Below are 57,671 nucleotides of genomic sequence, written 5' to 3'. Positions count from 1 at the left end.
ATGCGCAGGGCAGCCAGAGTGAGCGCCGGCGTGAGTCAACGGCAGTCTCGCCGAGGATTTGCTGAGAGTGGGGGTCAGTGTCCCGGCGCGCGAATAGAAACCCAGGTCGGTACAGGTACAGAAGCCCAGGTCGGCGCAAGAACAAAGCCTGGCTCGGTACAGGTACAGAAGTTCAGCCCGGCGCACGACGAGAGACGCAGATCGTATATCTGGGCCGCAGCACTTGTCAGTCACCTGGGTCTTATGCCTAAAGTTGGACCGGTCCAACACTGAGGTTGGACTCGAATCGAGTACGACCGCATGAAGCTGAGCGGCCCCGGCCTCTGAAGAAACCGAGATGAACGAGTTTCAGACGAGACTGCTTTCGGACGAGGCCGCGAGCACCGGCGTCAGAAGAGCCGACAGCAAGGCCTTCAGCGGCCACAAGCTCGAAACGAACGGTGAAGCGAAGGAATCGTGACAATGGCGTCAGCAGACAACCCGCAGGGCGCGGCAGAACTCGCACACGCAGGGCAGCTGCTCATCGGCAGCCAGTGGCAGCCGGCGAGCGCTCAGAGCGCGGTCGAGGCCGTCACCAATCCCTACACCGGCCAGACCGTAGCCGAGATCACCGCCGCTGCAGCCGAAGACGTCGAAGAAGCCGTCCGCGCCGCAGAAGCCGGTGCCGCCCGTTGGCGTCGCACTCCAGCACACGAGCGCTCGGGCATCCTGTTTCGCGCTGCCGAGCTCGCCGATGAGCGCGTCGACCGCATTGCGGCGATCCTCTCGGCTGAGAACGGCAAGACGCTCGCCGAGGCCACCGCCGAGTGCTCGCGCAGCGGCGAGCTGATCCGCCTGGCCACCTTCGAAGGCACCCAGCTCTACGGCGAGACGCTGCCACTCGACGCGAATCCCGGCACCGGCCTCGAGAAGGTGGGATTTACCGTCCGCCAGCCCGTCGGCATCGTCGCCGCGATCACCCCCTTCAACTACCCGTCGCTGCTCGTGCTGCACAAGATCGCCCCGGCGCTCGCAGCGGGCAACGCTGTGATCCTCAAACCCGCCCGCACCACACCGCTCACCGCGCTCGCATTGGCCCAGTGCTTCGTCGACGCAGGGCTTCCCGAGGGTGTGCTCTCCGTGCTCACCGGTGCCGGCTCGCTGATCGGCGACCTGCTCGTGAGCGACCCGCGCATCCGAAAGATCTCATTCACCGGCTCGACCGGAGTGGGCGAGCGCATCACTCAGATCGCCGGTGTCAAGAAGCTCTCGCTCGAACTCGGAGCCTCGTCGCCGACCGTGGTGCTGCCGGATGCCGACCTCGAGCGTGCTGCCGAGGCAGTCGCAAAGGGCGGCTACGCGAACGCGGGCCAGGTCTGCATCTCGGTGCAGCGCGTGGTCGTGCACCGTGACGTGCACGCCGATTTCGTGGATGCCCTGGCCGCGAAGGTCTCGCAGCTGCGGGCCGGCGACCCGTCGAGCGCGTCGACAGACATCGGCACGCTGATCACCGAGGGCGAGGCCGAGCGCGTGCACGACAGCATTCGGGATGCGGTCTCACGCGGCGCCCGACTGGTCACCGGCGGCGACCGTGACGGTGCGGTCGTGCAGCCGGCGATCGTGGACGGTGTGCGGCTCGAAGACCCGCTCTCGCAGCAGGAGCTCTTCGGCCCGGCAGTCGCGATCACCGAGGCCTCTGACCTCGACGACGCCCTCGCTGTGGCGAACGGCACCCCGTACGGCCTGGCAGCGGGCGTCTTCACCGGCAGCGTCTCGACGATCACGAAGGTCATTCGCGAGGTCGACGCGGGCTCGGTGCACATCAACTGGACGCCGCTGTGGCGCGCAGACCTGATGCCCTACGGCGGGCTCAAAGCCAGCGGCATCGGCAAAGAGGGGCCACGCGCCGCGGTCGCCGAGATGACCGAGGTCAAAACCATCGTGCTGCACGGCTGACCAGGCTGCACGGCAGACGCCCGCACACACCCCAACAGACCAGCGTCGCGCTTCGACACCGCTCGAAACGAGACGACTTCAGGAACACGAAACCCGCAGAGAGGAACCCGACATGGTTCACGGAGCATCCGGCAAGACGGTGCGGCTCACCGTCGCGCAGGCCATCGTTCGCTACATCACCGCGCAGCACAGCGTGGTCGACGGCGAGCGGCAGCGCTTCATCCCCGCGGCTCTGGGCATCTTCGGCCACGGCAATGTCGCCGGGCTGGGGCAGGCCTTCGCCGCCAACCTCGATCAGCTGCCCTTCATCCAGGGCCGCAACGAACAGTCACTCGGGCACATCGCCGTCGGCTACGCCAAAGCGGCCAAGCGGCGTCAGGCGCTCGCGGTCACCGCATCCATCGGTCCGGGAGCGACCAACACGCTCACCGCAGCGGGCCTCGCCACGGTCAACCGACTGCCGCTGCTGCTGCTGCTCGGCGACACCTACGCGACCCGTCGCCAGGGGCCGGTGCTGCAGCAGCTCGAGAATCCCGCGGCGCCCGACACCACGGTGAACGACGCCTTCCGCCCCGTTTCGCGCTTCTTCGAACGCATCAGCCGCCCCGAGCACCTGATGACGGCGCTGCCGCAGGCGTTCCGCGTGCTGGCGAACCCGGTCGAGACGGGTGCCGTCGTTCTCTCGCTGCCGCAGGACGTCCAGTCGCATGCACACGACTGGCCCGTCGAGATGTTCGAACCGCGTGACTGGAAGATCCGTCGTCCGCTGCCCGACCCCGCCGAGATCGGCGAGATCGCCGAGCTGATTCGTCGGGCCGAGCGCCCTCTGGTGATCGCTGGCGGCGGTGTGATCTACTCCGACGCCCAGCGCGAGATCACCGATCTCGGACGTTCGACCGACCTGCCGATCTCTGAGACCTTCGGCGGCAAGGGCGCCGTGCTCGAGCCGGGCCCCTTCCAGGTCGGCGGCATCGGACTCGAGGGCACCCCGGCGACGAATCACTTGGCGCAGCATGCCGACCTGATCGTGCACGTCGGCACCCGCCTGACCGACTTCGCCACCGCCTCGCAGTCGCTCTTCGCGGCCGACGCGCGTTTCGCCTCGGTGAACGTCAGCGAGTTCGACGCGATCAAAGAGGGCGCGGTCGCCGCGGTCGCTGACGCGCAGCTCGCGCTGCGGGCGCTGGCCGACGAGCTGGGCGACTACAGCATCCCTGCGGCGTGGCGTGAAGAGATCGCCCGTGAGCAGGATGCCTGGGCACCGAAGCGAGCAGCGGCTCTCGACCCCGATCGGGCGTTCGTTCGCACCGATCACCCGGATGCGCCGGTCACGAACGCCGTGATCACGCAGGGGCAGCTGATCGGCGTGCTGCAAGAGCACGCACGCAGCGGCGACACCATCATCGCGGCGGCGGGCAGCCCTCCGGGAGACCTGCAGAAGGTGTGGGATGCGACCGACGGCCGCCATGCGCACCTCGAGTTCGGCTTCTCGTGCATGGGCTACGAGCTGCCTGCGGCGATCGGCGTGCGCCTGGCCGACCCGAACCCGGAGCACCGGGTGACCGCGTTCATCGGCGACGGCACCTTCCTGATGCAGCCCACCGAGATCGTCACCGCAGCCGCCGAGGGCATCGGGTTCACACTGGTGGTCTCTGAGAACCACGGCTTCCAGGTGATCCGTCGTCTGCAGATGGGCAAGACCGGCCGTCACTTCGCCAACGAGTTTCGCTATCGCGACGAGTCCGGAGCCTCGCTGCACCAGGCCGTCACAGAGGTCGGCGAGACCAAGCCGGGCCGACTCGAGGGCGACTACCTGAAGATCGACCTGATCGAGATCGCGCACGGCCTCGGTGCCGAGACGCACTATGTCGAGACCGCCGACGAGTTCCGTGCGGCGCTTGACAGCACCCGCGGGGCCACACACCCGGTCGTGATCGTGGTGGCCACCGTGCCGCAGGTCGACCTGCCGGGTGCCGAGGTCTGGTGGGACGTCTCGCCCGCCGAGGTCAGCGGTGACAAAGTGGTCGAGGAACTCTACGACGAGTACCTCGAGGGCCGCGCAGATCAGAAGTGGCACGGATGAGCGCCGCTCGGGTATCACCCCTCACGGTGAACGCAGAGCTCAAGCAGCGCTTCGCACGCGGCGAGACGACCGTCGGGCTGTTCATCGGCCTGGGGTCGACGATGGCCGCCGAAGTGGTCGCCGCGTCGGGCGCAGACTGGCTGCTGGCCGACCTCGAGCACGGTGGCGGCGACGAGTCGCAGATCGGCGACATCGTGACCGCTGCGGCCGCCTACGGCGTGCCCACCCTGGTGCGGGTCGAGACACCGGAGCGCATCCGCGTCGGTCGCGTGCTCGACTCGGGGGCGGCGGGCGTGATGCTGCCGCGCATCACCTCTGCCGAGCAGGTCGCCGAGGCTCGTCGCGGCCAGCTCTACCCGCCTGAGGGAATTCGCGGGGTGGCCTCGTACAACCGGGCCGCCCGCTGGGGGCAGGACCGCGAGGCGCTCGATCGCGCCAACGACGACACCATCACGGTGGTGCAGATCGAGACGCTCGCTGCGCTGGAGACGGTCGATGAGATCGCCGCGCAGCCCGGAGTCGACGTGCTCTTCGTCGGGCCGCTCGATCTCAGCTACGCACTCGGGGTGCCGCGTCAGTTCGACGCCCCGGTGTTTCAAGAGGCGCTCGACCGGGTGCTCGAGGCCGGTCGACAGCACGGCGTCTCGGTCGGCATCCTCGCTGCGAATCTCGAAGCTGCGCGGGCCTACCAGCGGCGCGGTTTCACCTTTCTGACCATCGGCTCTGACTCGACTCTGCTGGCCCAAGCGGTGCACGACACCGTGACCGGGCTGCGGGAGCAGAGCTGAACCGACCCCCGCACCCCCCCAGTTTTGACGAACACTGAGCACTCAGAGACGAGGAGCACACCAATGACCGACACACCAACGACGAACCCTCCGCGACAGATCGGCGTCGGCCTGATCTCGGTGGGATGGATGGGCAAGCTGCACAGCCGTGCCTACCGCAACCTGCCGCTGGTCTACCCGGAGCTCGGCATCTCGCCACGCCTGGTGCACGCCGCAGACACCGCCGCCGACCGCGCCGCCTACGCACACGACGTGCTGGGCTACGAGAAGTTCACCACCGACTATCACGACGTGCTCAACGATCCCGAGGTCGACGTGGTCTCGATCTGCGCGCCGAACTTCTTGCACGCCGAGATGGGCATCGCCGCGGCCAAGGCAGGCAAGCCGTTCTGGATCGAGAAGCCGGTCGGCCGCAACGTCGACGAGACCCGCAGTGTGGCCGAGGCCGCAGACGCCGCCGGCGTCGTGACCTCGGTCGGCTTCAACTACCGTCACGCACCGGTGGTCGAGCACATCCGCCAGCTGGTCGCCGACGGCACCCTCGGCCGCATCACCAACGTGCGCGGTCGCATGTTCGCCGACTACTCGGCCGAGCCCAACGGCGCGCTGTCGTGGCGGTTCATTCGCAGTCTCGCCGGCTCGGGCGTACTCGGCGACCTGATGGGGCACCTCATCGACCTGGTGCACTACACCGTCGGCCCCGTCGCCGAGGTCAGCGCCGTCACCAAGACGGTCTACACAGAGCGCCCGGAGCTGCCGATGGGCTCGGCCACGCATTTCGCCGTGATCGAAGGCGGCGTCATGAAGCCCGTCGAGAACGAGGACTACGCCGGCATGCTGATTCGCCTCGCCGGCGATGCGGCCGGTGCAGACGCGGTCGGCACACTCGAGGCCTCTCGCGTGGCCGTCGGTCCGCGCGCCAGCTACGGCCTTGAGATCTACGGCACCGAGGGATCGGTGCGCTGGGACTTCCAGCGCATGAACGAGCTCGAGGTCGCTCTGGGGCGTAGTGCCGCAGAGTTCGGCTACACCACCGTCTACGCCGGTGACGGCTATGGCGACTTCGGCCACTTTCAGCCCGGCGCGGGCACGGCCATGGGCTACGACGACCTCAAAGTGATCGAGGCGCGCAAGTTCCTCGAGGCCGTCACCGGAGCAGGCCAGGCCAACTCGAACATCCACGATGCGGTCGCGGCGAACTCGGTCGTCACAGCCGCCGAGCAGAGCGCCGCCGACGGCCGCTGGCAGCAGATTCCCGACGAGGCGGGCAGCACCACCGTCGCGGTTCGCGCGAACGCTCCAGAGCAGGTGCGACATGGCTGACATCAACGGTGGGCAGCCGGTCGTCGTGGGCCTCGGCCCGGTCGATCCGGCGCTGGTGACCGAATGGCTGGGCGACGACGTGCGCCTGGTGACCGATCCGAGCGCAGCCGATCTGGCCGAGGCGCAGGGTGCGATCGTGCGTGCGGCCTACGTGGTCGACCGTGCGGCGCTGGATGCGATGCCGGCGCTCAAGGTCATCGCGCGCACCGGCGTCGGCGTCGATCGGGTGGATGTCGCGGCGGCCACCGAGCGTGGCATCCCGGTCGCGATCACCCCGCGCAGCAACGCCCGCGCAGTGGCCGAGGGAGCGATCACGCTTGCCGCCGCACTCGTCAAGCGTGTGCCGCAGGAGCACCGCCTGGTGAGCACAGGACAGTGGGGCACCGCACCCATTCCGACTCCCGGCGATCTGCTCGGCAGCCGCCTCGGCGTGGTCGGCTACGGTCGTATCGGCCGCATCGTCGCACAGCTCGGTCAGGCGCTCGGCTTCGAGGTGAGCGTGCACGACCCGTACATTCAGGCCGACGACCTGCCCAACCGGTCGCTCGCCGAGCTGGTCGCCGAGAGCGACGTGCTCACGCTGCATGTGCCCGAGACCGATCGGCCGCTGCTCGACCGCGATCTGCTGTGGAGCGCGAAGCCCGGGCAGGTGCTGATCAACTGCTCACGTGCCGGGCTGGTCGACATCGATCTGCTTGACGAGGCTCTCGAGGCCGGTGTGCTCGGCGGCGTCGGGCTCGACGTCTTCGCCAGCGAACCGGCACCGCATCATCCAGTCTTCGACCGCGACAACGTGCTGGTCAGCCCGCACGTCACCGGCCTCTCGGTCGCGGCCAGCGAAGCGACCTTCCGCATGGCTGCGCAGGCCGTCGCCGCCGTGATCGCGGGCGGTCGCCCGGAATTCGCGGTGAACGCCGCAGAACTGGTGGATGCCAGCCGGTGAACGCATGAACGTGAGACACAGCATCTGAACCACCGCACGGAACCGAGAGACATCACAGAACCGAGAAACACCAGAAACTCCGCAGTACCAATCGAATATCGAATCGCAACAGAAACCGAATCACAACGAAGTGAGGACAACATGAACACCACGACAACGACGCCGGGCAGCCCCGGCGCGGCTGCAACCGCACCTCGTCGGCGACGCAATGGCATCCGCAGGATGCTCGCGCTGCTGATCGCCGTGATCGCCGGTGTGTCCCTGGCGGCGTGTTCCGGCCCGGCAGGGGCCAAGAGCGCGAACGTCGACACACCCCGTCTGAAGATCGCCATGGTGACGTCAGCCGCTCCCGGCGATACCTTCTGGGACATCGTCCGCAAGGGCGGCGACACCGCCGCAGCGAAAGACAACGTCGAACTGCTCTACTCGTCAGACCCTGACGGCAGCCGACAGGCCCAGCTGGTGCAGCAGGCCGTCGACCAGAAAGTTGACGGCATCGTCGTGGCACTGTCGAAGCCAGACGCTGTGGGCGGCGCAGTGAAAGAGGCTGTGGCCGCAGGCATCCCCGTGGTGTCGATCAACGCGGGCGAGAACCAGTTCGCAGATCTGGGCATCTCGGCTCACTTCGGGCAGAACGAGACTCTCGCTGGTGAGTCGGCGGGCAAGCAGCTCAACGAGGTCGGCGCCAAGAAGGTGCTCTGCATCGTGCACGAGCAGGGGCAGATCGCTCTCGAACAGCGCTGTGAGGGCGTGAAGTCGACGTTCACCGGGCAGGTCGAACAGATCTACGTGAACATCGCCGACATGGCCAGCTCTGCGTCGACCATCACCTCGAAGCTGCAGACCACGACCGACATCGACTACGTGATGGCCCTGGCCGCTCCGATCGCCATGAGCACACTGGACTCCGTGCAGAGCGCAGGCAGCAGTGCCAAAGTCGCGACCTTCGACATGAGCGCCGACGCCATCACCGCGCTGCAGGACGGCCGACTCGCCTTCATCGTCGATCAGCAGCCGTACCTGCAGGGGTACTTGAGCGTTGAGAACATCTGGCTGCAGAAGACCAATGGCAACACGATCGGCGGCGGCAAACCGGTCTACACCGGCCCGAACATCCTGACGAAGGACGATGCCGACGCAGTCGCAGAGTTCGCCAAGAACGGCACACGCTAGTCTGCCCGATTCATTCTGAAGCTGAGGAGCACATCATGACCACCTCGACCACTGCGGTGGGGCCGGCGAAGACCGGCCCCACCCCGGGCAAAGACGAACGTGTCGCCCGATCAAGCGTGTTCGTACGCATTTTCTCGAAGCCTGAGTTCGGGGCCGGATCGGCAGCCGTCGTACTGTTCATCCTGTTCGCCTCGGTCTCTCAGACGTTCACGCAGCCGTCGTCGATCGCCACGGTGCTCTACGGCGCCTCGACGGTCGGCATCATGGCCGTCGGAGTCTCGCTGCTGATGATCGGCGGCGAGGTCGACCTGTCGGCCGGCGTCGGCGTGATCAGCAGTGCGCTCAGCGCCTCGCTGTTCACCTACTGGTTCGGCACGAATGTCTGGCTGGGCGTCGTCTTCGGCCTCGTCTTCTCACTGGCGGTGGGCGCCCTGAACGGGTGGCTGCTGACCAAGACGAAGCTGGCCAGCTTCATCATCACGCTGGCCACGTTCTTCATGCTGACCGGTCTGAACCTCGGTGTCACCAGGCTCATCACCGGCGGAGTCGCCACTCCGTCGGTGCAGGGCCTGCCGGGGTTCGACTCGGCCGAGGCTGTCTTCGCCTCTGACATTCCGGTCTTCGGCGTGAACGTGAAGATCACGGTCTTCTACTGGATTCTGCTGGTCGTCGTCGCCACGTGGCTGCTGAAGCGCACCAAGGGCGGCAACTGGATCTTCTCGAGCGGTGGTGCACCTGACGCCTCTCGTGCGGTCGGCGTTCCGGTCGCTCGCACGAAGATCATGCTCTACATGGGCGTCGGCTTCTGCGCGTGGCTGCTGGGCATGCACCAGCTGTTCGCGTTCAAGACCGTGCAGTCGGGCGAGGGCATCGGCAACGAGTTTCTCTACATCATCGCGGCCGTCGTCGGCGGCTGCCTGATGACCGGTGGTGCAGGCAGCGCCATCGGCGGCGCCATCGGCGCACTGATCTACGGCATGGCGCTCAAAGGCGTCGTGTATGCCGAATGGAATCCAGACTGGCTGAAGTTCTTCCTCGGCGCCATGCTGCTTGGCGCCACCGTGCTGAACCTCATGCTGCAGCGTCGCGCTGCGAAAGGCGGAGGAAAGAAATGAACACGACCGCAACCACCACGGCCTCGACCACGGCGACCACCGCGTCCGCGACAGGCACGCGCACCCAGGCGGGCGGGCACACGCCGCTCGTGAAGCTCGAAGACGTCGGCAAACGCTATGGCAACATCATCGCGCTGCAGGGCATCGACCTCGAAGTCGGCGCCGGCGAGGTGACCTGCGTGCTGGGCGACAACGGCGCAGGCAAATCGACGCTGATCAAGATCATCGCCGGGCTGCACAAGCACGACGACGGCGTCTTCTCGGTCGAAGGTGACCCGGTGCACTTGGCGTCACCGCGCCAAGCGCTCGACCTCGGCATCGCCACGGTCTACCAGGATCTGGCCGTCGCGCCGCTCATGCCGGTGTGGCGCAACTTCTTCCTCGGGTCGGAGGTCACGAAGGGGTGGGGGCCGTTCCGCCGCCTCGACGTCGACTTCATGAGGCGCACGACGAAGCAGGAGCTGCTCGACATGGGCATCGACCTGCGTGACGTCGACCAGCCGATCGGCACGCTTTCGGGTGGCGAGCGTCAGTGCGTCGCGATCGCCCGCGCCGTGCACTTCGGTGCGAAGGTGCTCATTCTCGACGAGCCGACGGCCGCCCTGGGCGTCAAGCAGTCGGGTGTGGTGCTGCGCTACATCATCCAGGCGCGCGAGCGCGGGCTTGGCGTGGTCTTCATCACGCACAACCCGCACCACGCCTACCCGGTCGGCGACCGGTTCCTGCTGCTCAAGCGCGGCCGCAGCATCGGCTACTACCGCAAGAACGAGGTCACCCTCGACGAGCTGACCAGCATGATGGCCGGCGGCGCCGAGCTCGAAGAGCTGGTGCACGAGCTGGCGCAGACCGACACCGACACCGGTGTGCTGCGCACGATTCGCGACGACATTGAAGAGGACTCGACGGTCGACGTGCCGCATCTCACCGTGACCCGCCCGACGACGATCATCGACGAGTCGCAGACCGCTGCGGCCGACCACGGCCACGGCGCAGAAAGCGGTCGTCATGGGTGAGGCCCGTGCCATCGAGCAGGGCCGACCGCTCGGCCTGGCCGTGCTCGGGGCCGGCCGCATCGGTCAGGTGCACGCCGCAGCGGCGGCGGCCCTGCCCGACATCGAGCTGCGGTGGGTGCAGGATGCCGTGCCCGCCGCGGCCGAGCGGGTCGCTGCGGCGAACGGCGCCCGTGCCGCGGGCACTCTCGAAGAGGTGCTGGCCGACGACGGCGTCGACGCGGTCGTGGTCGGCACGCCGACGCCGACGCACCTGGAGTTCATCGAGCGTGTGGTCGAGACCGGTCGCCGTGTGCTCTGCGAGAAGCCGCTGCATCTCGATTTGGCCTCGGTGGATGCCGCTGCGCGCCGCCTGGGGCCGGCTGCGGCCCGTGTGATGGTCGGGTTCAACCGGCGCTTCGACCCCGACTTCGCCGAGCTTCGGCGCCGCATGGGGGGTGCCGAAGCAGGAGAAATCGGTCGCATCGAACAGGTCGTGATCACCAGTCGCGACCCTGCGCCGCCGCCGCAGGAGTACTTGGCGGTTTCGGGAGGCATCTTTCGCGACATGACGATCCATGACTTCGACATGGCCCGGAACCTGGTGGGTGAGATCGTCTCGGTCAGTGCATCGGGAGGTGCGCTCTTCGACGACGGCGCTCGTGCGGTCGGTGATCTGGACACGGCGATGACCACACTGACCTCGGCCAGCGGCGTGCAGGTGCTGATCGTGAACTCGAGACACAGCGCCTCGGGCTACGACCAGCGCATCGAGGTCTTCGGCCAAGACGGCACGCTTCGGGTCGAGAACCACCGCACCTCACGGGTGCGCCTCGACACTGCAGCGGGCACCGACCAGGGCTCGGCGTGGGAGGAGTTCTTTCTGACTCGGTATGAGTCCGCCTACCGTGCCGAGCTGCAGAGCTTCGTCACCGCAGCACGCGAGGGGCTGCCGTTCTCGCCCGGCTTCGACGACGGACGCCAGGCGCTCGCGCTCGCAGTCGCCGCTCAGCGCAGCCTGGAAGAGGGCCGCGTGATCACCGTCAACGAAGTGGACCCCGCCGCTGAGGTCGATGCCCCCTCTGAACTTGATGCTGCCGGGCCCATCCCACTCACCAGAGAGGCACACGTATGAAGAATCTGCTGCAGGACAGAGTCGTCCTCGTCACCGGCGGCACACAGGGCATCGGCGGCGCGACCGCCGTGGCTGCCGCTCGCGAAGGAGCGCGCGGGGTCGCCATCGTGGGCCGTCACGCGGAGAAGGCCAAACCAGTGCTGGACGAGATTGAACGGCATGGCGCGGAGGCGCTGATGATTTCGGCAGATCTGCTGCAGCCGGGCGAAGCCGAGCGCTCGGTGGCCGAGACCATCGAACGCTGGGGCCGGATCGACAGTCTGGTGAACGCAGCCGGGCTCACCACCCGCGGCACGATCACCGACACCACACACGAGCTGCTGCAGCAGCATCTGCAGCTCAACCTCGCCTCGCCGTTCTTCGCGATGTCCCGCACCATCGACAACCTGCGTCGACGTGGCGAACCAGGCACGATCGTGAACGTGATCTCGATCTCGAGCCACGCGGGGCAGCCCTATCTCGCGCCCTACGTGGCTTCGAAGGGCGGTCTGGCTGCGGCGACGAAGAACGCTGCGTTCGCGCATCGGTTCGACCGCATTCGCATCAACGGGCTGAACATCGGCTGGGCGCAGACTCCGGGCGAAGACGCCATTCAGCGCGCCTTTCACGGTGGTGAGGAGGGCTGGCAGAAGAGTGCCGCAGCCGCGCAGCCGATGGGCCGTCTCGGCCAGCCGGACGAGATCGCAGATGCGATCGTGTTTCTGCTGAGCGAACGCAGCGGGGTCGTGACCGGGTCGGTCATCGACTGGGATCAGAACGTCATCGGAGGCTACGAATGAGCGATCAGCAACTACGAATCGGCGTGATCGGAACCGGGGTCATGGGCGCCGATCACGTGAAGACCATCACCGAATCCGTGTCGGGGGCACGCATCGCCGCGGTCGCCGACATCGACCTCGACCGCGCCCGTGCGGTGGCCGAACCCATCGGAGCCGTTGCGAGCGGCGACGCACTCGACCTCATCGCAGGCGGAACTCTTGACGGGGTCATCATCGCATCCGCCGATCGCACCCATGCAGAGCTCACGCTCGCGGCCATCGCCGCTGGGCTGCCGGTGCTCTGCGAGAAGCCGCTGGCGCCGACCGTCGCCGAATGCGAGGCGATCGTCGCTGCCGAGCAGGCGGCCGGACGACCCCTCGTGCAGGTGGGGTTCATGCGACGGTTCGATCCGTCATACACCGACCTGCGTCGGCGCATCGCCGCTGGCGAGATCGGGGCGGCCCTGCTCGCGCACGCCGTGCACCGCAACGTGTCGATGCCTGCGGGATGGGACGCCACCGCAACTATCGTGAACTCGCTGGTGCACGAACTCGACGTGATGCCCTGGCTGCTCGACTCACCTGTTGTCGAGGTGCTCTGGCTCGCGGCGCGGGAATCGACGAGAGTGCACTACGCAGACCCGCAGGTGACCCTGCTGCGTCTGCGCAACGGCGCACTGGTCACCGTCGAGGTGACGGCCAACGCCGTCTACGGCTATGAAGTGCGCTGCGAGACGGTGGGGGAGCTCGGAACACTTGAGCTCACCACACCGGTCACCGCGGTGCAGCGTCGTGGCGGCGGGGTGCGGCATGACCTCGCCGCAGACTGGCGCCCCCGTTTCGCCGAGGCCTACCGCATCGAACTGCAGCACTGGGCGAACGCGATTCGCGACGCTCCGGAGCACCCCGTCGCCGGCCCCGGCAGCTCTGACGGGCTCGTCGCGGCTCGGCTCACCGAAGCGGTGCTGCGCTCGCGCGAAACCGGCGGCTGGCAGGCCGTCCCCACTACTGCCACCACAGCATCCCCCGAATCAGGAGACCCAGAATGACGACCATCACCGACCGCATCGCCGCAGCCCCGATCTCATGGGGAGTATGCGAAGTGCCCGACTGGGGCTACCAGCTCAACCCCGATCAAGTGCTCGGCGACATGCGCCGCCTGGGCGTCGCAGCGACCGAGTTCGGCCCCGAGGGCTTTCTGCCGCAGGCTCCCGCAGAGCGCGCTCAGGTGCTGAGCGGCTGCGGGCTGAAGGCCGTCGGCGGGTTCTTCCCGCTGGTGCTGCACAAAGCCGGCCACGACCCGCTGCCCGAGATCGAGGCCGAGCTCGACGCCTACGTCGCCGCCGGCGCCACCACCGTCATCTACAGTGCGGTGAGCGGCGAAGACGGCTATGACGAGCGCGTGCAGCTCGACGACGATCAGTGGGACGTCTTCTTCGCGAACCTCGACCGCGCTCGCGAGGCCGCCGAGTCGCGCGGCATCACGGCGACGCTGCATCCGCACGTCGGCACGCTGATCGAGAGCAGCGACGACGTCGAGCGTGTGCTCGAACGGTCGACGATCGGGCTCACTCTCGACACCGGGCACCTGTTCATCGGCGGCACCGACCCGCTGCAGCTGGCTCGTGAGCACGGCGACCGCATTCGCCACACGCATCTCAAAGACGTCGACAACGCGATGGCGCAGCGCGTGCGCGATGGCGATCTGACCTACTATGAGGCCGTCGTGCAGGGCATGTACCGACCGCTCGGGCAGGGCGATGCTCGCATCGGCGACATCGTGCGCGCGCTCGAAGACCAGGGCTATCAGGGGTGGTACACGATGGAGCAGGACACTGTGCTGCCAGACGTCGAAGCCGTTCACGCAGCGGTCGCCGACGTCGCCGAGAGCATCGAGTTCCTGCGCAGTCTGGACCGGCCATGAGCGCGAAGCCGCTGCGCATAGGGTCGATCGGCGCGGCTCGGATCACAGTCACCGCTGTGAGCGATCCGGCCCAAGAGACCGGGGATGCGCTGGTCGCCGTCGCCGCCCGCGACCCGGAGCGTGCGCGGGCGTACGCAGACACGCACGGGTGGCAGGATGTGGCTGCGACCTATGACGAGCTGCTCGCTCGGCCCGACGTCGATCTCGTCTACATCGGCCTGCCGAACGCTTTGCACGCGCAATGGGCCGTTCGCGCGCTCAAAGCGGGCAAGAGCGTGCTGCTCGAGAAGCCGTTCGCCGCGAATCTCGACGAGTTCGATCAGGTGGCCGAGGTGCTCAGAGACTCCTCCGGATGGCTCTGGGAGGCATGGCACTATCGGTTCCATCCGCTCTTCGGCGACCTGCTGGCGCAGGTCGGCGCAGGTCGTCTTGGGCGAGTCACAGGACTCGACGTGCATATGCACATGCCCGAGCCTGCCGAAGACGACCCACGCTGGAGCTTCGATCTCGCAGGCGGCGCACTCATGGACGTCGGATGCTACGCGCTGCACGCCTCGCAGCGGCTGGCCGAGGCGCTAGGGCAGGGCCTCGACAGCGACGGGCTCGCACATGGACGGGTGCGGCGTGCGAGCGCCGACGTCTGGAGACTCGACCCCAGGGTCGACCAACGGGTGACGGCAGAGCTCTCATTCGGCGAGCTGCCCGTGCACATCGAGGCAAGCATGGCCGACGACGTGCTCAACGCGGGCGGCGGCGAGCATGGCGACGGATTCGACTTCAGCATCACGGTGCACGGCGAGCGCGGCACCGCGCGCGTGCCTCGCTTTCTGATGCCCGAGGTCGACGACCGAGTCATCATCACCGATGATGCCGGCGAGCACATCACGCACGCGGGCACGAGACACACCTACGCGTACCAGCTCGATACGGTGCGTGCCGAGCACGCGGCGAATCGGCGTGACGGCGACGAGCTCGCCCGCTCGCGCGAGGTGATGCGTCTGATCGACGAGGTGTACCGCGCCACCGGCCTGCCGCTGCGTGCGGGCGCCCTCGACACGGCATCCGCATGAGTTTTCAGCGCCACCCTGACACGAACATCGCACGTCTTCGCCTGGCTCGTTCATCGCGGGCCGACACACAACGATCGAAAGAGAAAGGCATCCACCGATGAATGCACAGACCGAGACCCACACCGACCTGCCCACCGTGCCGCACTGGTACGACGGCCACGCGGTCGAACAGCCGGGCGCGCGAACGTCGCCCGTCTACGACCCCGCGCTGGGCGTCGCGACGAAACAGGTGCCGCTCGCCACGCAGACCGAGATCGACGCTGCGGTGGCTTCGGCGCAGACGGCGTTCCCCGCCTGGAGCCAGCTGTCGCTCGCGCGTCGGCAGGCCGTGCTCTTTCGCTTTCGCGAGCTGCTGAACGAGCGCAAGGGCGAACTGGCCGAGATCATCACCAGCGAGCACGGCAAGGTGATCGACGACGCCCTCGGCGAGATCAGCCGCGGGCAGGAGGTGGTGGAGTTCGCCACGGGCCTCGCGCACCACCTGAAGGGCGAGTTCTCTGACCAGGTGTCGTCCGGCATCGACGTGTACTCGATTCGCGAGCCGCTCGGCGTGGTCGGCATCATCAGCCCGTTCAACTTTCCCGCGATGGTGCCGTCCTGGTTCTTTCCGATCGCGATCGCGGCCGGCAACACAGTCGTGGTGAAGCCGAGCGAGAAAGACCCCTCGGCGTCGATCTGGATGGCCGAGCTATGGAAGGAGGCCGGCCTGCCCGACGGCGTGTTCAACGTGCTGCACGGCGACAAGGTGTCGGTCGACGGCCTGCTCACTCACCCTGACGTGAAGGCGATCTCGTTCGTCGGCTCGACGCCGATCGCGCAGTACGTCTACGAGACCGGCACGGCGCACGGCAAGCGTGTGCAGGCGCTCGGCGGGGCCAAGAACCACATGCTGGTGCTGCCCGACGCCGACCTCGACCTGGTCGCGGATGCTGCCATCAACGCCGGGTTCGGCTCGGCCGGCGAGCGGTGCATGGCGATCTCGGTGCTGGTCGCCGTTGACCCGGTCGGTGACGACGTGGTGAGCCGCATCAAAGAGCGCATTGCGAAGCTGCGCATCGGCGACGGCAGACGCGGCTGCGACATGGGGCCGCTGGTGACCGAAGCACACCGTGACAAGGTGGCGTCGTACATCGACATTGCGGCGGGCGACGGCGCGGTCGTCGAGGTGGACGGTCGCGACGTGAACCCCGACGGCGATGCCAACGGATTCTGGCTCGGACCGACGCTGCTCGACAAAGTGCCGACCTCCTCGCGCGCCTACACCGAAGAGATCTTCGGGCCGGTGCTGGCGATCGTGCGGGTGTCATCGTTCGAAGAGGGCATCGATCTCATCAACTCGGGTGCCTTCGGCAACGGCACGGCGGTGTTCACCAACGACGGCGGTGCGGCGCGGCGCTTCCAGCGCGAGGTGCAGGTCGGCATGATCGGCATCAACGTGCCGATTCCGGTGCCGGTGGCGACCTTCTCGTTCGGCGGGTGGAAGCAGTCGCTCTTCGGCGACACCAAGGCGCATGGCGCCGAGGGCGTGCGGTTCTACACGCAGACCAAGGCCGTGACGTCGCGGTGGCTTGACCCGAGCCACGGCGGGATCAACCTGGGGTTCCCGCAGAACGACTGAGTTGGGGGCGGGCGCCTGTGCACGGTTCTGCTGAGATGTGCACGGTTCTGCTCAGACGTGCACGGTTCTACTGAGATGTACGCGGTTCTGCTCAGATCGAGGTGATCTCGGCGGAACCGTACACATGCAGCGGAACCGTGCACTGCAGCAACCGTGCCCTGTGCTGTGCTGTGCTGTGCTGAATATGGAGGATGCTGTCCGCGCGCCGATCGCCGAGCGCACCGGCCGTGACCCTACCCTGAGCGAAGAAACGGGAGTATCTTTGGCCGTGGGCCGCACGACCTCGTGACTGGCCGGTGCGTGTTCACCGGTTTCAGACTCAATGAGGAGACACATGTCAGGCCACGACATCCTGCTGCTGTGCACCGACTCGGTGTGTCATTTTGGTGAAATTCGCTTATGCTACACTGCTCACCGTCCGACTAGGTCTGTGAATACTCCTAGGAAGATCTTGGCGTGACAGACGGGGGCAACGCAGCCAATGAATGATTCCGAGTTTTTCGATCCGCGCGAGGTTCGGTCGGCCCATGCGCAGCCAGCTCAAGAGCAGAGCGCTGTGTCACAGCCCGCATCTGCCGTGCCCGAGGTTGCTCCGCCGGAGCCTCCTCAGTATTACCAGCCGGCACCTCCACAGCAGTATCAGCCGCTGCCTCCTCAGCAGTACCAGCAGTATGCCCCGCAAGCTCAGGAGCAGCAGGCGCCCCAGCAGCAACGCCAGGTTGACCCGTACACGCAGGTCGAGCAGCAGTCGCCGGCTGAGCAGGAAGCTCAGCAGCGAAACTACGCAGCCGCACAGAGACACGCACCGAAGACCTCTGGGGGATTGCTCGCACTCGCTTGGATCAGCTTGGTGCTGTCGGTCGTCACTTTCTGGGTGCCATCCATCCCTATGGCACACATCGCATTGCACAAAATCAGGGCAGGCGGCACGAGACAGGGCATGATTCCCAGCATCATCGCGTTGGCGCTCGGGTACTTCTGGGTTCTCGTCACGATCATCAGCGTGTTCCATAAGTAGTGCAGGCATTCCGGCCACGGACGGCCGGTAACAGGGGATAGCCAGTTCCAGGGGGAAGAATATGTTCGGTGTACTGCATGCTGCGATGGAGTTGGGAGATCAGGCGTCCCTGATCTTCATCGTCTCATTCGCCGTCGTGTCAGCGCTTCTCGCCCTCGTCTGGGGGCAGTTCACCGGCATCAATCGCATCGTCGCCGTACTTCTTGCCGGGCTGATCCCCGGCCTTGGCCTCATCACGGTTTTCGTCTGGGGACTTGTCGCCCGAGGCGGCGGGCAGGCCCAGTCTCTGCCGCAGCAGCAGAACAGCCGATTTGTCGCAGAAACACCCAGCGTCGCACCGGCACCATGGCAGACGTCGACGGCTGGTCATGGCTACAGCGCTTCGCAGAGCCCGTTTGGGCAGACGTCCTCGGCTGGCCAGAATACTCAGTCTGCACAGGCGGCGCAGCGGCGCGACGGGGCGGCGGGTGCGTCGCCATTTGCTTCCGCGTCGACATCATCGGGCTTCCCCTCCGCTCCACCCGTCGCTGGGGCATCCATGCGGTTCAATGCACAGGCAGACGCCGATGGTCAGAACCTTGCCGCAGCCTGGGGTGCGCCATCGCAGCAGCCGCAGGCATGGGGTTCCCCAGACACCTCAGCGAACCAAGGGTTCGAAAGGCTCACCAGCCAACGACGACTGTCCTCACTGGTCACATGGACTTCGGGGCTTGCCGCCGTCACTCTCGTCTGCCTGATCGTCTGCTTCTTCGTGCCTGTCCTGACCATTCGCTCTTCCGGCGTCCAGCAGGTCACGCTGACCTCAGGTCAGGTCGGTCTCGGCCTCATGATCGGCTTCGGCGTGGTGCTTCTGGTGGGCATGGTCGTCGTCGAGCGAACGACGCCTCTGTCACTCGTCTCCGCAGCATTCGGAGCTGTGGTCGTCGGGGTCTGGAGCGGAACAGCCCTGATGCTGCATGTGATCGTCGGCCATGTGCAGACGGCTGCCGAATCGGCCGCGAACACCGGTCAGCCGCTTGACCAGGCGCTGTCTGGGGTCATTCCCGGTGGTGATGCAGCGATGCGTCAGCTGACCGACGAGCTTGACCAGGCCGGCGTCGCAGGTCAGCTGGGCGACTTGGGACAGTTGGGAGACCTGGGACAGTTGGGCGACCTGGGCCAGCTTGGCGACCTGAACCAGGTCGGTCAGGCTCCAGGTCTCTCCCCGCTCTCGGTGCAGGTCGTCGAAGGCGGTGTCACATGGATGCTGCTGGCCGCAGCTGTGCTGGTGGCGGCTTGGGTCGTGGCTGTGACGTTGCGGTGGAGACCGAGCACACGAGCCTGAGACGACCACAGCACGGATTCACGAGACGGGGAAGAGAGATCATGAGCAACGCATTCGGCGGCTGGGGGTCGTCCACGAACGACGGCCGGGAGCAATCCACCGGACAGACAGAACCCCGGTTCGGTGCGAACCCGTTCGGTGAGGCTCCGTCGGTGGGCGACCAGACACAGAGTCCCTTCGGCGCCTCTCCTGCAGGCGGCCAGCCGCCGTTCGGCGAGAAACCGTTCAACGAGACGCCGCCGGATGCCGGTCAGTCGCCGTTCGGCGGTGCTTCCGCTGCAGGCGGCCAGCCTCCGTTCGGTGCCGCACCCGGACTCGGCGGCAGCCCGTTCGGCAACGCCCAACCTGCTCAGAGCCAGAACCCTTTCGGCACGTCGGCTGTCGCGTCTGCAGCGAGCACTGCGACGCAGAGGCCAGGAAGACCACTGCTCTGGCTGGGCCTTTCCTGCCTTGCCAGTGTTCTCGGTGTGTTGGGAGCACTGCTGCTGCCTGCATCCTTGGTCTATCTGCTTCTGGCCTGGCTGTTCTGCGGTCCGATCGCCATTCTGCTCACAGCTGTCTATGCGACTCAGGACACGAAGATGCGCACCCTGATGACCTATTCGCCGCCTGCGTGGGCACGAATCGCGTACTGGTGCACCTTGGGGCTGAGCTTCGCCAGCATCCTTGTCGTGTCGCTTACGTTCGCTCTCTGGGCAGGAAGGCTCTGAACGATGAACAGCACTCATAGGGTCAAGACCTCGATGTTCCGAGGTGCTGCCGCGACGCTGGCCGCCGCAGGGCTGCTCGTCCTGCCGTCGTTGGCCGGTTGGGGCGGCCCGAGCGACCTGGCCTCGGCCTCTGAGACGCAGCAGGCGGCTGCTTCCTCCGCAGCCGCATCCGCTGGTTCTGCCGGGCCCGACGGCCTTGCCGCCTGCGCCGCCGCTGGCGGGCAGGTCGACGTGCTCATGCTCATCGATGAGTCCGGGTCACTCACAGAGAGCGACCCGGATGGCGCGCGCGTGCGCTCTGCCCAATACCTGGTCGACAGGCTGGCCGACAACGCCTCAGACCAGAGCCGTGTCGATCTGTCGCTGATGGCCTTCGGCGACCGTCAAGATGAGCTTCGTGGATGGACTCGGGTCGACCAGCACACCGGAGACTCCCTCAGAGGTGACATCGAGTCGCTGCAGCAGCGCTCAAACGGAGTAGACACCGACTACTGGAGCGCTCTGAACGCGGCCAATTCGGCGCTGGCGTCGAAGCGGGCGTCGGCCCCTGAAGGCGTGCGCAGCTGCCAGACCGTGCTGCTGTTCAGCGACGGCAAGCTCGACTTCTACCCGAGACAGAGCATCGTCTCACAGCAGCGCTACGGCACGCAGCGTGATTTCGCGCCGGGCCTGAACATCACGAGTCCAGATGCAGCCGCTCAGGCTGCAGACCGTGCGAAGTCGGATCTGTGTCGTGCTGGCGGGTTGAGCGACCAGCTCAGAAACGCAGGCGTGACCGTCTACGCTGTCGGACTCAACGCCGGGTCGTCGTCTGCCGACGACTTCTCACTGCTCAAATCGATCGCGACCGGCAAGACCGACGGGGGCGAGTCGTGCGGCGAGCATGTCGACCCGGTTCCCGGAGCCTTTTTCCTGGCCTCGAACATCGACGGCCTCCTGCTCGCGTTCGACTCACTGGCCGATCCTGCGCACAAACCCATCGAGAGCAAGAGCGGCATCTGTCAGCACGAAGCCTGCCTCGACAAGGCACACCACTTCGTTCTCGACGATTCGACCCCAGGAGTCACGCTGCTGGGCACGGCCGACACCAGTGACGTCGAAGCGACGATCATTCAGCCTGACGGCCAGGAGATCAAGCTTGACAAGGGCGCATCCGATGCGCAGCAGATCTCGGCCGAAGGCGTGGCCGGCACGTACCGGTGGGAGTCGTCGAGCACGGTTCTGGTCAAGCTGACCGCGAACGATCCCCATTCCTCCAGCTGGGCGGGCGAGTGGTCGCTGGCATTCATCGACCCGAACGGTGCCTCACCTGACGGCACATCGCGCACCAACATCCACATCGCAGGCGACCTGAGACCAGCGCTGGCGTCACCAGAAAAGCCGGTCTTCACCAAAGGCGCAGACGGGCCGGAGCTCACGGTGCAGATTCGAGACGGCAAGGGCGGCGTGGTCGATCCGAACTCGATCAAGGGCGACGTCGACTTCTCGCTCACGCTGATCGATCACACCGGAAAGTCACACGAGCTGTCGCATACTGCCGACAAATCGCAGATCGGGGCTCCGATCACCGCGAACACCGGCGACTTGCAGGTCGGTACCGGCACGCTGCAGGGCTCGCTGACCATCACGACTGCTGCGACACAGCGCGCAGACGGCACGCCAGTCGCTGGGACGAAGCTGGCACCCAGCACGTTCGAGAACACGGTCGATCTGCGTATGCCTGCGAACTATCCGACGGTGTCGTCACATCTCGACTTCGGATCGGCGACCGGGCCGGTCGATCTGCAGAGCGGGCTCGAGGTGTCGGGCAACGGGTGTGTCTGGGTCGATTCGACGGACGCCGCAGAAGTGACGTCGCTGGCCACCGGTCTCGATTCTGTGCAGATCGTCAGTGATCAGGCCAATGATCAGTCGTCGTGTGCGAAGAGCGGAACCCTTCCGCTGCAGCTGAAGAGCGACCAACAGGGAAACGGCAGCGTTGACGGCACCGTGACCGTGCATCTCATCCCTGAAGGAGACGGCGAGCCCACGACTGTGCAGGTGCCCTTCACGGCATCGGTCGAGAAGCCGCTCAACTCGACGAACTTCGTGCTCGTGCTGATCGCGCTCATCGTGCTGGGAGTAGGGCTGCCGTTGCTCGTGCTCTATGCGGCCAAGTGGGTCGCGTCGCGCATTCCCAGCCAGTCGCTGATCGGTTTCATCGTCGATGTGACGGTGGAGAACGGCAGCGTGCTCAGTAATGGGCAGCAGTATCAGACCACGCTGGAGCAGCGACGCAACATGCTTACGATTCCCAAGAGGGGCACACGTTCGCTGCAGGTGGGCGACGTCACGCTGCAGACGACGATAGGGGCATCGCCTTTGGGCAGCGGATTCGTGCGGGTGAACGCTCCCGGGCGTTCGAGCGCGTCGAGCGGCCGGCCCTCGACGGATAAGACCGAGCTGTCTGCGGTGCTGCCACTGTCGCTGCAGGATCACTGGGTCGTGCTGCACACGCCAGGTCAGCCTGACGGCCAGGCCCAGGTGCTCGTGCTGCTGAGCGGACTCGCCACGGATGAGCAAGTGCGTGACTTCGATCAGAAGCTGTCTCAGGATCTGCCGAAAGTCTTCGAACGCCTTACTCGGGCCGAACAGGGTCGAGAAGCCTCAGGCCCGCACCGCTCGCCTTTCGGGCGAGGCGGCAAAGACTCAGCACCCGTGCAGTCCGCTGCAGCTCCGGCGTCTCCGTTCGCGGATACGGCGGCAGCGTCGCCGTTCGGCAGCGGTGCGAGCCCGTTCGACACCGGTACCTCCTCGGGCAGCGGTGCGAGCCCGTTCAGCGGAGGGTCCACGACGCCCGGTGGTCAGAGTCCGTTTGGGGGGGAACCGTTTGGCGGGGAACCGTTTGGCGGTGCGGCGAATGCAGACAGAGGTCAGAACCCGTTCAGTCAGAACTCGTTCGGTGCGGCTGTGCCCCCGCCTCACTCTGAAGGCCAGCTGCCTTTGCCCGGTGGCGCATCGGTGCCTCCGAAGGGCGGAGCTGCCCCTTCGGAGGGTCGCCACAGCGGGCCGCCACCTCGTCTGAACGGGAACACACAGCATCCTGATCAGGACGACGAGAGCCAGCCGCCGTTCGGGCAGAAGCCCGGATGGTAGGCGTACACCGACGGGTGCGCGACGGTACGCCGTGCAGGCCAGACGAATCAGCAGTCAGAGAGCTCGCAAACGTGAGAGAGGCGAAGTAGATGTACAAATTCTTAGTGGTCGGCTGTGGAGGTTCCGGAGGCTCGACCCTGGCCTACATGATGGATCAGCTGAAGGCACAGCTTCGCCCCGCAGGCTTTGACAGACTTCCCGGCGGCTGGAAGTTTGTGCACATCGATGTGCCCAACGCCCCAGACACACGGATCGGTGGCATCGGTAACGTTCGCACGCAGGGCGGCAGCTACATCTCGACGGCTCCGCAGTCGGGCACGTTCGGCGTTCTCGACAACGCGCTCTCGAAGCGGCTGGCCGACAACCATGCGCTGGGCGAGTACGCCACTTGGGCGCCCCGTGCTCCGGAGCAGATCACTGTGCCCATCGGCAACGGCGCGGGACAGATGCGAGCTGTGGGACGCGCCATCACGCTGGCGCGCGCGACCTCGGTCTTCCAAGGGCTCAGCCAAGCGGTGCAGGAGCTGAACACCGTCGAGGCGAACAATGAGATGCAGGCCGTCGCACTTGCTGTGCCGTCAGTCGGTAAGTTTGACTCGGCCAGCAGACCGGTCGTGCTCGTCGTCTCGTCGATGGCCGGCGGCGCCGGTGCGTCGATGGCGCTCGACGTCTGCCGAATTCTCTCGTTGGTGCCCGGCATCGACCCGGGGCTGGTCGGCGTCTTTATGGTGACGCCAGACGTGTTCGACCAGCTGCCTTCGTCGGCACGCGGCGGCGTGCGGGCGAATGCGCTGGCCATGCTCGGCGAGATCATCGCGACGCAGGCGGGGTCGGCCGAAGAGCACGATGTGAAGATTCTCTCGGCTTTGGGGCTCCAAGTGGAGCGCACGCACAAGCCGCCGTTCGGCCGCGTGTTCCCGGTCGGTCGATCGGTGGGGGCTGAGAAGACGCTTTTCGGCGACGGCTCTCAGCAGGCTGTCTACCGTGGACTCGGACGAGGTCTCGCCGCGTTGATGTCAAGCGGCAAGGCGTCAGGCGACTTTGTCGAGTTCGACCTGGTGAACGCCTCTGACCCGACCCCAGCAGACCCTGACTTCATCGGCTGGGGCACCCCTGCCGGAGCGCTGCCTTGGGGCGCCTTCGGATTCGCCACACTCTCGATGGGCCGAGACCGCTACCGGCACTACGCCGCTCAGCGCCTGTCCCACTTCGCCGTCGACAGGCTGCGCGAAGGCCATCTGCAGCCCGGCAATACCGCGTCGAGCCTCGATCAGCTGCGCCGACTCGCCGAGGCGACGTGGGGGCAGGTCGTGGAGACGGTCCAGCTGCCCCTCAGCCAGACAGGCCAGCGTCTCTCACCCAACCAGATGGCGCAGTGGATCTCGAGTACGGCCTACTCTCCGAACCAGGTCGCGCAGGATTCGACGAGCATCGTGCAGGAGCTTTCGATCGGGCTGCCACCGGCCGCTGGCGACGCGAAGAACTGGGCGATGACCGTCTCAAGCTATCTGGGGCAGCGCCGCGGGGACGCCACCAGCGCGGTGGCCCGCGAGGTCTATCAATGGGCTTTCAACTGGAGTGCGTCCATGCACCAGCATGTGCTCGACGCAGTCACCCAAGGTGTTCAGACATACGGTCTGCCCTACGGGCGTGAGCTCGCCAAGCGCCTCGAGCGCGCCATCTCGGATGAGATCACACCGGTCTTGGGCGAGGTCGGCTCGTGGCAGGTCTCCGGGGTGGGCACACTGCCCCAGGGGATCAGTGAGGCCGTCGCGAAGATGAAGGGAACGATCGCGAACGGCCCGGCGATGACCAATCAGCTGCAGAGCGAGCTGCAGGGGCAAGTTCGCGAGATGCTGTACGTGCAAGCATCGGCGATGGCGAAGACTGTTCTCGAACAGTTCGCCGCCGATGTGCTGCGTCCTCTGCAGGACTCCATCTCTGAGACGCTCGCGCTGCTCGATCAAGCTGTGCAGGAGACCCCGTCTGCCTCTGGTCTGGCGAACGTGGCGACTGAGCAGTACGTGGCCTGGCCAACCGAGAACGACGAACGTGTGCCCGAGCGTTTCGGCGTCGCCGACAACGAGATTCTGCTCACCCCGGTCGAGACCTTCAGCCAGCAGTTCGCCTGGGATCTGCCCTCTGCGATCGATCCCAAGGCCCGTGCCGGCAATGCGCTGCCGCTACAGGATGCGCTGCAGCAGGCGTCGCAGCTCGTGATCAGCGGTCTGTGGCCGGTCGCATCAGGCAGACAGGCTCCTGGCGGCCTGATCGAGACCCAGGCGCAGTGGCGGCCCGCGGTGCTCAACCGCGACCCGATCAGCAACTCGCCGCTGACGCCGTCAGAAGGTCACTACCGGTACACGGTGAAACCCTCTGAGGTGCTGGAGCGTGCGCTGGCCTTCGTCGGTCGCGAAGGAGAGTCGTTCGAGCAGTTCTGCTCAGTGTCGCTCAAAGAGTACGCACTCGGACGTGATATCAACGAGGCGCAGCGGCCTCAGCGTCGTCAGGATCTCATCGAGAAGTTCGGACAGACGCTCGCGCGGGCTTTGCCGCTGAGCAGCATCAACTCCGATGTCGTCAACGCTGTGCACGGCACTCCCACTCAGTACCGCTACAAGTTCTCTTCGATTCCGTTCACGAGCGCCCCATCGCTGGTCGAAGACCTCGAGAAGGCGATCAACGGCAGGCAGAACCTCGCTGACGAAGTGCAGTCGATCTTCAAGAAGAGCCTGACCGATGACGAGAACGTCACGAGCATCGACGTATTCGGTTCGTACCGCAACTATTCGCCGCTGGTGTTCGACGCGCTGCTGACTCCGGTGGCTCAGCAGTGGGCCGGCACCTCGGCGCAGGGCCGGCACCAGTTCTGGGACAACCGCCGCAGCCGACCTCTGGCGGCCGCGATTCCCGCAGGTCGGGACGAGCGCCACACGATGATTGCAGGCTGGTACGTCGGTCAGCTCATCGGTGAGCTGAAGCTGCCGCAGGCTCTCTCTGATCCCGTCGAGATCTGGGATCCTGAGACCCGAGCATGGACGCACTTTCCAAACCCGCTGCTCACGCCTCCGGGGGAGTTCCTCGGACAGTCGATCGACTGGATGCCTGCCGTGCTGGAGTCATATCTGCTCGCCATCTCCCGAGCGCACGAGGCACCGGTGCTCCATTCGCTGCGCCCCTACCAGCTGCTGCGACGGCTGTCTGACAGCAATCAGCTCGGCCCCGCTCAGAACCTTGTGCCGCGTGAGGCCAAGGTGCTGCTTGGCGAGTGGATGCGCGACGGCAGCACACGAAGCGGCGCTGATTCGAGAGTGGCCGGGGCGACGCCGGAGGAACGTGCGGAGCAGGCGAAGACCTGGCTGACGACGATTCGGACGTACACTGCTGAGAATTTCGTGCCCACCGGAACCAGCCATATGCGCCCCGGTGCGTTCAGCGAGATTCCGAACCGACGCGTCGCCTCGGCCACGCCGATCTTCCGAGATCTGGCACAGGACATCCTGGCAGTCACCAAAGACCTCATCGAGCTGCTGCCGGCAGCGCTGCAGAGAGCGACCACGGCTGCAGAACAGCACGCCGATGTGAGCAATCTGCTCGGAGACGACAACGGCGGCGCCTCAGCTCCGCTGCTGCCCGATTCTGGTCTGGGAGCGTTCTGATGTCGACTCACACCATCATCCTGAGCCCAGGCGGCATCGTCGACGGGCTCAAAGACGTGCTGACTGACTGGTCTGCGGCCGGTCTGATCTCCGACTTCCACTGGGTCACCCCCGACATGGTCGCCTCCGACGGCATCGATGCGCTGCACATCTCACAGGGCCGCATCACCGCTGTCGAACTTTCGTCGCTCGTGGGCACGCGCGGCGTCGAGAGAGTGCGGCTGCTCTCACTGCTGCCGGCGCTTGCAGAGGACGATTCGCACAGTGATCTCTCGGACGAGATGCGACTGGCGCAGGCTTTGGAATCCGGGCTCGACAACGCAGCACTGACTCTCGCTCGCGTGATCGTCGCGCAGAGCGACGCCCCGACGAAGGTGCCGCAGCTCGCGCTGCCCGGGTGGCACACCGTGCTGCTGTCACCCGAGGACTCTTCGGAGCCCGGAGCCGGGCGAACCCAGGTACAGGGCCTGGACGACCCGGCAGAGATCGCACGGCCGCTGGCTCCGGCGCTTGCCGCCTTCGCCGGTCTCTGGCGTGGTGTCGAAGAGTCTCCGCTGGATGCGCGGCAACCAGAACCGGGACGCGTCCTGCGCCTGGGGCGCGGGTTCTATCGTCGTCTTGACGGTGCGGCGATCGAAGAGGCGCTGCGCCAGTCGGTCTTCTCGATGCATCAGGGGCTTCCGCTGCCTGTGGTGCAGGGGGCCTCGAGCGTCTACGTCGAAGACTCCGCGCTCGCGACCAAGCGCATGAGCGAGCAGTTCTGGGCGCGACATGGCGATGTGCTGAAAGGGCCGCGAGAGGAGCTGCCGAGTCAGGGCCCGACGCAGGTCGGTTTCGGGCAGGCTCTGAAGTACTTCTTCGGATTTCTGTGGGCGGCGCTCTGCAACGCCCCGCGAAGCTGGGCTGCCGGGGTCGTCAACGCGGTGAAGGCCAAGACTGCGGCCGGCGTGCACAGCCTTGTCTTCGGCAACGATCCGTCGGCCTATCAAGTCGTGGCCGGCGGCGTACGCAGCGATGGGCTTCCGGCCAACTGGCAGGAAGTCGACCAGGCACTCACCTCGATGGGGCAAGTGCTCGACGACGGTGAGCTCGACCACTATGCGCATCCTGACCTGCAGCTGTTCTGGAACGACTACCGAGCAGCATCGCTGACACTCGCCGACGGAGGCGACCGAGTGCGCGGGCTCGGCGCGGTCTCCATCGGATCGCGTCGAGGCGTGCTGAGATCACCGGAACAGATCGTTCCGGGGCCCCGCCACCGGTTTACCGAGGTGCCGCCGAATCTTGCGCCGAACGTGTCGCGAACCGTCGTGCAGCCGTACGACGTGCGAGGCATCAGCGATCTGAACTCTTCGCTGCAGATCGCCGCACAGCAGCCCGGGCTGGGCATGTCTGCGACGCAGGCTGAAGAGCGACTGAACTCCTGGCATGCCGCCTATCGCAACAGTTTCGCGCACCACGTCGCCGATGGCATAGTTTGGGGCCTCGCGAACGTTCAGCACGAGGTGCGTGGCCTGCTCTCTCGACTTGCACAGGCAGCCGGCGCAGACAGCGAGGCGGAGCAGGTCGCCGCCGAACAGAAGAAGCTTGCCCGCCGCATGATGTGGGTGAGTATCCTCGCGCTCGCACTCATCGCCGTGCCGATCGTTTTGGGCGTGATGCAGAGAATCGCCGTCAAGATGATGGTGATCGCACTCATCGTGCTGTCGGTCGCCTGGCTGATCACGCTGCTCGTGATGTTCTACAAAGGTCAGCGTCGGCTCTTCCATCTGCTCACCGCCCGCAGACAGCTGGAACTCGAACAGGAGGTGCTGCACCACAATCTGCGTTTCGCACTTGCAGATTGCAAGCGTCTGAGCCGGGTCTATCGAGACTTTCTCGACTGGTCTGTGGTGATCGGCAGCGTCTTGGACCAGCCTTTCGGCGCAGGATCCTCAGAACCTGCAGTGCGGGTGTACGACGTCAACGACCTGCCGCTGTCGACGCGGCTCGGCCGAGCCGTGGTCGACGACAGACAGCTGATGAACGTATCTGCTGCTCTGCGATCGATCGTGTATCCGACCCAATGGCTCGACTCCTGTTGGGAAGCCTGGGTGACTGACGCACGCGAGCGCGTGCAGCCGGTCGGCGCGCGTATTCCGTTGAACGGCGACCCGGGAGCGGTGTTCGCCTACGAGCTGAACGACCTTGGTGCGGCCTGGGCCGATCTGCTGAGCACAGCTCCTGCAGACAGCAGTGTCAGCGACCGTCGCTGGAGCGAAGTTCTGCGGTACGTCGACGACAGGCGGCCCGACCTGGTGAACGCGCTGCTGCAGCGAATCGTCGTGACGGAGCGGTCAGGGGAGTCGATCGTGCTGGCGCCGGACGACTTCTTCGGCGGTCTTGCACAGTCGGAGACCGCTGGCAGACAGCGTCTCGACAGCTCGCTGCTCTCCGATGAGGCGAAGACGTCGGGAGACAGCAGCGTCGACGTTTCCTTCCGTCGTGACGTACATCTGGGTATGAGCCGAATCATCGTTCTGGCCCAGCTCTCGCGTGCGGTCGAGGAGTTCCACGTGTCGCTGCTCGATGATTCGACGGCTGGGCCGGTGAGCTGGGGCGACGCGGCCGACCCGTTCGCGATGCCCGACGAGCAGACCGACGTGAGGCCTGAGGCGTCACCGAAGGCTCGCCGACGCGACCAAGGCCCGGCACCGCTGCCTGATGTCTTCGGCGGAGAGGCCTTCTGAGCCAGGCTCAGAAGGGAAATGGAGAGACTGAATGGACAACACACAGGCAATTGGTGCGCTGCAGAGCTGGCGTGAGTACGCCGCTACTCAAGACCCCCAGGCGAAACAGCTGAAAGACTCGCATCTGCGCCTCATCGTGAAGTCCGGCGTGCAGACCGTCGACGAGCTGCAGCAGCGCTTTCCTCCGATCGTGGGGCGATTCGCGCAGCAGATCGTCGACGTGCTCGACGGGCTCGACACCGACGGCGTACGCGGTGCCCATGCAGCCTCTCACGAGGCAGAAGAGGACATATCGCCGTTCGCAGTGCCTTCTCGAAGGTCTCAGCCTGAGCAGCCGCAGCCGTCGCACACTCCAACACCGGTGTCTCCGACGACAGACACCGCTGACAAAGTCGATCCCGAGGGATTCGCCAGGTACGACTACAGCATGATGGCAGAGGAAGTCTCGTCATGCGACTACCGGGAACTGCCTGCAGGCGGGCACCAACTGCGTTGGAAGCCGCTCGTCAGTGACGCGGCGTGCGTCATTTACCGCGTCATCAGTGCAGATGAGGCACAGCCGTTCTCACCCGACCAAAGCCGAGTGATCAGCGTGACGATCGGCACTCGCGCGATCGACGATGCGCCGTTCGAGCACGCGACGCGCTACTACCAAGTGTGGGCCAACGAAGGCGCAGACGTGGAAGACGCGAAGCTCGAGCAGCCGCGTCTCGTCTACGAGACCGCGGTGGTTGCCCCTGTTCAGAACGTCGACCTGCGCGAAGACGAAGGACGGGTCATCGGCCAGTGGGACGTGCTGCCGGGAACGACGAACGTGCAGGTCTTTCGCGTGCCGGTCGAGCTGTCCCGAATGGGCATGGGCAACCCGCAGTTTCGCATTAACGCAGATGACACGAACTTGGGAGGCTTCGTCGACGCGGCCGCTGAGCGCGGCAAGCACTACATCTACCAAGTGCTTGCTGAGGCCTCCGTGGTGCAGATGCAGCAGGGGCAGCAGAACCAGGTCAACCTGCTGTCGAGCCCTTTCATCAAGGACTTGACCATCTCGGTGCAGCATGAGCAGGTTCTCGATCTGGAGTTTGCGCTGAAAGACGGCGAGACTCCGTCGTTCGACCTTCGTTGGACGCCACCCCGCGGGGGACGTGTGCTCGTCTATCGCACGATGGAGCCGCCGGCGCCGGGGCTCGATCGTCAGCCGCGTGAGATGGGCGCGTTGGAGGCGTCGAGTTTCTCGGCCGATGACCGCCTTGGTCACCCGGTCATCATCGAAGACGATCACGCGCTCATGCGCGATGTGCCATGGCCGCGCGACTGGACGCGTGCGTACTTCACCGCAGTCGTCCTCATCGGCGACAAAGGATTCGTCGGCAATACGGTTCGTGGTGTGCGCGTCGGGACGGCCAGAGATCTCAAGATCGTCGAACGTGTCGAGCAGCAGATCGTCTCGTTCACTTGGCCCAAGGGCGCTGACACCGTCTACGGGTTCCGTTGCAGTGAGAACACGACCGACGAGCAGGCTCTGCAGGGTGCCCCGCTCTTCGAGATCTCGAGCAATGACTACCGCCAGTATGGCGGCTACTGGTTCAACCCCGGGCAGCTGGCGGCCGAACGATGTGACATCGTGCTCGTTCCGAGCGCTTTCGACGGCGGAAGGAGAGCGTACGGACAGCCGACGCGAACGACATACAGAGGGCTGACCCTTCTGCGGTACCAGATCGAGCAGACCGTCGTGCGCCGCGAGCCGGTGCTTCGCCTGCAGGTGACCTCGCCGTCGCCGATTCGGGCCAGAATCCAGTTCGCCTTGATCTATCGACCTGACCGCCTGCCGCTCTCGATCACAGATGGCACCGCGCTCAAAGTCATGCCCGATGTCGAAGGCGGTGGGCAGCCGAGTGCGCTGCTCACATATCAGCAGGTGTCGCCTCAGGCTGTTCCCGGCATGGGCTGGCGCACCTGCGGCGGAGACTTCGACCCGTCGCGCGGCTTCGTGAGGCTCTTTCTGCGACTGCAGAAAGAGGCACTGCAGACGGTGGCGCTGCTCGATCCGCCGGTATACGGTCTTCGCCTCACGCCGAAGCAGTCATGGCTGTCCTTCGGCGGGAAGGAGTGATCATGCCGTCGGTGGAGAACGGGGATGCTGACGGAATGCAGGCTGTGCCAGCGATGCCGGCACCGCCGGCAAGGGACCTCTCGACCGCTCTGGCACAGCCGCCGGCATCAGCGGCGCTGCCGAAGCCGCCCAAACCGTTGCAGCCGACGGCGCCCCGCTGGGCACAGCTCACCTACGGCTCGATGCAGACGGGCAGCAAGGGCGGCTGGCAGGTCAAAGAGACATCGGGCAGTCTGAGCGAGGCCGAAAGTGCGCAGCTCGTGTCGCAGATCGTCACAAGCTTCAACGCGGTGCGCCCGCTGCCGAAGTTTCCGACCGCAGACGACCGACGCGACCAGTGGCGTCGTCTGGTGTATGCGCCGATCAGCGCCACACAGGCAGCCTGGTGGCATGCGGTCGAATGCGGCGCTGACATCACTGGACGCCCAGGCAACGTCTTCACCCACGCTGTGCTCGACCGTGATGTCGACGCTGCACGCGCAGATCCGGCGGAGGAACCGGTGCGGCCGATCGAGCTGTGGCGCTCACCCGACCTGCTCACTCCGTTCGGGGTCAAAGAGGTCGACCAGGCAGCGCTGCCCGAAGGCCGTCCCGTACCGCGTGCGACCTACCGGATTGACACTGCCGGACTCGTCGGAGCATTCGAATCGTTCGAACGGCTGAGCCTGCTGTGCGTGCTGCTGGATGCAGTTCATGCGAGTCTGCGCGGCGGGAGCCGTGTGGTGCTCGGCGTCGACTCTCCCGATGACGCGGCCTTCTGGGTCGAAGCCCTCTCACGTCTGACCTCGCCGGTCGTCACCCGTCGCTTCGGATGGTCGCTGTTCGAACGTGCGCAGGGCCTCGAACAGGTGTGGCATCGAGGTGTGCACTTGGCGGCTGTCCCGCTCGAGGATCTCGACGCCGAGCGTCGCAGGGAACTGATCCGCACCTGTGTGGTGATCGGCGAGCACGACCAGATCTCACTCGGTGGTCTTGGAGGCTCGGGTGCCCCTGCGACCCCGCACCAGACGGCTGACGGTCTTGCGATCACCGTCACCGCATGGTCTGAAATGACGCAGTTGCTGTTCAGCGACCCCGACGAGGCCGTGACGGTGCTCGACGCCATCGATCAGGTGGCCGACAGGGTAGGCGATCTCGGATTGACCCCGGAGTGGCCGCTGGCCGCCACGATTCGACTGCAGGGCGGCGGCGTCGCCGACGATGCGATCGAGGTCACCTCGAAGGTCGTCGCGAGCTCGTCTCCAGACGCCATCAGAGACGACACCGAACTGTTCGAGACGGCAGTGCAGGCCATCGACTTCGAGGTCGCTGATTCCGCAGATAAGGCCTGGAAGAAGACGCTGACGACCGACTCCCGGCAGAACAGGCTGCTGCACGATCTGTGCAGTAACTCGTATCTGAGAGCGGCGGTTCGCGATCCGAGCTGGATTCTGCAGTCTCATGAGGGCGAGCACACGTCAGGCGCACCAGTCGCGGCACCACTCGAAATCAGCGATGCGGTCAACGCGGCGTTCCTCGAACAGCTGCAGGCGGCATCCGCCGAACGAGGAGTCAAGAACCCGATCTGGGGTCTGCGGGTGGCCGACTTCGTCATGCGCGCCTACAGCGCCGCGTCACTCGAGCCTGCACCACAGCTGCGCCGGGCCCTGGCCGACACAGTCACTCTCTGCCTCACCCTGGTCATGAATGCCGACGACGATCTACGGCGTCAGAGCATCGTGCGGATCGGATCCCTCAGCGCCCCGCTGACCGAAGAGCTGGTCTACGACGCGCTCGCGCAGCCACAGGTCTGGCCCGAGTTGGCGACCGGACGCATAGGGCTGGCCGCCGCACGCGAGGGTGGCAGACTGGTGAGCTGGCTGACGAACGGTGAGCTGAGCCCGCTCGGTCGCAGCCAGGTCGACAAAGAAGCGTTCGACGTCGCTCCGATCGACCGTGAGGTCGCGATCATGCGGCTCCGCTCCGGTCTGCCGATGGATGCCGGTGTCGCGTCGCTCGCTCTGCATACGCTGATCACGGCTCGGCCGCGGTCGCGGAAGAGCGGCGTTCAGGCGGTGGCAGGGGGTACTCCGGCTGCCGAGCACTGGTGGCAGACCGATGACCCACAGCTGAACCAGTCCATCGATGCCTACCATCCCCCGGTGAGTGTCGTCGACACCGTTGATCGGCTGCACCCGGGCAGCCTTCCACCGGCGTGGTGCATCGCCGCTCTGGCGTGCAGCCCTGCAGACGACGTATCGGCTATGCATCTGGCTGAACGCCTGGTCGCCGCGTCGAAGCCTCAAACGCCAAGCCGGCCTGAGCATACGCTGGCTCATCTGCGGCAGATTGCTCGCGCGGCCCGCGCAGGCGCCGATCTCGCAGCCGACCAGCCGGGCGAGCTGTTGCGGCTGCTCAACGGGTGGCCTCGAACCGCCGTCGACTGGGAGCTGTTCGCCCCGCTCTATCTGGCTGACGTCGTGTGGCTGCAGCAGTCCATCACAGAGCCAGCGCAGCGTCCGCCGCAGCCGGCCAATCCGTCTCAGCAGAATTGGGTGCTGATCGAACACGCGATGCGAGGGCTCAAAGACACCAAGCCTCTGCTGCACCTGTTGAAACATCGCATACCGGTTTGGAAGACGCAGGATGAGCTGAACAGCGCAGGAGGTTCCCTGGGACTGCTGTCGTTTCAGCACAGCGCAGAGGCCGAGGAACTGGGTGCCACCACATCGAGCGGCCAGTGGTTTGCCCTGGCTCTGCCCGGACTCACAGACGAACCGGTGCCGCTTTGTGATCTGCCGCTGCTTCTGCTGCTGCAGGAGGCCGCAGGTCGGTCGACGCAGGACAGAGACGACGCGGCAAGTGCAGTCACGGCCGCAGAACATGAGAAATCCGGCGGCAGACACAGACCCCCCGACGCAGAGCAGGTCATGCTCACAGCCGCCGACCTGAAAGACGCTCTGTCGCAGTACCTGACACCGAGGCTCGTGGCGCAGGGGTATGGCGAACGCGAACTGGCGAAAGCCCTGTCTCGGTGGGCGAAGCAGATCGAAGGCCGACGGTTTGACAAGCAGGCGGCCGGCGGGCTGTTCTCATGGGGCCGGAACGCACTTCGTACACATGACGCAAAGAAAGGGCGTTGATCGTGCCAACATACATACTCAAAGAGGGCACGCGCGCGACGCTTCGCCCCGCACCGGTCATGATGTCTGTTCGCGTCGAGGGAGACGGAGCCTCGCAGCTCGTCGCCCGCGGTGAGATGGGCGACCTCCCCGGTCTGGTGCGACCGCGCAGTGACATGCTCATCATTCCGAATCTGATCGGCAGCGCAGATGTGCTCATCGAACCGGTCAACGCCGCGTCGTTTCCATCGCCCTCCAAAGTAAGTCTCACGCTCACAACCGACGCCCAGGCGTCAGCGGACCCAGTGCAGGTTGTACTGAACCCGACGGATGCCGCGGGGCTGTCGAGCCTGCCGCTGTTGCATCTGGAGCGCACGCCCGAAGGAATCGTCGTCACCGGGCTCTCGACCAAAGAGACCAGCCGCGATCTCGGCGAACTCGGCGGGGCTGCTCGAGTCGTCGCCGCCAAGCTGCTGGGCACGACGCACTACTCAGGCGTCGATGCGTCCGGAATCACGCTCCTGGTCGACGACTCTGCGTCGATGCGGCAGTGGGCTGAGAGTGGTGACGCACGTGGCGCCCTCGAAGTGTTCGACGGCGTCGCAGAAGTCGTCGCAGGGTCGCTGCGGCGCACCTGGCTGCAGTCGGCCGACGATCGCATCGTACCTGTGCAGCTGGCTGCCGAACAGACATTCGGCTCTGCCACGAATCTCACGGCGAGCCCCTCGAATGCGCCGGTCGACTCGGGAGCGCCGAAAGCATCCACCGCAAGCTGGACGAGATCAGGGTTCTCGATCCAACGCTACGCGACGGCTCTGCAGATGCTGAATCCGGGTGAGCGCGTCTTCGTGCTGACCGACGCCCTGCCGGCTGACGCGCTGCAGACCGCTCGTCGTTCTGCCGGTCTGCGCATTCACTATCTGGTGCTCGGCGACCCCGCGGCCGTCGCGCTGCAACAGGACGCAGCCGGGCTGTGCACTGCGTTCGACTGTGTGCGACGGCGGCTGCAGCAGACGCTGAAGGCGCGTCCTGAAGAGCTCGGTCGCATTGTGCGGTCGTTGCTGGGGGCGGGATTCGCACTGAACGACGCGTCGGCCCGAGGAGGACGATCATGACGACCAAATGCCCGTACTGTTTCGCGACGATTGACGCAGACTCAGCGGCGTGGGTGTGTAACTCGGGGCTGTGCGAGGCAGCAGAGGACTTGGTCGCGTCACAGTTCAGCTTCGAGCCGGTGTACGTGGGGCCAATGCTGCAGCAGCAGCGTCCGCCGGACGCCCCACGCTCATGGAGCCTGGCGGATGGGGTCTGCTGTCGGTCGTGCGGCCACCCCATGCAGGAGGCCTGCGTGAACTGCCACCGCACGCTGCCGCCGAACTGGCGACAGACGAACACGGTGTGCATCTCGATGAGCGGCGCTCGAACCACGGGTAAGAGCCTGTACGTCGCCGTCGTGGTGCAGCAGCTGCGGGCTTGGGCACAGCAGGTGGGCACGGCGATGATGCCTGCAGACGAGAACACGCAGCAGAACTACAAAGAGATCTACGAAGACCCGCTGTATGCAGAGCGCGGGCTGATGCAGATGACTCCCAGTGCGAAGACGGGCACGTCGTATCAGCGTGAGCCGCTGATCTTCAGCTTGGGGCGTGTGCAAGGGGTGCCGTGGCATCTCGTGATTCGTGATGTGGCCGGTGAGGATATGGAGAACCCGCCTCAGGGAGACCAGTTCTCGTTTCTTGCGCACGCTGATGCGATCTTCTTCATGTTTGACCCACTGACCGTGAAGAACGTGCGCGACCGATTGATTGATCTGATTCCCGCCCCAGGCATGCTCGGAGGCGAGCCGATCAGCGTGTTGGCGAATCTGCTGCGACTGACGGAATACCGCCCGCAGAGCCTGGCGATCATTCTGTCGAAGTTCGATGCCGTTCAGGCGCTCAAAGACGTCGACGACGCCGATTTCAGTCCGATCATGTCGAACAGCGGGGCGGCGCTGTTCCGGGATCCCAGCCGGCTGTCACCGCAGTACGACCAGAACGACGGGGCGCTGCTGTCTGAGGAGGTGCGCAGCCTGCTCTTTCGGCTTGGTGCGCAGGACATCGTGTCGAGCGTCGAGAACTCGGCGACGGGACAGCCGATTCCGCATCGGTTCTTCGCGGTCTCAGCTCTCGGTGAGTCGCCTGAGGGTGAAGAGCTGAGCGAGCGCGGCATCGTTCCGTTCCGATGCCTCGACCCGATGAAATGGGCGATGAGCAACCAAGGGGTGCTCCCCGTGCGGTAGCAGTCAGGGGAAGCTCTGGTCTTGGGGAAGCTCTGCTCGTGGGGCTGCCCTGGTTTTGGGGCTGCCCTGATCGCGGGGAAGCTCTGATCGTGGGGCTGCCGGGATAGCGGGGATGCTGCGCTGAGGCTGCCGGGGCGGCGTCGTGGTGGGCGGCGCGGGCACGGTTCCGCTCAGATGTACACGGTTCCGTCGAGATCACCTCGATCAGAGCGGAACGGTGCGCATCTGGACGGAATCGTGCACTTTCGAGCAGAACCGTGCGCATCTGGGCAAAACCGTGCGCGTTTGTGCAAAACCGTGCGCACGGGGTAAAACCATGCACAGCAAGGGGGCGATCGACGGCACCGAGCCGGAGGGGAATCAGCAGCTCGGTGCCATCGACCTTTCAGCCCAGAATCGATAGGGGGGATTCGATCCGCCGCTGGAAGGCGGCGCTCAGCTGGGCTGCAACCGCGCCGTCGATGGCGCGGTGGTCTATTGAGAACGTGCACTCGATGACGGTGCCGATCTCGATCTGATCGTCGACGATCAGGGGCTTGCGGTAGGCGGCGCCGACAGCGATGATCGCCGACTGCGGGGGGTTCAGAATCGCACTGAACCGCTTGGTGCCGTACATGCCGAGGTTCGACACGGCGAGCGTGCCGCCGACCAGATCAGCGGGTGAGGTGCGGCCGGCTCGTGCCTGCTCCGCGAACCCGCGCACCTGCTCGTGCACGGCTCCGACGCTCAGCTGGTCGACACCGCGAACGACCGGAGTCACCAGGCCGCCGTCGATCGCCACCGCAACTGCGACATCCACCCGATCGAAGGTGAGCAGCCGGTCGCCGTCCCACAGCACGTGTGCCTCTGGAACGTCGCGCAGCGCGAGCGCCGCCGCCTTGACGATCAAGTCGTTGACCGAGACACGTCGCGCACGGTCGTCACCTGCGATCGTCTCGTTGAGTTCGGCGCGCAGCGCGAGCAGCCGGTCGACCCGACATTCCACATCGATGTAGAAGTGGGGCACCTGCGTCTTGCTCTCGGTGAGGCGACGGGCGATGGCGCGGCGCATCCCGGTGAGAGGAATGGCCGTGGCGCCGTCCGGCACCTCTCCGGCTGACGGAGATGTGCGCTGCACCGGGTTCGTGACTACCGGTGGTGCAGGCACAGCGTGGGGATGCTGGGTCGCGCCCGCGGCATCGCCTGCGGACGTCTCGGGATGCGTCGGAGCGGCAGCTGCATGAGCGCGATCGATGTCGCGACGCACGATGCGTCCGCCTGGGCCGGTCGGCTCGACGCGGTTCAGGTCGATGCCGCGCTCGCGGGCCAGTCTGCGAGCCAACGGGCTCGCGAATCGGCGCGAGCCGTTCGTGTGCGCATCGGCCTCGTGGGCCCGGTCGCTCGGCGCTGCCGCCGCAGGCTCGCGAACCGCTGGGGCCTGAGCGCTCGACGGTGTCTCGGAGAGGTCTGCGTCTGCGGCACCGTCAGCATCAGCAGCATCAGCATCAGCATCAGCATCAGCATCAGCATCAGCATCAGCATCAGCATCAGCAGGTGCAGGTGCAGGTGCAGCGGCCTGTGCCTCTGCATCTGCGCCGTCTGCCTCATCAGCGCCACCGCCCACTGCATCCACATCTTCGCCGGGCAGGGCGAGCAGCAGCATGGGGGTGCCCACGGTCACCGTCTCACCGGGCTCGACCAGGAGCCGTGCGACTGTGCCGGCCTCTTCTGCCTCGTACTCGACGACGGCCTTCTCCGTCTCGATCTCGGCGAGCGGCTGCCCGACCTCGACCGTGTCTCCGACCTGCTTGAACCACTCGTTGATCGAAGCCTCGGCTGCTCCGGCGAGCACCTCGGGCATGTTCACGGTCTTCGGCATCATCGACCTCCGAACTGCGCGCGCACCTGCTCGAGGCCGGCGACGACTTCTTCGTGCCCGGCGATCGCCGCGCGCTCGAGCACCTTGGAGATGCTCGGGCTCGCCTCGCTGCCGGTCACGCGCTGCACCGGCTGATCGAGCCAGTCGAACAGACGGCGCTGAATCTCGTCGGCCAGCCAGCCGCCGTACGAGGTGCCCTGAGCACCCTGCTCGACGATGAGCACGGCACCGGTCTTCTTCACACTGGCCTCGATGGTCTGCCAGTCGATGCTCGCTCGGTCGAGCCAGCGCAGGTCGATGACCTCGCCGTCGACCCCGGTCTCGTCGACTGCGTCGAGGCAGTGCTGCACCATGGAGAGGTACGACAGCACGGTGACCTCTGAGCCTTCGCGGCGCACTGCGGCCTTGCCGAAGGGCAGCTGGTAGTCCCAGTCGTCGACCAGCACCTCGCCCTTCTGCGCATAGAGGTCGACGTGCTCGATCACGACGACCGGGTCGTCGATGGCGAGAGCGGCGTTCATCAGCCCCACGTAGTCCGCAGGCGTCGATGCGGCGACCACGCGCCAGCCGGGTGCGGTGGCGAAGATGCCTGCCGGATCCATCAGATGCTGTGAGCCGTACCCCGACCCCATCGCGATCTTGGTGCGCAGCACGAGCGGCACTGCGCTGTGCCCGCCGAACATGTGGCGCGCCTTGCCGATCTGATTGAACACCTGGTCGGCCGCCACCCACAGAAAGTCCGGGTACATGAACTCGACGACGGGTCGAAAGCGCCCGTCGAGGGCGACGCCGCCGGCGAGGCCTGCGAATGCGTTCTCTGAGATCGGAGTGCCGAGCACACGGCCGTCGAAGCGCTTCGTGAGCCCTTTGGTCGCGCCGTTGGTGCCGCCGTTGAGCCGATGCACGTCTTCGCCGAGCACGATGATGCGGTCATCGGTCTCCATGCGTCGCTCCATGACCTTGGCCACTGCGTCGACGAACTTCATCGTCTTGGTCTCTGGCTGCGCTGCGTCGGCCGGGCTGGTCGCTGCGGTGTCGGCATCTGCATTGGTGCGGATGCCCGTCGCGGGAATGCCGAGCGCCACCGGATCGAGCGTGCGCGCGTCGGCGATCTCGCTGAGGTCTCCGCGCACGCCGATGTCCACGAAGCCGGGCTCGGGCCAGAGCTCCGGACGAATTCGAAGTGCTCCCGTCTGCGACTCGGGATCGGCCTCGGTGAGAGCTGAGACGGCCGCACGCATCGCATCCTGCGCCTGTGCACGCACCTGATCAACCTGCTCACGAGTGAAGACGTCGCGCTTGATCGCTTCGAGAGCGACCTTCTCAAGCGGGTCGCGCTCGCGCCATTCGGCCTCTTCGGCTTTGGTACGGTAGCCGAACGCGCTGCCGGGGTAGGGGCCGTTCTGATGGAAGAACCGATAGACGAGTGCTTCGATGACGACCGGCCCTTTGCCCGCACGCATGTGGTCGAGGGCGGCTTCGGTCGCGAGGTGCACGGCGAGCGGATCCATGCCGTCGACGCGCCATGAGGGAATGCCGAAGCCGGGGCCGCGCCCGCTGAGTCGCGACTCGCCGGTGACCTCGTCGACGTTGGTCGACACGGCGTAGCCGTTGTTCTCGATGAAGAACGCGAGGGGGATGTCCCAGGCGGCGGTGAGGTTCATCGACTCGAGGACCGAACCGATGTTCGTGGCTCCATCGCCGAAGTAGGTGAACGTCACATCGTCGGTGCCCGCATGTCGCTGCGCCCAGGCGTTGCCCGCGCCCAGCGGCACCCCGCCGCCGACGATGGCATTGGTGCCGAGCGCCCCGGCCTCGTGCCACTGCAGGTGCATGGAGCCTCCGCGGCCTTTGCAGTACCCCTGCGCCAGACCGAGGATCTCGGCGAGCGTGCGCTGCAGTACGTCCTGCGTCGCGTCATCGACGATGGCGCCGAGGTCGTACGCGTCGCGATGCACATGGCGCAGAGCCTTGGCGAGAAACTGGTGGTGGCCGCGGTGCGAGCCGTTGATGCCGTCACTCGAGCGCAGGCCGGTGATCGAACCGACGGCACCGCCCTCCTGGCCGATGCTGGAGTGTGCGGGGCCGTGGACGAGGCCCTGACTGGCGAGGTCGAGCACGCTCTCTTCGAACGCGCGAATGAGATGCATCTGTGCGAGCATGTCGCGCAGCAGCTGTGGGTCGGCTTCGTCCCAGTCTTTCGCGGTCGCGCGCAGCTCGACCCATGGCACGGCGGGTCTGAGATTGACAGTCTTGGGCATCGTCACTTTCTCCTTTGACAGTGCATGCATGGCGTGATCGAGCAGACGGATGATTCGTCGCCGTCGCTTGTCGACTGGGCATCACTCTAGAACGGTAATTGGATCCAATGCAAGTGCCCTCACGGATTCATATTCGATTATCGCGACCAGAAGGCCTCTCAATGTATCCAATAATGAGTGAAGGTCTGCGTCGTGCAGGGGCAAGCCTTGGTACACTCATGATGGTTTGCGCGCGATGTCGACAGCCTGGGCACCCTGGCCGGGACAGCCGCGGGATTCTGAGACAGTGAGTCAGCAGTCGCCCGGCCGTGAGGCGGGTGTGACGTCCAGTCGCAGGATCGAGGTTTGGGAGGAGCCTGGTATGGGGACGATGAAAGAGACATCGACCGGTCGTGTCGTCGACCAGCTACGTGCGTTGATCCTTGATGGCGATCTTCTGCCCGGGGAACGCCTGCGGCAGGAAGAACTGGCCGAACAGCTCGGAGCGAGTCGTGTGCCGATTCGCGAAGCACTGCGAGTGCTGGCTGGGCGCGGGCTGGTGCGCTTGGTGGCGAACACCGGGGCCTGGGTCTCTTCGCTGACGCATGACGAATGCGTCGAGCTCTATCGCGTGCGGGAACGGCTCGAGCCCCTGCTGCTCGAACAGAGTCTGCCTGGTCTGCGTGAGGCTGAGCTGCAAGAGATCGATGTCGCTCGAAGAGCTGTTGACGAGTGTCGCGACGTGCGCGAGTTCATAGCGCTGGATCGACGGTTCCACTCGTTGACCTATCAGGCGGCGCCAGACGGCTACGTCAAACGCGAGGTCGGGCAGCTCTGGGATGTGACACAGCACTATCGGCGTCGATTCACTGAGATGCAGGATGATCGGGGCAGGGCGCTGATCGCCAGTGAGCATGGGCTGCTTGTCGATGCGCTCATGCGGGGTGACTCGGTGGCTGCCGTGGCTGTCTTGGAGATGCACATTCGGCGCACACGTCTGGCACTCCAGCATGCCGTGCATGTGTTCGACAGCTGAGAGAGCAGTCAGAGTCGCTTACCGGCGATCTAAATATGTATCCAAAATCTCTTGATTATGGCTGAATCAATACGATTCTGGACTTAAGTTGCAATCGTTGGATCCAATCTCTTAGTGTGTGACCATTCGCACTACGGTGCGCTCACAACATGTTCGATTCAATGAGGAACACATGGCATCTCTCCCAGACCCCACATCACTCGCGCTTCCAGAAGTTCTGCGCGGACATCCCGTCGATCAGGTGGCCTTTCTGGTCCCTGACCTGGCTCAAGCCATCGAAGCGTGGAAACAGCTCGGCTACGACGAATGGAAGATCTACACATACTCACCCGACTCAGTTCCGGAGCTGACCTACCGAGGCCAGCCGGGTACCTACTCGATGCGTCTTGCTCTGAGCGGCAGCTCACCCCAGATCGAGCTCATCCAGCCGATGGATGGCCCCAGCATCTACCATGAGTGGGTCGAAAGCCGCGGATACGGTCTGCACCACGTGGGCTTCTTCGTCGATTCTGCTGCCGAGATCGTCGACGCCTTTGCTGAACTGGGCACTGCCCCAGCGCAGACCGGCAAAGGCTACGGTGCTGACGGCGACGGCGCGTTTGCGTACTTCGATGCTGTCGATTCGACGTTCGCCGTCGTGCTCGAAGCCATCGAGGTGCCAGCACAGCGGCGCCCCAGCGAGACGATCTGAGGGCCGAGATGAGCGTGACTTCAGAAACATCCGCAGCCACAGCATCCACTGAAAATGCTGTAGACCATGGCCACCTGCGCCGATCGCTCGCGGCCAGCGCCGTCGGTAACGCGCTTGAGTGGTTCGACTGGACCGTCTACGCGATCTTCTCGACGTACATCGCCGGAGCGCTCTTCGATCAGTCAGACAAGGTGTCAGCATTGCTCGGCACGCTGCTGGTCTTCGCCGTCGGCTTCATCGCCCGCCCGGTGGGCGGCATGGTGTTCGGTGCACTCGCGGACCGGTACGGGCGCAAGGTCGTGCTCGTGACCACCATGCTGACGACCGCAGGTGGCAGCCTGCTGATCGGCATCGCTCCCTCGTATGAGGCAGTGGGTGGTTGGGCCTCATTCGTCCTGCTGATCGCGCGCCTCGCCCAGGGGTTCGCACATGGCGGTGAGTCGACTGCTTCATACGCCTATGTCTCTGAGATCGCACCGCCGAAACGGCGTGGGCTGTGGTCGAGTTCGGTCTATGTGAGCATTGGTGCCGGTACTTTGTTGGCGACACTGTTCGGCAGCTTGCTGACCAGTTTCACGACCACCGAGCAGATGCATGAATGGGGCTGGCGTGTGCCGTTCATCGCCGGGGCACTGCTGGCAGTGGCGGTGCTGTTCATGCGTCGCGGGATGGTCGAGTCGCTGCCCGACGAAGAGTCGGACGAACAGTCGAACGACGCTCAGCCCGAGAAGACCCTGTCGTCGCGCACGCTGTTCGTGATCGGGTTGAAGATGTTCATCTTCGTCGGCGGCACCTCAGTCGTCTACTACACATGGAACTCGTTCGCATCGACCGTAGCGATCAGCCAGCGTGGTATGGACGCCCAAGCGGCTTTCACCGCCAGCCTGATTGCGCAGGTGATCGGAATCGTGGCGCTGCCCTTCGCCGGCATGCTCTCTGATCGCATCGGACGCAAACCGATGCTCGCCATCTGGGCCGCAGGGTTCGCTGTGCTGGCTCTGCCGCTGATGGGGCTCATCTCGACGCAATCATGGACGCTGCTGGTGGCGCAGGCGGTCGCGCTCACGCTGAATGCGTGCGCGACGTCGATCTTCGCCTGCGTGCTCTCGGAGCAAGTGCCGACTCGGTACCGTACGAAGGTGCTTGGTGTCTCGATGTCGTTGTCGGTTGCAGTGTTCGGTGGCACGACGCCATACCTGAACACGTGGCTGACGTCGATCGGGCTCGGCTGGGTCTTCAACCTCTACTTCATCGTGCTGTGTGTGGCTTCGCTCATCGTCGTTCTGTCGTGGCGTGAGACGGCTAAGCGCCCTTTGAAAGAGCTCGAAGACGAGATTCTCGCCGGTGCGGGACGCTGATCGCAGAACCTTGACAAAGCGCTGCACGACTGAGCGAGCACTTCGCTTGGTCGTGCAGCGCTTTGCGTTTTGGTCTGCACAGAGCCCTCACCCCGTGCTGGATTGTCGAGGCTTGTGGTCTGGTCGCCCTGGGGCAGTGGGGGATCAACTTGGTCTTCACACAGAACGGCTGAGGGTGTCGTGGGGCGGCACGTACATGGTTCCGCTCAGGTGTGCACGGTTCCGCCGAGATCACCTCATTCTGAGCGGAACGGTGTGCATTTGAGCGGAACCGTGCACGTGTGCAGGACCGTGCACGTGTGCAGGACCGTGAGTATGAGGGGAGTGCCGGATTCATGCACACTTGAGCGGGACTGTGCTCGTGTGCAGAGGATAGGCCGCCACTTGCTCACTACGAAGAGGTGCCGTCTCCGCTGAAGCGTTCGGCCTCCGTGCTCTGTCGTTCCTGTGCGAAGCCTCGCAGCTGTGCACAGTTGTACCCCGGGGAAATCCAACCGGGCTGCCGATAATGCAGCCAGTTTCGGCAGTGACTGCGGTTGTGTTTCTCAGGGCCGGTTGCATTCTCTCCGACGGATCGCGCGGAGTAGGAACGAAAGTCACGTTGGCAGACTCAGCCTCAAGCACTACTGCTGCCCGAACCTACCGCTAGAAACTAGGGGACAGAACCCGGGGCTCGCACCCCACTGATTGGGGCTTGAATCTGATTGAGGCTTGAACTCTCTGTCAGAGTACGAAGTCAGAACCTCCTGATTGACGCTAGAACCCACTGTCAGAACACGAAGCCAGACTCCACTGTCCGAAGCCACTGGCAGAAATCGCTACAGAAACGTTCGACCGGACCCACCAAATCCCCAGCAGAACGTCACGCGCGCCGGTCGCGCAGCATGATCTCGAGCGCCTCACGAAGCACCGCATGCTCGTGCCGCAGCTGCTGATTCTCGAGTTGCAGCTGATCGAGCAGCACGAACGGGTCGCTCGACCTCGGCACGCTGAAGACATCGGCGTCGGTCGGGCGGCCCAGATCGTTCGAACGAGCTGACGCAGGATGCTGAAGCAGGTCGTCCTCGCGAGTCGCCGGAGCCGCACTCGAGTAGGTCATGGTGGGCTCTGCTGAGGCTTCTGAAGAGAAGATGCCGAAATCAGTGGTCTCGAATTCACCGGATGCGAATCGTGCCGCCTGTGAGTCCGCAGACTCGAGCGGTGCGGCTGCTGCGGCGCCGATGTCGAACGATCTGGCGTCGAACTGGCCCGCGTCGAACTGACCAGGGTCGAACTGTCCCGTGCCGAACTGAGCCGCGTCGAACTGAGCCGCGTCGAACTGTCCCGCGTCGAACGACCCTCCGTCGGCATCTGCGGTGTCGAAGAGTGCGACGTCAGCCTCGTCGACGTGCGATGCAGCAGCCTCGGCAGAATCTGCGGCCGAGCTCGCCTCGGCGACCAAGTCGAAGATCGAGTTGATGGGTGCCGCAGCTGGGGTCGAAGCCAGATCCGAGGCGATAGGTGCGCTCGCAGGTCGTTGACGTGCAGACCGCGCATCGACCGAGCGTCTGGTCTGAACTGGAACCGCGAACGGATCCGACCAAGTCTCTTCGGTCTCGTCTGCAGCATCCGTCGAATCGGCGTCACCATCGCCGTGACCCTCGCCCAGGCCGGCAGCGGCGAGTTCGGCTGCGACTTCGGCACCGGCCCCGAACAGCGGACTGAGTGCGCCAGCCGATGTGGGGGCCAGGTAGTCGGGCACTGCACGCTCGGCAGCGGATGCCGCAAGCAGCTCGGCTGACAAGGCGGCGGTGAGGTGCGTGGCTGAGTCGGCCGCAGCCGACACCGGGGCCAGACCTGGCTGGGACTCCAGCCCCGACCTGACGAACCGATCGGCCTTCTCATCCTCATGCTGCTGAGCCTCGGCGGCGGCGGATTTCGCAGCCTGTTCGGCAGCATCCCGCTCGGCCTTGCGTGCGGTCTCGTTCGAGGTGCGGCGTGCTTCGTCGAGGGCCGCCTGCACGACATCCTGCTTGGGAAGGTGTACCTGATCGGCCTCGACCTCGAGCCGGCGCATCACTGCGCGCACGACGCGGTCGATGACGTTGTTCCAGTAGTCAGTGGTGTGCGCGGCCACTTTGCGCACGTCGACGCTGACATGCTGCAGCACTTCGTGCAGAGCTTCCACGCGCGCAGACGGCACACCTTTGACCGTCTCAGAGCGCGAGGCCTTCTCGAACGCAACGATCACAGCGTGGCTGTCGGTATAGAGAGTGACGTCGTGCGCATCTGGGTGCGCCATCACTGCAGCGATCGCTGCGAGCACTTCAAGCTGGTTCACCGACGGAGCCTTGCGCATGCCGACCCAGTGATCGGGCTGTTGGTTGTCGGAGCATGGGCTGACCCAGCCGTACACGCCGCGCTTCTCGTTCGGATCGAATGAGGCGTCGGTGTAGACAGTGATGCTCTGGCCGGCAGCGCTGGTCTTCTTGGGTCTCATCGCCTTAACAGTAGTCGGGTGCGTGCGGATGCGTGCGTGTAGGTGCTGCGGAGGCCTGACGGCTGTCGGCGTCTCGCGCGACGTCTGCGATCTGTTCGTCGCAGCCTGCGGCTATCGATGCACGATCTGCACCTTTTGTGGGAATCGGCGCGCAGAACCACAAAAATCGCTTATCAGAACCGTGTCTGCGGGGGCGTGAGCGGTTCCTGAGTACTCGACTGCCCCGCTTCTGTCGATTCAGTTTCAACCTCGGGCTCCGAGCTCGGGCGATCCGTACAGGACCGCACAGACAGCCCCGAGCGAGGCGGCCGAACTGCGGCTGAATCTGTGCAAACTCCACACGAAAACCACAGCATGACTAAACTATTGGCGGCATTGGCACGCATCCACCCCGACCAGCGGCTCATAAGGCATACAGTCGGCGGTTGAAAGGTGCGGCGTCGGCAGCCCACAAGGCAGAAGAAATACGGATGTGCGGGTCACGATCCGAGAAGATCCAGCGACCTGCGGAGCAGCGACACCGACCCCTGCGTTCGATCGCAGGAGGAATCGCCCGAATCACGACTGCAGCGCACCAGCACACTGCAGCGCACCAGCACACTGCAGCGCACCACAGCACCACAGCCGCCCGGGCCCCAGCCCGCCACCGGCACAAAGAGAGGATGTGACTCAGCAATGAGTCTTTTCGCGCGCAAGACGATCACACAGGTCAACGAGGATCTCGCAGATCCGGAACGGCAGCTCAAACGCGAGCTCACCGCTTGGGACATCGCGGTCATGGGCGTCGCGGTCGCGGTCGGTGCGGGCATCTTCTCGGTCGGTGCGCAGGCGGCGGCCAACTACGCGGGCCCGGCGGTCATCATCTCGTTCGTGATCGCTGCGGCGATCTGCGGCCTGGCCGTGATGAACTACGCCGAGTTCGCCTCGGCTGTGCCCGTCTCGGGTTCGGCCTATACCTTCTCGTATCTCACCATGGGCGAACTGATCGCCTGGATCATCGGCTGGGATCTGATCCTGGAGATGCTGATGGCCGCCTCGGTCATCTCGAAGTACTGGGGCATCTACGTGCGAAACGTGTTCGAGTTCGTCGGCTGGGATATTCCCACGGATGTGCAGGTCGGCCCGTTCACCGCATCCTGGCCGCCGATCGTCATCGTCGCGATCTTCACCACGCTGCTCGTGGTCGGCACGAAGCTCACCACACGAGTCAACAACATCTTCACCGTCATCAAAGTCGGCATCACGATCTTCATCGTGCTTGCCGGGGCGTTCTACGTCAAAGCCGCAAACTTCGTGCCGTTCCTGCCACCGAGCGAGCCCACCGCCGGCGGCAGCGGAGCCGCAGACGTCATGCATCAGTCGCTCTTCAGCTTCATGATCGGTGCCGACCCCACCCGTTATGGGGCCTACGGTCTGCTTGGCGCCGCCGCACTCGTATTCTTCGCGTTCATCGGATTTGACATCGTCGCGACCACGGCCGAAGAGACCAAAGACCCGCAACGCAACCTGCCGCGCGGCATCTTCGGCGGTCTCGGTCTCGTGTCGCTGCTCTACATCGCGGTCACCATCGTCGTCACCGGCATGGTCAGCTTTCGTGAAATGGCCGAGCAGCCTGAGCCGAGTCTCGCGACCGCGTTCCAGATCGTGGGTGCGAACTGGGTGGGCACGTTCATCACAATCGGCATCCTGGTCGGGCTCACCACGGTCATCATGGTGCTGCTGCTCGGCCTAGCCCGCATCGTCTTCGCGATGAGTCGCGACGGTCTGCTGCCTCGCGCCATCTCGCACACTTCGAAGCGCGGCACGCCGGCCCGGCTGCAGATCGGCTGCGGAATCATCGTCGCCGTCATCGCGAGCCTCGGCGACGTGAACGAGCTGAGCGAGATGATCAACATCGGCACGCTGAGCGCGTTCGTACTGGTGAGCTTCGCCGTGCCGGTGCTGCGCAAGCGCTACCCCGATGTGCCTCGTGGATTCCGCGTGCCCTGGTCGCCGACTCTGCCGATCATCTCGGGTGTTCTGTGCATCTGGCTCATGATGAACCTCGCGATCGAGACCTGGCTGCGTTTCGTGGTGTGGCTGCTGGTCGGCCTCGCGCTCTACTTCGGGTACAGCTACAGGCACTCCCGCGTGCGTCTCGAGGGCGGCCTCGGCTCCCTGCGCCATGCTGAGAATGCTCTGCTCGCGCCTGCCTCGGCGCTGCCCGTCGAAGAGTCGGCCGAGTCAGATGCGGCGGATGCCGGTGATGTCGCCGACCGCACGCGCGCGGCCGCGGATGCGACGGGGGAGGCGGACTCGGCTGCTGCATCCGCCGATGACAAGGCGAGCTCGAGCGCAATCACCGCAGCCGGCGCTGTGCTCACCTGGCTCGCCGCTGCGCTCGTGCTCGTCATCGTAGTGGGGCTCTTTACCGGGATGCTGACTGCGGCAGGCATGACCGGAGTGCTCGTCTGGGCGGTGCTGCTGTCGGCCATTCCGGGGCTGGTCGTCTCGCACGTGGCGCTGCACCGTGCTGAGAAGAACCATGATGAGCGGGTGGCGCTGGCCGCGGCGGAGTCGACGGGTGCTGTGGTTTCGCAGCATCTTCATGTGGCCAGCGGGGCATCGCGCACCCTGCTCGCCTCGCTGTGCGTCGGATACTCCACTGCGGCCGTCGCGGTCGTGGTGGGCATCGTGCACGTGGTAACTCTGTTCGCATAGAAGTGCCTGTGCACGCCACTTCGCGGCGAGATCTCGCTTCTGGAGCGGTGACGGTGATGGTGGCAATGTGACAGTGACGGCGCCGCGCGTCCGCCATCGGCGCGCGAGTGGTCTGTGCGTCCAGGCGGCGAAAGCACCTCTTCAGAACCGTTAACCCTCAATCTCAACGTGAAACTTTTTCGACACGCCGCCTTTGAGCTTGTCGTTCGGGACTGTCTAGACTAATGGCGTTGTAGTCATTTTCAGGCGCTCGAAGCAGTTGAATGCAGACTGTGTGCAGCGGTTGGTTGACGTACGTACACGTAATGAGAGGTTTGTCAGGGTACATGAAGAACCAGCTTGTTGTCGGTGTTCTGTCAGTCGGTCTGTTCGCGACTCTGTCGCTGACCCCCATTCCTGAGACTTCGGCATTTGGTGTGATCACTCCCGCTTATGCAGATGAAAACAGCGTGCAGACTCCCTCATGGGATGAGATCAATGCCGCCAAAGGTGACGAGAGCAAAACGGCAGACCTCGCACAGCGTGTGCAGGCGAGCCTCTCTGCGCTCGATGCGCAGTTCCAAGATGCTCAGGCTCAGGCAACGCAGGCGCAAAGCGCTGCAGGCGAAGTACAGACCAAGCTCGCAGATGTCGTCAATCGGTTTGTCGATCTGCAGTTTCAGGCGGATGCCGCACGTGAGAAGGCAGAGCAGTCCAAGTCATATGTGGGCACGATTTCAGTGCAGCTGTCACGTACTGGAGGGTTCGGCCTGGGGAGCATGAGCGCGATCTCGGGTGTGCAAGATGTTGACTCGGCGTTGTCTCGCGTTTCGAGTCTTGGGCAGCTCGGTGACCGATACAACGACGCGATGGCGCAGGCGCAGGCTGATGCGCAGCAGGCCGAGTCGCTGGCGGCGCAGGTGCAGGCGCAGCAGGATGCACTCCAGAGTCTCTCAGACGAGTATCAGCAGCGTTCGACTGCGCTACTCCAGGCGCAGAACGACGCCTACAGCCGATTCACCTCGCAGACGTCATTGGTGGCCGATCTGACCGCTCAACAGGCGACGCTTCGCGGTGAGCGCGAAGAGCGCGTCGAACAAGAGCGACAGGCGCTGATCCAGCAGCGCCAGGCTCAGGCCGCGAAACTCGCCCCGGTGCAGGCAGGCGATCAGTCGGCTGAAGAGAGTAAAGCTGCGGCCCCGGTTCGTCAGCAGGCGGCACCGTCTACTCCGACTCAGGCGTCTGCAGCACCTGCTCAGACTCCGGCGGCTGCAGCACCTGCTCCGACTCCGGCTGCACGGCCTGCAGTCACCCCACAGCCTTCACAGCCTGCAGCTACCCCACAGCCCTCACAGACCTCTCCTGCTCCGAGCAGCAGCGGGTCAAGAGGCGCAACGATCGTCAGTGCGGCGCTGGCGTACCAAGGTGTGCCCTACGTCTGGGGCGCCGCCTCGCGTTCTGGCATGGACTGCTCGGGGCTGACGATGCTCGCCTATGCAGCAGCGGGAATATCAGTTCCGCACAGCTCCGGTGCGCAGCGTTCAGCCGGTCGGGTCATCTCACAGGGGCAGGCCCAGCCCGGTGACATCATCTGGTGGCCGGGGCACGTCGCCATCTATCTCGGTGGCGGCAAGATCATTCACGCAGTTCAGCCGGGCGATGTGGTTCGTGTAACGCCGCTGTCGTTCATGGGTGGCACCCCTACCTTCCTGCGCTTCTGATCTTCGAACGCCATCTCGGCCGGGCGGCAGCTGGGGCGTGGCGGCTACAGGGGGCGAGAATCAGATCGGGGCTTGGCCGAAATTCCGCATATGGTGAGAATTCTGCGGAGCTCAGGCTATTTTTCTATCAGATTCATAAGAAATGAGGCTCTGAGGAAGACGTATTGCCCGGAACCCGCTACCATAATGAGCAGCCCGAGATTCTGTGTCACCCCCCCCGACCGGAGTCTCGGGCCTCTTCATGCTCGGCAGCCTCAGAGTAATTTCACCCTGAGAAATCACCTGAGCGCGCTCGGCATTCTCACCTCGGCGCGCCCGGCATGTTCACCCCAATCGTCGGCATGCATGTGATCGACCGTTCGGACGGGCATCGCCGACAGCGGCGAGCGTCATACGGGCATGCACGATACGATGACTTCTGATGTCACTGCTGATCGACAACGAGCCACGCGACTATGACTGGGGCACGCCCGGCGGCATAGCGCGTCTGCGAGGTGTTCCCTCTCGGCGATTCCACAGCGCAGGCGCCTTCGTGGCCAGCGAGGTCTCGGCGGCGCCGACAGCATCGGCAGCAGAGTCTTCCGCGCCGATGCCGGTCGTGGCTGAGCCCGAAGCCGAGCTCTGGCTGGGCACACACCCCACTTGGCCGTCTGTCGTCGTGGACGGCCCGCATGAGGGTGAGACGCTTTCTGAGGCGCTGCAGCAGCTCGGGCGCCCTGCCGACATCGGCTACCTCTTCAAACTGCTCGCGGTTGATCGCCCGCTGAGCGTGCAGGTGCACCCAGACGCCGAACAGGCGAACGAGGGGTTCGTGCTTGAGAATGCGATGAACGTGCCGCTCACGGCCGCTGTGCGCAACTACCGTGACCCGAACGCCAAGCCTGAGATGGTCTACGCCCTGAGCGAGTCGTTCGATCTGCTCGCAGGCTTTCGAGACCCCGAAGCCGTGATCGCCGACGTCGAGCTGATTCTGCGCAGCTGCCAGTCTCGCGCCGAAGAGATCATCTGGCTTGAGCTGCTGCATGCGCTGGTCGAAGCCGACCCCATCGAGGCTGCCGTGCGGTGGATGCTGCAGGACGACGCGGCGTTCGGACGTGCGTTGGCGAATCAGATGCATATTCGCTTCATGGGCGGGTTCGGAGTCTGCGCGAACGAACGCGACGAGGTGCTGCGTCGGCTCGACGAGCACTACCCGGGAGACCGCGGCGTGCCGTTCGGGCTCTTGCTGCGCCACGAGACCCTCGAACGCGGCCAGTCGATCTATCTTCGACCGCGCACGCCGCACTGCTACCTGCACGGCACCGGTCTCGAACTCATGGGGCCGAGCGACAACGTGCTGCGTGCCGGTCTCACCTCGAAACACGTCGACGACCACGAGTTTCTCAAGGTGTTGGACTTCGAGCCGTCTGCGCCCAAGCACCTGTATGAGTACCACAAGAACGACGTCGTCGAGGTGCAGGCCGAAGGGGCCGGGCTGCGGCTCACATTCACGCATGTGAGCGACGGGCAGCGCGCACGCGTACCGTTCCACGACGGAGACATCGCCTATGTGATGCACCACCACGGCGACGGGCGGCTGCTCATTCGCGACGCAGACGGTGCGCAGCTGACGGTGGGCGAGGGGCAGGCTGCAGCGCTGGTAGACGCCCGCGAGCTGCATATCGTGGCTCCGGAGCAGGGGCACGCCACTGTGGTGGTCGCCGGACGCGACAGCTGATCAGTCGCGACAAGGCGTCGGTCGGCGCTGTGTGCGCTGTTGAGTAGGCTGGCGACGTCGGTATTCGGCAGCCGAGCGTCGCTGCTCGAGCGCCGCTTGTATGTATGCGCAAAAAGGGGAGTGACACATGATGCCCGAGAACGAACGACTGAACACTGCCCGACCGCAGAGCGCGCCGCCGCCACGGCTGCCGCAGGCACCCGTGGCGCCCGAGGGCGCAGGCTGGAACGGGAACGGCGCGTGGAGCCAGGGCGAAGTCGTTGGCGCGCTGAGCTCCAGTGAGCTGCAGCAGCAGAGCCGCAGGCAGAAGCGTCGCTGGATCGTCATCATCATTGCCATGGTCTGCATCGGCCTGTTGGTCGCCGCCGGCTTCATCACACGTGCGGTCGGCAACAGCTCCACCTACGGCCCCGAGGCACGTGCTAAGGCATACCTGCAGGCCGTGGTCGACGGCGACGTCGATCACGCGCTCGAACTGTACCGGCCCAACTTGAGCACCGATCAGCGTGCGCTGCTGACCTCAGAGGTCTTCGGCGCATCCTCGGCCAGGCCGACAGCGTTCACAATCGACGGCACGGCCATCTCAGGCGATACCGCAACGGTGAGCGCCGACCTCACCATCGATTCCAAGAGCTACCCGGTCACGATCACGTTGCAGAAGCGCGGGAATCAGGCCGTCATCTTCGACGACTGGGCATTCGCCGATGGAGGCATGCAGAAGATCACTGTGAGCTCGCCAGAGGCAGTCGACACGGTCAACGGTGTGAAAGTGGAGCTCGGCAGCGCTGACGAGATCTCGGTGCTGCCGGGGGCGTACACCTTCGCCCCGAGGCAGAACAGCCAGTATGTGACTTTCGGCGACCCGGTAACGGTCAAAGCGTTCACTTCCGGTGATGGGGACGCCGGTTCGGTGGCGTTCACGGAGACCTGGTCGCAGCAGGGGCGCGACTATGCGATCAATCAGGTGAAGAGCCGCATCGCCGAATGCATGCAGTCTGACAAGTTCGAGCCAGAGGGCTGCAAGCATCTCAAGATGAGTGACCCGGGTTCGTATGCCGTCACTGGCATACGCCGATCCTGGTCGGGCCAGCCGACGATCACCTTCACAGACGAAACGGGGCAGCAGTCTTCCCGATCTGGCGGCTGGGCCGGCTCGTCGAGCTCGGGGCAGGTGCCGGGCGGCCAGGGCGGCCAGAGTAGCCAGGGCGGCCAGAGCGGCCAGGGCGGCCAGAGCAGCGCTGACAAGGCCAATGGCTCGACCGCTGGATCGGTCGTGCTGACCGGCGGCGACATGCACATCGACTATAAGTGGCGCTTTGAAGACGAGGACGACTGGCGCGATGACTCCCGGGTGAACACCGGGGTGTTCGACTACACCACGGTCGTGCCGGTGTCGATCGGCGCAGACGGCACACCGCAGCTCGATTTCAGCTCGTTCTGAGGTTCGCGGTGGGGGGGGCAGAGGTTCGCGATGGGGCATTGCCGTCGACACGCGGGCGTCAACACACTGAACGAACGACTGAGTAGTCACCCTCTTCATCCTTTGAGACGGCAGACGTCCGTTGCCGGCTGCACGCGCAGCACGGAGCGGGCCATGCGTCTGCGACCAAACGCACGAAACCGTCAACAGCGCTGGAACTTTGCGTCACTGGGGGTGAACTGTAGGGTGAATTTGCGCCGACGGGGGATGGGGATGATACTGGTTGTATCTCCGGTGTGCGCTCGGTTTTGTGCGGCCGGAATTCGTCTTTCTCGGTGAACGATGTGAGTATGCGGGGAGCTTCGGCCTCAAGCGATGCGGATGGGTGGTTGCGTGGCGATTTCGGCAGGCATTGATCCCCCGCGAGCGCCACTGCTTGATGCTGCAGAGCTGCTGGCCCTCGTAGACAATGACTCTGAGCTCGCCCAGCGTGTGACAGATGAGGCCGGTCTGCTGAGGCCAGTCGTCGAAGTCGTGCTCGGTCGCAGTCGTGCCGCCGGTACTGTCGATGACGCGGCACTGGGCGTGCTCACCAATCTGCATCTCTCTGAGCGTGAGATCGACTTCTTCGCCGCCATGACCCTGCCGGTCGCGCTGACACACAGTCTGGCCGTCGAACTCTGGCCCGACAACGACTTTCCTGATCTGCTCGCAGGCATGATCTCCAACGGGCTGATTCTGGCCGATGACGACGACGTCACTGTCATCGGCCGGATTCCTGCGGCGCTGCGAAGAGTCACCCGACAGGAATGCCTGCGACGTCATCCCGAGACGTACGAGCACAACATGCAGCGCATCCGCGAGGCGATGAAGAAGACGGAGCCACCTCCCGCAACACGGCTGCAGCAGGCCTTCGAAGACGAAGACATCGCCGGCATGATCGAGGTGCTGCGGCCGAACCTCTATTCCCTGACCAGTGAAGTGCCCAGTCTGATGTACCGCGCACTCGGAGCCCTGCCGACTGAGGTGCAGACCACTCACCCCGATCTGATGTTCTGTCGAGCCTTTCTCGCTGTACAGGCGAAAGTGCCCGTCACGAATGCAGACAGCACTGTGGTGAGCGAACTCGAAGAGTTCACCCGCTCGCCGTCACGAGAACTTCGTGTGCTCAGCAGCATCCTGGTTCTGCGCCTGCAGCAGAGCTTCGCCGAGAGCGACCGCGTCGCTGAACCCCTGCGAACCAGCACGACCGCGATATCTCGGCTGCATGCCGGTCTGTCTGCTCTGCTCGCCGGGCGCTATGCGACGGCCGCCCGAGACTTCGAAGCTGCACGGCAGATCGCCACTTGTGCCGGTGACCGCATGCTGTGTCGCGATGCCGAGAGCAAACTCGCCGTCACGCGTGTGCTCATGGGCGATTTGGTGGCCGCCGACCGACATCTGCGTCGTCTGCGCACGCTGCCCGAGCCGACCGGACGCATTCGCGAGATGGTGCGCTGCGGTGAGTATACGGCGGCGCTCTTCATCGCCGCCGAACGTCTGGACCGGGATGAAGTCGAACGGCTGATCGGTCTCACCCAGGCTCCAGCCTATTGGCATGACGAACTCTGGCCGTTCCTGCTGCTGGCCTATCGTCGCGCGGCACAGGTGCTTGGCGTGCCGAGCCTGCTGACGGCGATTCTCGAGGAGATTCGCCCCCTGCTGCCCGCAGCCGACGAAATGCCGGCTCAGATCGTCATGATCTGTCAGATCGAGACGATGATCTCTGCTCGTCATCTGGGGGCGGCACATGCGTTGGCCGGCCGCCTCATTGCGCCTGACGCTCTGATCGCCCTGCCGACGCGTGCCCGCCTGGCGTTGTATGCCGGAGAGTTTCATGAGGCTGCTGATCTGTCTGCGAAGATTCTGGCCTTCGACTTGCTCGGCCCGCTCGCTCGTGCTGAAGCGATGACGCTTGCCGCATGCGCAGCATGGTACACAGGGCGCAGCGCAGAGGCGCAGTCGATGCTGCGGGAGGCTGCCGCCATCGCAGATCTGCAGGGCGGGCGACGCTCGCTGGCCGTCGTTCCGGGCAACCTCATGGCACCGCTCTATGCGGCGTGTGAGATGGCAGCCCTGAACTCGTTGATTCCCGATGCGCTGCCTCGGCCGAAGCTGCCGCCGACGCTGTTGCATCTGGTACACCTCATGGCGCAGGGTCGGCCCAACAGCGAGATAGCGAAAGAGCTGCATGTGTCGACGAATACCGTCAAAAGCAATGTTCAGCGGCTCTACCGGGCGCTTGACGTGCACAACAGGGAAGAGCTGTTGACGGTGGCTGCTGAACGTGGTCTGCTGCGCTGACCGGGGTCGCCCTGAGGCATGTAGGCGGGCCAGCTGCTGAGACTGCCGCTCGGGTAGTGCCCAAACCGAGACGAACCCGCTTTACCGTGCGTCGCTGCTGGAGAGAGCCGTGGGAGCGGATGCCCACCTCGCTCGACTCCTGTGGGGGCTCTGACGAATCAGAGTGAGGCTGTGCTGACTCAAGCGCGCACGTCCAGTTGATATGAAACGTACTGGACTATCATGCCAGAGCTTATGCATCGTATATTTCGACCATGTTAACTCTGCGCGTATGGGGGAGATGGGTGGGAAACTGCAGAATCTAGCGCCAATTAAGGGGTTAGGATGTGCGATGGCGAACATGTGCACGATCATGTATGAATCATTCGGGCAGAAGTCATGTACATATATGAGTCGTAAAACCTGCACGTGTGTGCAGATAGCAATCGTAAATTGTGAAAGGTGCGTCATGCTAGGTTCTGGTTCTCGAGGGGTCAAGTCCCGTGGTGTGGTGTAACGGTTGGTGATCTTTCTGGAGTCGGTGTTGGTGTTGGTGTTGGTGTTGGTTAGGCGCTGAGTTCGTGGGTGGTGTCGGTCACCTCCTCGGGTTCGGTGTCGGGGACGAGGGTGAGTCTGCTCTTGGCGAGGATGTCGAGGCCGAGGTAGCGGCGGCCTTCGGTCCGTTCGTCGGTCTGTTCGGCGAGGACGGCACCGATGAGGCGGATGATCGCATCCCGGTTGGGGAAGATCCCGACGGAGTCGGTGCGGCGGCGGATCTCCCGGTTGAGGCGTTCGTTCGGGTTGTTGGACCAGATCTGTTGCCAGAGGCCTTCGGGGAACCCGGTGAACGCGAGGATGTCCGCGCGGGCGGTGTCGAGGTGGTCGTGCGCGTTTGGGAGCTTCCCGTCGACGTACTCCAGGAGCCGGTCGAACTGGGCGTTGACGGCGTCGGCGTCGGGTTGGTCGTAGACGGAGTGCAGCATCGCTTTGACGGCCGGCCACATGGCCTTCGGGGTCACGTTCATCAGGTTCGCGGCGTAGTGGGTGCGGCATCTTTGCCAGACCGCGCCGGGCAGGTTCGCCGCGATCGCCTCGACAAGGCCGGGGTGGGCGTCGGAGGTGACCAGGCGCACGCCGGCCAGGCCGCGGGCGACGAGGTCGGCGAAGAACGAGTTCCACGCAGCTCCCGTCTCCAATGTCGCGACCTGCAGGCCAAGGACCTCGCGTCG

General features: G+C 65.1%; 36 protein-coding genes. 32 read left to right on the top strand and 4 right to left on the bottom strand.

What is annotated here, in order from left to right; all coding sequences use genetic code 11:
• The first annotated feature begins 462 nt into the window (after positions 1-462).
• The 24 genes from F8O06_RS09795 to F8O06_RS09680 all read left to right on the top strand — a co-directional run bounded on the left by F8O06_RS09795 (position 463) and on the right by F8O06_RS09680 (position 36,921).
• On the top strand, positions 463-1,935 hold the full coding sequence (locus tag F8O06_RS09795) for an aldehyde dehydrogenase family protein (RefSeq protein ID WP_158038431.1): 1,473 nt from the start codon (positions 463-465) through the stop codon (positions 1,933-1,935).
• 112 nt (positions 1,936-2,047) lie between these two features.
• A complete protein-coding gene (gene iolD, locus F8O06_RS09790) occupies positions 2,048-4,018 on the top strand; it encodes a 3D-(3,5/4)-trihydroxycyclohexane-1,2-dione acylhydrolase (decyclizing) (RefSeq protein ID WP_158038430.1) in 1,971 nt (656 codons plus the stop codon).
• Positions 4,015-4,806: an HpcH/HpaI aldolase family protein gene (locus F8O06_RS09785; protein ID WP_158030777.1), complete on the top strand. Its 792-nt coding sequence runs from the start codon at positions 4,015-4,017 to the stop codon at positions 4,804-4,806. The genes iolD and F8O06_RS09785 overlap by 4 nt, the downstream gene beginning before the upstream one ends.
• Positions 4,807-4,869: 63 nt before the next feature.
• Positions 4,870-6,129: a Gfo/Idh/MocA family protein gene (locus F8O06_RS09780; RefSeq protein WP_158038429.1), complete on the top strand. Its 1,260-nt coding sequence runs from the start codon at positions 4,870-4,872 to the stop codon at positions 6,127-6,129.
• The gene (locus tag F8O06_RS09775) at positions 6,122-7,072 is read left to right on the top strand and encodes an NAD(P)-dependent oxidoreductase (RefSeq protein WP_158038428.1); all 951 of its coding nucleotides are present in this window, start codon (positions 6,122-6,124) and stop codon (positions 7,070-7,072) included. The genes F8O06_RS09780 and F8O06_RS09775 overlap by 8 nt, the downstream gene beginning before the upstream one ends.
• A gap of 141 nt (positions 7,073-7,213) precedes the next feature.
• A complete protein-coding gene (locus F8O06_RS09770; RefSeq protein ID WP_158038427.1) occupies positions 7,214-8,245 on the top strand; it encodes a substrate-binding domain-containing protein in 1,032 nt (343 codons plus the stop codon).
• A 35-nt stretch (positions 8,246-8,280) separates the two neighbouring features.
• Entirely contained in the window at positions 8,281-9,360 is a 1,080-nt protein-coding gene (locus F8O06_RS09765) for an ABC transporter permease (RefSeq protein WP_158030780.1), read from the top strand.
• A complete protein-coding gene (locus tag F8O06_RS09760) occupies positions 9,357-10,373 on the top strand; it encodes an ATP-binding cassette domain-containing protein (protein WP_158038426.1) in 1,017 nt (338 codons plus the stop codon). The genes F8O06_RS09765 and F8O06_RS09760 overlap by 4 nt, the downstream gene beginning before the upstream one ends.
• On the top strand, positions 10,366-11,484 hold the full coding sequence (locus tag F8O06_RS09755; protein WP_158038425.1) for a Gfo/Idh/MocA family oxidoreductase: 1,119 nt from the start codon (positions 10,366-10,368) through the stop codon (positions 11,482-11,484). The genes F8O06_RS09760 and F8O06_RS09755 overlap by 8 nt, the downstream gene beginning before the upstream one ends.
• Positions 11,481-12,263, top strand: coding sequence for an SDR family oxidoreductase (locus tag F8O06_RS09750; protein ID WP_158038424.1), 783 nt, complete (start codon positions 11,481-11,483; stop codon positions 12,261-12,263). The genes F8O06_RS09755 and F8O06_RS09750 overlap by 4 nt, the downstream gene beginning before the upstream one ends.
• Positions 12,260-13,291, top strand: a complete 1,032-nt coding sequence (locus tag F8O06_RS09745) for a Gfo/Idh/MocA family oxidoreductase (RefSeq protein WP_158038423.1) — start codon at positions 12,260-12,262, stop codon at positions 13,289-13,291. Before F8O06_RS09750 ends, F8O06_RS09745 begins: the two co-directional genes overlap by 4 nt.
• Positions 13,288-14,166, top strand: coding sequence for a sugar phosphate isomerase/epimerase family protein (locus tag F8O06_RS09740; protein ID WP_158038422.1), 879 nt, complete (start codon positions 13,288-13,290; stop codon positions 14,164-14,166). Before F8O06_RS09745 ends, F8O06_RS09740 begins: the two co-directional genes overlap by 4 nt.
• Positions 14,163-15,236: a Gfo/Idh/MocA family protein gene (locus tag F8O06_RS09735; protein ID WP_158038421.1), complete on the top strand. Its 1,074-nt coding sequence runs from the start codon at positions 14,163-14,165 to the stop codon at positions 15,234-15,236. The genes F8O06_RS09740 and F8O06_RS09735 overlap by 4 nt, the downstream gene beginning before the upstream one ends.
• Before the next feature lie 97 nt (positions 15,237-15,333).
• On the top strand, positions 15,334-16,854 hold the full coding sequence (locus F8O06_RS09730; RefSeq protein ID WP_158038420.1) for a CoA-acylating methylmalonate-semialdehyde dehydrogenase: 1,521 nt from the start codon (positions 15,334-15,336) through the stop codon (positions 16,852-16,854).
• A 556-nt stretch (positions 16,855-17,410) separates the two neighbouring features.
• The gene (locus F8O06_RS09725; protein WP_158038419.1) at positions 17,411-17,872 is read left to right on the top strand and encodes a DUF4190 domain-containing protein; all 462 of its coding nucleotides are present in this window, start codon (positions 17,411-17,413) and stop codon (positions 17,870-17,872) included.
• Between the two features lie 85 nt (positions 17,873-17,957).
• The gene (locus F8O06_RS09720; RefSeq protein WP_158038418.1) at positions 17,958-19,196 is read left to right on the top strand and encodes a hypothetical protein; all 1,239 of its coding nucleotides are present in this window, start codon (positions 17,958-17,960) and stop codon (positions 19,194-19,196) included.
• 41 nt (positions 19,197-19,237) lie between these two features.
• Positions 19,238-19,906, top strand: coding sequence for a hypothetical protein (locus tag F8O06_RS09715; RefSeq protein ID WP_158038417.1), 669 nt, complete (start codon positions 19,238-19,240; stop codon positions 19,904-19,906).
• A gap of 3 nt (positions 19,907-19,909) precedes the next feature.
• Positions 19,910-23,041 carry a VWA domain-containing protein gene (locus F8O06_RS09710; RefSeq protein ID WP_158038416.1) on the top strand — a complete coding sequence of 1,044 codons (3,132 nt, stop codon included), beginning with the start codon at positions 19,910-19,912 and terminating at the stop codon, positions 23,039-23,041.
• Between the two features lie 89 nt (positions 23,042-23,130).
• Positions 23,131-26,700, top strand: coding sequence for a tubulin-like doman-containing protein (locus F8O06_RS09705; RefSeq protein WP_158038415.1), 3,570 nt, complete (start codon positions 23,131-23,133; stop codon positions 26,698-26,700).
• On the top strand, positions 26,700-29,429 hold the full coding sequence (locus tag F8O06_RS09700) for a DUF2768 domain-containing protein (RefSeq protein WP_158038414.1): 2,730 nt from the start codon (positions 26,700-26,702) through the stop codon (positions 29,427-29,429). The genes F8O06_RS09705 and F8O06_RS09700 overlap by 1 nt, the downstream gene beginning before the upstream one ends.
• A 31-nt stretch (positions 29,430-29,460) precedes the next feature.
• The gene (locus F8O06_RS09695) at positions 29,461-31,539 is read left to right on the top strand and encodes a hypothetical protein (protein WP_158038413.1); all 2,079 of its coding nucleotides are present in this window, start codon (positions 29,461-29,463) and stop codon (positions 31,537-31,539) included.
• Between the two features lie 2 nt (positions 31,540-31,541).
• Positions 31,542-34,661 (top strand): hypothetical protein, encoded by a 3,120-nt coding sequence (locus F8O06_RS09690; RefSeq protein ID WP_158038412.1) that lies wholly within the window; start codon positions 31,542-31,544, stop codon positions 34,659-34,661.
• Between the two features lie 2 nt (positions 34,662-34,663).
• Positions 34,664-35,755: a hypothetical protein gene (locus F8O06_RS09685; RefSeq protein ID WP_158038411.1), complete on the top strand. Its 1,092-nt coding sequence runs from the start codon at positions 34,664-34,666 to the stop codon at positions 35,753-35,755.
• Positions 35,752-36,921: a hypothetical protein gene (locus F8O06_RS09680; protein ID WP_158038410.1), complete on the top strand. Its 1,170-nt coding sequence runs from the start codon at positions 35,752-35,754 to the stop codon at positions 36,919-36,921. The genes F8O06_RS09685 and F8O06_RS09680 overlap by 4 nt, the downstream gene beginning before the upstream one ends.
• A 385-nt stretch (positions 36,922-37,306) precedes the next feature.
• On the opposite strand, the gene F8O06_RS09675 is transcribed toward F8O06_RS09680, so the two are convergent.
• Positions 37,307-38,782, bottom strand: a complete 1,476-nt coding sequence (locus F8O06_RS09675; protein ID WP_225733468.1) for a dihydrolipoamide acetyltransferase family protein — start codon at positions 38,780-38,782, stop codon at positions 37,307-37,309.
• On the bottom strand, positions 38,779-41,040 hold the full coding sequence (locus tag F8O06_RS09670; RefSeq protein WP_158038409.1) for a thiamine pyrophosphate-dependent enzyme: 2,262 nt from the start codon (positions 41,038-41,040) through the stop codon (positions 38,779-38,781). Before F8O06_RS09670 ends, F8O06_RS09675 begins: the two co-directional genes overlap by 4 nt.
• 361 nt (positions 41,041-41,401) lie before the next feature.
• On the opposite strand from F8O06_RS09670, the gene F8O06_RS09665 reads away from it, so the two are divergent.
• The 3 genes from F8O06_RS09665 (at position 41,402) to F8O06_RS09655 (ending at position 44,104) form a co-directional block, all read left to right on the top strand.
• Positions 41,402-42,055: a GntR family transcriptional regulator gene (locus tag F8O06_RS09665; RefSeq protein ID WP_158030790.1), complete on the top strand. Its 654-nt coding sequence runs from the start codon at positions 41,402-41,404 to the stop codon at positions 42,053-42,055.
• Positions 42,056-42,227: 172 nt separating this feature from the next.
• Positions 42,228-42,746, top strand: a complete 519-nt coding sequence (locus F8O06_RS09660) for a VOC family protein (RefSeq protein ID WP_158038407.1) — start codon at positions 42,228-42,230, stop codon at positions 42,744-42,746.
• An 8-nt stretch (positions 42,747-42,754) separates the two neighbouring features.
• Positions 42,755-44,104, top strand: coding sequence for an MFS transporter (locus F8O06_RS09655; RefSeq protein WP_158038406.1), 1,350 nt, complete (start codon positions 42,755-42,757; stop codon positions 44,102-44,104).
• 862 nt (positions 44,105-44,966) lie between these two features.
• Here F8O06_RS09655 and F8O06_RS09650 read toward each other — a convergent pair.
• Complete coding sequence (locus tag F8O06_RS09650; protein ID WP_158038405.1) at positions 44,967-46,583, bottom strand: RNase H family protein; 1,617 nt, start codon at positions 46,581-46,583, stop codon at positions 44,967-44,969.
• A gap of 675 nt (positions 46,584-47,258) precedes the next feature.
• Here F8O06_RS09650 and F8O06_RS09645 point away from each other — a divergent pair.
• From F8O06_RS09645 to F8O06_RS09625, 5 genes are all read left to right on the top strand, one after another.
• Positions 47,259-49,283 carry an amino acid permease gene (locus F8O06_RS09645; protein ID WP_158038404.1) on the top strand — a complete coding sequence of 675 codons (2,025 nt, stop codon included), beginning with the start codon at positions 47,259-47,261 and terminating at the stop codon, positions 49,281-49,283.
• A gap of 449 nt (positions 49,284-49,732) precedes the next feature.
• Positions 49,733-50,983 (top strand): C40 family peptidase, encoded by a 1,251-nt coding sequence (locus tag F8O06_RS09640; protein WP_192496916.1) that lies wholly within the window; start codon positions 49,733-49,735, stop codon positions 50,981-50,983.
• Between the two features lie 421 nt (positions 50,984-51,404).
• Complete coding sequence (manA, locus tag F8O06_RS09635) at positions 51,405-52,700, top strand: mannose-6-phosphate isomerase, class I (protein ID WP_158038402.1); 1,296 nt, start codon at positions 51,405-51,407, stop codon at positions 52,698-52,700.
• A gap of 127 nt (positions 52,701-52,827) precedes the next feature.
• Positions 52,828-54,141 carry a hypothetical protein gene (locus tag F8O06_RS12275; protein ID WP_192496915.1) on the top strand — a complete coding sequence of 438 codons (1,314 nt, stop codon included), beginning with the start codon at positions 52,828-52,830 and terminating at the stop codon, positions 54,139-54,141.
• Positions 54,142-54,513: 372 nt separating this feature from the next.
• Positions 54,514-56,463, top strand: coding sequence for a LuxR C-terminal-related transcriptional regulator (locus tag F8O06_RS09625; RefSeq protein ID WP_192496914.1), 1,950 nt, complete (start codon positions 54,514-54,516; stop codon positions 56,461-56,463).
• Between the two features lie 545 nt (positions 56,464-57,008).
• Here the strand turns inward: F8O06_RS09625 and F8O06_RS09620 are convergent.
• Positions 57,009-57,671: transposase (locus tag F8O06_RS09620; RefSeq protein ID WP_192496913.1), on the bottom strand; the 663-nt coding region annotated here is incomplete at its 5' end.

Source organism: Pseudoclavibacter sp. CFCC 14310 (assembly GCF_008831165.1).
In the GTDB taxonomy this organism is placed as follows: domain Bacteria; phylum Actinomycetota; class Actinomycetes; order Actinomycetales; family Microbacteriaceae; genus Pseudoclavibacter_A.
Note: the sequence above shows the minus strand (reverse complement) of the source record. Positions and strands in the feature narration are given on the sequence as shown.

What these genes read in the sequence shown, in the direction of transcription:
- F8O06_RS12275 (WP_192496915.1), top strand. Translation starts at nt 52,828, where the DNA reads ATGATGCCCGAGAACGAACGACTGAACACTGCCCGACCGCAGAGCGCG.
- F8O06_RS09740 (WP_158038422.1), top strand. Translation starts at nt 13,288, where the DNA reads ATGACGACCATCACCGACCGCATCGCCGCAGCCCCGATCTCATGGGGA.
- F8O06_RS09730 (WP_158038420.1), top strand. Translation starts at nt 15,334, where the DNA reads ATGAATGCACAGACCGAGACCCACACCGACCTGCCCACCGTGCCGCAC.
- F8O06_RS09775 (WP_158038428.1), top strand. Translation starts at nt 6,122, where the DNA reads ATGGCTGACATCAACGGTGGGCAGCCGGTCGTCGTGGGCCTCGGCCCG.
- F8O06_RS09795 (WP_158038431.1), top strand. Translation starts at nt 463, where the DNA reads ATGGCGTCAGCAGACAACCCGCAGGGCGCGGCAGAACTCGCACACGCA.
- manA (WP_158038402.1), top strand. Translation starts at nt 51,405, where the DNA reads ATGTCACTGCTGATCGACAACGAGCCACGCGACTATGACTGGGGCACG.
- F8O06_RS09720 (WP_158038418.1), top strand. Translation starts at nt 17,958, where the DNA reads ATGGAGTTGGGAGATCAGGCGTCCCTGATCTTCATCGTCTCATTCGCC.
- F8O06_RS09705 (WP_158038415.1), top strand. Translation starts at nt 23,131, where the DNA reads ATGTACAAATTCTTAGTGGTCGGCTGTGGAGGTTCCGGAGGCTCGACC.
- F8O06_RS09670 (WP_158038409.1), bottom strand. Translation starts at nt 41,040, where the DNA reads ATGCCCAAGACTGTCAATCTCAGACCCGCCGTGCCATGGGTCGAGCTG.
- F8O06_RS09785 (WP_158030777.1), top strand. Translation starts at nt 4,015, where the DNA reads ATGAGCGCCGCTCGGGTATCACCCCTCACGGTGAACGCAGAGCTCAAG.
- F8O06_RS09750 (WP_158038424.1), top strand. Translation starts at nt 11,481, where the DNA reads ATGAAGAATCTGCTGCAGGACAGAGTCGTCCTCGTCACCGGCGGCACA.
- F8O06_RS09680 (WP_158038410.1), top strand. Translation starts at nt 35,752, where the DNA reads ATGACGACCAAATGCCCGTACTGTTTCGCGACGATTGACGCAGACTCA.
- iolD (WP_158038430.1), top strand. Translation starts at nt 2,048, where the DNA reads ATGGTTCACGGAGCATCCGGCAAGACGGTGCGGCTCACCGTCGCGCAG.
- F8O06_RS09735 (WP_158038421.1), top strand. Translation starts at nt 14,163, where the DNA reads ATGAGCGCGAAGCCGCTGCGCATAGGGTCGATCGGCGCGGCTCGGATC.
- F8O06_RS09745 (WP_158038423.1), top strand. Translation starts at nt 12,260, where the DNA reads ATGAGCGATCAGCAACTACGAATCGGCGTGATCGGAACCGGGGTCATG.
- F8O06_RS09650 (WP_158038405.1), bottom strand. Translation starts at nt 46,583, where the DNA reads ATGAGACCCAAGAAGACCAGCGCTGCCGGCCAGAGCATCACTGTCTAC.
- F8O06_RS09655 (WP_158038406.1), top strand. Translation starts at nt 42,755, where the DNA reads ATGAGCGTGACTTCAGAAACATCCGCAGCCACAGCATCCACTGAAAAT.
- F8O06_RS09645 (WP_158038404.1), top strand. Translation starts at nt 47,259, where the DNA reads ATGAGTCTTTTCGCGCGCAAGACGATCACACAGGTCAACGAGGATCTC.
- F8O06_RS09770 (WP_158038427.1), top strand. Translation starts at nt 7,214, where the DNA reads ATGAACACCACGACAACGACGCCGGGCAGCCCCGGCGCGGCTGCAACC.
- F8O06_RS09700 (WP_158038414.1), top strand. Translation starts at nt 26,700, where the DNA reads ATGTCGACTCACACCATCATCCTGAGCCCAGGCGGCATCGTCGACGGG.
- F8O06_RS09765 (WP_158030780.1), top strand. Translation starts at nt 8,281, where the DNA reads ATGACCACCTCGACCACTGCGGTGGGGCCGGCGAAGACCGGCCCCACC.
- F8O06_RS09760 (WP_158038426.1), top strand. Translation starts at nt 9,357, where the DNA reads ATGAACACGACCGCAACCACCACGGCCTCGACCACGGCGACCACCGCG.
- F8O06_RS09715 (WP_158038417.1), top strand. Translation starts at nt 19,238, where the DNA reads ATGAGCAACGCATTCGGCGGCTGGGGGTCGTCCACGAACGACGGCCGG.
- F8O06_RS09755 (WP_158038425.1), top strand. Translation starts at nt 10,366, where the DNA reads ATGGGTGAGGCCCGTGCCATCGAGCAGGGCCGACCGCTCGGCCTGGCC.
- F8O06_RS09665 (WP_158030790.1), top strand. Translation starts at nt 41,402, where the DNA reads ATGGGGACGATGAAAGAGACATCGACCGGTCGTGTCGTCGACCAGCTA.
- F8O06_RS09690 (WP_158038412.1), top strand. Translation starts at nt 31,542, where the DNA reads ATGCCGTCGGTGGAGAACGGGGATGCTGACGGAATGCAGGCTGTGCCA.
- F8O06_RS09675 (WP_225733468.1), bottom strand. Translation starts at nt 38,782, where the DNA reads ATGATGCCGAAGACCGTGAACATGCCCGAGGTGCTCGCCGGAGCAGCC.
- F8O06_RS09710 (WP_158038416.1), top strand. Translation starts at nt 19,910, where the DNA reads ATGAACAGCACTCATAGGGTCAAGACCTCGATGTTCCGAGGTGCTGCC.
- F8O06_RS09780 (WP_158038429.1), top strand. Translation starts at nt 4,870, where the DNA reads ATGACCGACACACCAACGACGAACCCTCCGCGACAGATCGGCGTCGGC.
- F8O06_RS09660 (WP_158038407.1), top strand. Translation starts at nt 42,228, where the DNA reads ATGGCATCTCTCCCAGACCCCACATCACTCGCGCTTCCAGAAGTTCTG.
- F8O06_RS09695 (WP_158038413.1), top strand. Translation starts at nt 29,461, where the DNA reads ATGGACAACACACAGGCAATTGGTGCGCTGCAGAGCTGGCGTGAGTAC.